This is a genomic window from Pedobacter polysacchareus (assembly GCF_019802255.1).
Lineage (GTDB): Bacteria > Bacteroidota > Bacteroidia > Sphingobacteriales > Sphingobacteriaceae > Pedobacter > Pedobacter polysacchareus.
On the sequence record NZ_JAHYSS010000004.1, the window covers coordinates 725,926 to 783,596 of the forward strand.

Below are 57,671 nucleotides of genomic sequence, written 5' to 3' on the forward strand. Positions count from 1 at the left end.
AACTAGCTGGAGAAGCTTCCCATGCACCATCAGGAACTTCATCGCCACCAAAATGTATGGTTTCCAGTGGTGCATTTGCGGCTTTATACATGGCCATGATCTCATCCGTTACCTTTTCCATAAAATTATAGGCGGAAGGAAGCGCAGGATCCATCACATTGTCGTTCCAATTTTGTACGGAACGGTAGGTAGAACGGTCGTTGAGGTCTTGTAACAGGTATTCCGCTGCAGCTTCTGGCTTGCCCGCTTTCATTAATCTGTGGTAACGCATTTCCATTGAACGGACTGCTGCTCTGGCGTGTCCTGGGGCTTCGATTTCTGGAATCACCCGGATGTGTCTGGCATTGGCATGCTTTAAAATGGCGATGAAATCAGCAGTACTGTAATGACCACTGCCATGTGGGTTGTTTAAAAATGGGCCAGAACCAAATGAAGGGATCAGGTAGTTGGCATTACTATCTATAGGATGCCCTCTTCTTGAACCGATTTCGGTCAGTTCAGGCAAGCCTTGAATCTCCAGTCTCCAGCCTTCATCGTCATTTAAATGGAAGTGTAAAACGTTCAGTTTATACATGCCCATCAGGTCTAAAAGTTTGATAATTTCTTCTTTAGTCTGAAAGTTTCTCGCCACATCGATCATCAATCCCCGGAATGGGAAACGCGGCTGATCTTGAACCAGCGCATTTTGAATGTTGATGTTGGCTACTTTTACACCTCCTTTTTGAGGAGGAAAGGTGCTGAGTAAAGATTGAATGCCATAGAATATGCCTGTTGGATCAGCAGCACTGATCACCAGGCTATTTTGGTTGATATTTAAGATATAACCTTCTTTTGCGATTGATTTATCCAGTTTTAACAGAATGGTTTTATCCGCAAGTCCTTTAATTGCAGCTTTACCATGGATTGTTTTTCCACTGGCTACTTTTCCAGAAGTCAATAGCAGCCCCATTTTTTCCTTTAGGAAATTCCTTTCATTGCTAAACGATGGATCTGCTGTTATTTTTACACGTTGATCCAGGATAAAACTGCCGTTCTTTTTTTCATAGGTTACCGGAGTGGGGAATACTTTTTGAAGGTCCTTTTCTGGTAGGTTCGTAATGCTTTTGTTTTCTTCGTAGATGAGTTCAGGAGTGATCGCAGGCACACGATCCTGTTTATTTCTGGCAAATTGTGCCGGACTGGTAGAAGGAATCGCCTTCACATTTTTTATAGGAATAGGTTTTTTTGGATCATGATCATAAATCAGGTAAAAGCCTTCCGGAGCATCAGTGAAATTTACTGCCCAGTCGCTGGAGGCAAATTCAATATTTACGGAAGCTCCATTACTAATAGGAACGAATTTATCAGTTAGACGAATGTAGTACAAGTCTCCATTGACATGCACAATGTCTACTGCCCCACTCACTGTTTTCGTTAGAATTCTTCTCGCAAAATTGAAATATAACTTCCAGTTTTTGTTCATTAAAGGAATTGCACTGTTGTTTTGAACATTCAATACAGATAGGAATTGACCTGCACCAGCATGGCTATTTTCTATTATTTGCCAATTAATTGCAATGTTTTTTGCATCTGATGCGTCTTTTTGCGCTTGAGCAGGAGCAAGGAATGCCCATAAAAGCATGGGGAACAGTAGCAGTAGTCGTCTCATTTTTATACCGATTTATAGCCTAATATAGTATTTCCATCATTAATCTGCAAACCAAAGAATTCCTTTGTGAATAAATTAATTGAGGAGCAGAAAATTAATTATTTAATTCTTATGTTTGAAACGCGTGTTTTATTGCAAAAAATATGCAAACCAAATGTACAGGTATGATTTTCGGAAACAAACGGAAGAACAAGGGTCGATATTTAAAGCTCAGCTTTAAGCTGATTCTGGTGATGGCATTACTATTTTCAGGTAGGGTATTATATGCTCAGGACTCCCTATTTCGGGTGATTCCAGAACCGGTTTATGCAAAAAGCACGGGCCCGAAAACATTTATCCATCCGGAAACCGCTATTTATTATCCTGAATCTTTAACCGCCAATGCAGCCTTGCTCAATGAAGCGATCCGTTCCTATACTGGTTACGAACTCCCTTTAAGGCCACAGTCCGAAAATACGATAGCGGCTACCATCAGCTTTGGGAAGAGCCGGACTACCGTTCAGCAGCTGATACTCGAACTGGATTCGGTAAAAGTAAAAGAGAAAAGTGGTTACGAATTGACCATTCAGGACAATAATATTGCCATTGTTGGACATGATCCTGCGGGTGTATTTTATGGCATTCAATCTCTAATCCAGTTATTATCTCGTTCTGAGAACAACATATTGTCACTGCCTCAGGGAATAATTAAGGATTACCCCCGTTTTAATTATAGAGGAATGCACCTGGATGTAGGCAGGCATTTATACAGTGTTGATTTTCTGAAAAGGTTTATTGACCTTCTTTCTCTTTATAAATTCAATATTTTTCATTGGCACCTGACAGAAGATCAAGGCTGGCGTATAGAAATAAAGAAATATCCTAAGCTGCAATCTATTGCCGCATGGCGATCAGGAACGATTATCGGCCATAAAAAAGAAAGTCCACATACTTTTGATGGGAAGAAATATGGCGGATATTACACACAGGAACAAATCAAAGAAGTGGTGGCTTATGCAGGATCTAAATATGTGAACGTATTACCAGAGATCGAAATGCCAGGGCATGCATTGGCAGCGCTGACAGCTTATCCAGAATTGGGATGCACCGGTGGACCTTATCAGACTGCTCAGTTTTGGGGTGTATTTGATGATGTCTTTTGCGCCGGTAATGAACAGGTTTACACCTTCATGGAGGACGTTTTGGATGAAGTGATCAGCTTGTTTCCCTATGCCTATATCCACATTGGCGGCGATGAATGCCCTAAATTAAAATGGGAGCATTGTCCGAAATGTCAGAAGCGCATCAAAGATGAAGGTCTTAAAGATGAACATGAACTGCAGGGTTATTTTATGAAGCGCATAGAACGTTATCTGGCAGGTAAAAATAAAAAAGCCATTGGCTGGGACGAGGTACTGGAAGGTGGGATTTCTAAAAGTACCACAATCATGAACTGGAGAGGAGAACAGAGTGGTATTGCTGCGGCAAAAGCGGGTTATGAAGTCATTATGACGCCTGAAAATCTATTGTACCTGGATTATTACCAGAGTTTAAATAAGAATGAACCAATAGCGGCAGGGAATTACACCCCATTATCAAAGGTTTACGCTTATGAACCTGTTCCTGATGCACTAAGTCTGGAAGAAGCAGGTTATATTAAAGGAATTCAGGCAGCGGTGTGGACAGAATATATGAGTGACGAAAAACACCTGGAGTATATGGTTTTTCCACGTGCATTGGCCGTATCGGAAATCGCCTGGTCGGAAAGGGGCCGGAAAAACTATCCTTGGTTTTTAAAGAAATTACGTCAGCAGGAAGCTTTGCTCAAAAACAAAAATGTGAACTATTTCCCTTATTTTGATGAGCTTACTGCGGAATCAAAGAATGGAGTAGGACAGGTTGGAACGCTTGCGCTAAAAACTACTTTACCTAAGGCATTAATCAGGTACACTACTGATGGTTCAAAACCGGTGGCCAGCAGTAAGCTGTACCAGCAACCAATTTTATTAAACCGTTCGATGGTATTGAATGCGCAGCTATTTGTGGGGAAAAATCCGACAGGAAGGATGTTTAACCAGGAGTTCCGGTATCACCTTGGTTCGCAAAAGAAAATTACCCTGTTAAATCCGCCAGCAGGAAAATATGCTTTTCCAGCAAATCTGCTGTTGAATGGCATGGAAGGACACCATAGGTTCAATGATGGTCAATGGTTAGGCTTTAGCGGAAAAGACCTGGATGCGGTGGTAGACCTAGGTAAATTAATATCGGTATCCAGTATTGGAATCAATATGCTAAATTACCATTGGCAGCGGATGTGGGCACCAACACGACTTCGCTTTCTGGTGTCAGTAGACGGAACAAATTTTAAAGAAATATATACTGGAGAAAATTTTGAAAAAGATGGGATCAATAAAGTTCAGGCCCGTTTTCCTGCTCAGCAAGTACGATATGTACGGGTGGTCGGAGAAAATGTAGGGACTATTCCGAAAGGATCTTATGGAGAAGGAGAAAAGGCCTGGCTGATGGCAGATGAAATTATAATCCAATAAACCCCATAATCCATGACCTTATTTATCGTTGTAGGCGCTATACTATTACTCGTTTTACTGACCACCTGGGGCAAAGTAAATGCTTTCATTGCATTTTTATTAGTCTCCATTCTTGCTGGGATTTTACTGGGAATTCCCTTGTCAGGAATCACGAAGTCCTTACAGAAAGGAGTAGGAGACATTCTTGGCTCGCTCATCATGGTGATCGTGTTTGGTGCAATGCTGGGTAAGCTGGTGGCTGCAAGTGGCGCCGCGCAGAAAATTGCTTCGGTGATGATGAAGATTTTTGGGCGTAAATATATCCAATGGGGTTTGATGACCACTGGCTTTATTATCGGAATTCCCCTGTTCTATAATGTAGGTTTTGTACTGATGGTGCCCTTAATCTTTTCGGTGGTGTACAAGTATAAACTACCTGCCGTATATCTGGGCCTGCCTATGCTGGCCGCATTATCGGTTACACATGGCTTTTTGCCGCCTCACCCATCCCCGGCCGCATTGGTACTGCAGTTTCATGCCAATATGGGCATGACCATGCTTTATGGGATTTTATTGGCTATTCCTGCTATTGTGATTGCCGGGCCATTGTACGCCAGGACATTAAAGGACATTGTGGCTGTTCCCTTGAAAACTTTTCAATCTGATGATTTACCGGAAGATCAGCTGCCGACAGCCCGGAACAGTTTCATTTCTGCTTTATTGCCGGTCATTGTAATGGCCCTGACTACAGTAGGGGTCTTGCTGTTTAAAGATTATAGCGCGGTGACGAGCTTTGCTGGATTCTTAGCAGAACCATCCATTGTAATGCTGCTTACCCTTTGTGTAACCACTTTTACACTGGGAATTAAAATGGGTAAAAGCATGAAACAGGTGATGTCGATTTATGGAGAAGCAGTTAAAGATATTGCCATGATTTTACTGATTATTGCAGGCTCTGGAGCATTAAAGCAGATCCTTTCAGATAGTGGGGTGAGCGTAGAAATTGGAAATGTATTGGCAGGATGGTCGATAGAACCTTTGTTTTTAGGTTGGCTGATCGCAGCCGTTATTCGGGTATGTCTGGGCTCTGCAACAGTAGCAGGCTTAACAGCAGCAGGGATTATTGCACCACTAATGGTCAATTCTAATGTAAATCCAGAACTGATGGTGCTTTCTATTGGTGCAGGAAGTTTGATGTTTTCCCATGTAAATGATCCGGGATTCTGGATGTTTAAGGAGTACTTTAACCTGAGTATTAAAGAAACAGTTCGCTCCTGGTCGGTGATGGAAACACTGGTGGCAGTAATTGGCTTGTTTGGGGTGCTGGTTTTAAACCAAATCATTTAAAGATTAGCCTTAGACAGGATAATGCTCCGGTACGGCCTGTGAATCCTTTTTTTCCTGTAATTGAAAGTACAGGATGAGCACTTTACTCAGCCATGCGAAGAAGAGCAGCAAGTAAGCCGTTAGCAATACAGCAATCAGATAAAATGGCCAGATGAAATCATTAGGAATAACAAAGAAAAATATTTCCAGCAGAAAGATCTGCAATAAGTACCTGACATAATGAACGGCGTTAATAGCCCGGTTTTTTTCTCTGTTGCACAAGGAGAAGTAGGCGACATTGCAGAGGGTGTAACCGAGTGCTGCGGCATACCAATATTTCAGGTGCAGCCCTTCCAGGGCAACAAATAATTGTGAAACACAGAATAAAGCCAGAAGTTGAGGGAAGTATTGCCATGGGCTCTTCATTCTCGAAGGTCTCACTTGTTCTTGCATTCCCCATTCCTGCAGGAGCAGAAAGAGTGTGAGTACCAAAAATAAAAATCTAAAAAAAGCTGGACCCTGAAGAAAATGGATGAATTCAGCAGTAGAATTGACCAATCTTAAATCGGTAGGGATTTCCGAAGCCAGTCTGAAAAAGCTCATTGCAATTACAGTACCATACATCACCTGTATCAATACAGGCATTTTCTCTTTCCTCGTCCTCATGTAAGTATTGCTTGTGTTTATTTACCGTTCAGCAGGATACAAAATTACATTAATTGCAAAATACTTCCAAATCAATTAGTTGTGTGGTTATCATGAGTTGATTTTCTATGGTTTGGACATTACAGATAATAGTTGTGATAGAAAATCAGGTAAGCCATTAAGAGTGGAATAGGGATCAATATCCAGATCCATTGAAACATGATGCACCAGAAAAAGATAAAAAATAAGCCGAATATCCATGGCAGATAGCGGTTCATGTGAGGGCCTAAGCGATAAAGTAAAGCCCGGAATAATAAGATAAAACTGAGCATCATCAGGTAAAGCCCTGCAGCAGTTACCAACTCAAATTTCAGAAAACACCAAATGGCTTCGGGGATCAGTAGTATCGCATAAAAAGAAAGTATTTGAAGAAAAATCTGAGTTCTGGAGTAAGGGAAATTCTTAGCGAAAGTTAAATTGACCATTTCAAAACGCTGGCCTTGGTAACATAGAAATGCATGCGTCAAAGCAACGCCAAGTACGGCAATAGCAGCAATCCTAGAGTCGTTTTTGAGGTCTGAAAAAACAAGGAATACTCCGGTAAGGATGCCCCAACTGAGGATTTTTGTAAGCAGGAAGGCCATCTTTTTTCTATGCAGCAGTTCATATAAGAACAAAAAAGAAAATGGTTTTCGCCAGCCTCCCACCAGTTTAGTCCAGCATATCTTTTCTTCATTTCGGTTAAAGCGGCTGATCATTTGGAGGTATAAGCATGCGCTGATGAGGTTCAATAGCAGCAAGTAGCATACAATCCCAGCAGGAATCAGGTAATGTCCATAAATAACGCCTACCACTATGCTGAAAGCTCCATATACCAGCAGGGGGATGGAGATATACAGCTGCATCAGAAACCAGCTTTTAAACTGCCTGATTTTCGACATTGCTGTGCTGCTGTAAAATAGAAAACGATGCTGATCGGTTAATAATTGTGCAGCTACATATTGCCAGCTTTTGATGGTATAGATCAGCCAGACCAGGAACACCAGCATCATCATCAGGGGTGAGCTTGCAAAGCTAATCATGAAAATAAGATTGAAAACCAATGCTTTTTCCGGAGTAATTGTGCCAGCAGTGAGAATAAAAAAGCAATAGCTGAAAACCGCTACGAATAAAAAAAGCAGCAACCCTGAATTTAAGCGGAAAAACCCCCTTGAAAATGTTTTAATTAGTACCTGAGTTAAAGGATTGGCCATAATTAAGATTTTAACAGACCTCCTATGACTTGCAACACGGATGCTTTGGACAATTCAGGATGTTCGAGTTCCTGATGGGAGGCCAGGAGAAAGCTGGTACCTTCCTGCTGATTTTTCTCTAAAATCCATCGGTAAAGTACCGCCAAAGATTCCGCATCAATCGTAATCAGCGGTTCGTCCAGTAAAATCAGCTCTGGTTTGCCAATAAAGGCCAGAACCAGTGAAAGTTTCTTCAACATCCCACTAGAATAAGTGCCGATTTGCTGATCCATATAATGCTGCATCTGCATACTTTCCAGATAGTATTCCGTTTGCCCGAGAACATGTCCTTTGGCAGTGCTAAACAACTGAATCATCTCTTTTCCGGTTAAAAATGCGGGAAATATAGGTTCAGCCTCTGCAAAATTAACCAGTCTTCGGTAAGCAATACTTTGCTTTTTTAAAGCAATTTGGGGATGAAGGATAATTTCTCCTTCAAAGGAGAGTAAGCCTGCAATGGCTTTTAAAAGCGTACTTTTTCCAGATCCATTGCTGCCTTTCAACCAGTAAATTCCTGGAACTAAGGTCAGACTTGGAACGCTGAGTATCTGCCTTCCCTGGTAAAACTTCTTAAACTTTTCAAAGTGTAACATATGACAACCGATTTTCTGAAGAATGTGCTGAGTATGACTTGGTTTTCAGTTGCTTGTTACAAGAGCAGGAGGGGGAGTAATCAGCAGAGACCATCAATAGGAACAAGGAAATTGAGCAGGGAGCAAAGACAAAATTGCCTGAAATTTATATAGGTAGCTCCTGAGCAGTCAATCTGCCTTTTCTCTTTTTCAAAATGTATTTCAATACGATGGCAGCCACAATCAGGAAGATGATCACATTAAAATAACCCCAGAAAATCAAGAACACCAGGATGCCCAGCGCATAGGGAAACCATAAATACCGGTTTTTAATCAGCTCTTGAAAATGATATACCGACACCAATATCAGCGAGCCGAGCATGAGAAACAAGGTTGCCCGGGTATTGAAATAACGGGTTAAAATATCAAACCATGCAGGCTGAATGGTCCTTTGAGGCGTACTTATTCCATAAAACCGGTCTGTTCCTTTCTTACGGTAAAAACTAATCTCTGTTCCGGATTTTAAGTCGCTCGCTTTAGGGTGCGGCGCATACCACCAAATCGGATACTCCTGCTTTAAGGCAGTCGGTATTCCCTTCAGTTTTAAGTAAAGGGTATGGTTATTTTGATAATACCCCATACCAATCTTTGCGGTATCAATTGTTCCGCTTTGTTTTTCATAAAAAAGATTTGGGGCTGCGGCTTTGAAGAAGCCAAAAAATAAGCATAAACAGAAAATGATCACTAATATCAGTCCTGGCCAGCTTGTTTTATAGAATAAAATGGCTTGTTTATACATTTAATATCATGATTGTTAATGTACAAATAACACTATAGATCACCACTAGTAACAGTTTTAAACTCAGAAAGTTCTATTCTATGTAAATATAGAAAGATTTGGATGGTATCGTTAAATTCATACATTTGAAATAATCAAACCGAACCACAATGTCCAAGCATTCATCCGACTTAAATAACCTGATTAGTCATATTGCTTTGTATGATAGCGAAAGTGCATACAAGCAATTTTTTAAATACTTGTTTCCTGTTTTATACCGTTTCAGCTATTGCTTGTTGAAATCTAAAGAACTATCTGAAGAAGTAGCTAGTGACGTGATGATTACGCTCTGGAAAAATAGAAAAAATTTACCAGAGTTGGAGAATGTAAAGGTATATGCCTTGGTGATTGCGCGGAACTTGTCTTTGAATGTGTTAAATAAGCACTCCAGGCATGAACTGGTGTCTATTGATGATATCGAGATCGAAGTGGCACTGGACTCCTTAAATCCGGAACAGTTACTGATCAATGGGGAACTAAAGAAAAGGCTGGAACAAGCCACACAATCTTTACCAGATAAGTGTAAGATGGTGTTCAAACTGATCAAAGAGGATGGTCTTAGCTATAAAGAAACTGCCAGTCTTTTGAATATTTCAGTGAAGACTGTAGATGCGCATTTGGTGACCGCCTTAAAAAAACTGGCATTAGTGCTGCACATGGAAGTCAACCTGTTATAATCTTGCTGTAATTTATTTTTATTTTTTTTACGAATCGACTAGGGAGTTTTCTGAAAAATATTGTCCTATACCTACAACCAATATAAACTTCAGAACGAACCATCCTTATGGATAATAACAGAATCATAGAACTGTTGGCCCGTAAAAAGGCCAATGAGGCTACGCCGCGTGAATTGGAAGAGTTGAAAGAACTCCTGACTTCCTTTCCCGATGCGCTTTATTTTGATGAAGTAGTTTCTGAAATCTGGGACCAGGAGCAGGGAATTGAAGACATGAGTGAGGAGGAACTCAATACCTTTTATCAGGCTCATCAACTCAAATACAAAGAAGAACTGGTATTTAATTCAGGGAAAGCCGATGCGATTACTGGCGCTGGAGCAGATATATCCACTGAAACTGAAATCAGCTCATTAGCATTTACTCCGGATACCCCAACAAAACTCAATTCCTGGTTTCAAAAATACAGTACAGTTCTTGGCGTAGCTTGTGGGATTTTTATCATCTCGATGGCGGCCTTTTTTTACCTGAAAAACAGCGCAAAGGAATTTGATACGCAAGTATTCTGCGGAAAGGGAACCCGTAAGAAGATTCAGCTTCCTGATGGAACTCTGGTATGGCTCAATGCTGAAAGCAGTCTGTCTTATGATAGCCATCTGGCGGATAACAAACAAAGAATTGTACACCTGGTTGGAGAAGCTTTTTTTGATGTTGCTCATCAAAAGCACAGACCATTTATTGTACACACTCAGCAGCTATCGGTCAAAGTATTGGGTACCGCATTCAATGTAAAAGCTTATGAAAAAGACCAGGGTACGGAAGCAACCTTATTAAGAGGATCTATAGAATTGTCTATGAACGATAAGCCTGCAGAAAAAATCATTCTGAAACCTTCTGAAAAGTTTGCTACTGCTGCACCAAAGAAAAATCAGGCGAACAAAAGCGGAAAACAGGATCAAGAGCTGCCTCTAGACCTGATGGTGGAATCTATTGTGCCGCTGCACATTGCCGGAGCTGAATATATAGAAGAAACTTCCTGGAAAGACAATGTACTGGTGTTTCAGAATGAATCGCTGGAAGATTTAAAACCGCGTTTAGAGCGCTGGTTTAACATACATATCGAACTTGGACAAACCATTCCCAGCAATTACCGCTTTACCGGAGTGCTGAAAAATGAAAATATTAAAGAGGCCTTAACCGCCATGCAATTAATCAAACCATTTCACTTTAAACTAAAAGCAGATGACGTAATTATTTACTAACAAAAAAAGGGAGTAAATGCGCCAACATTTTCCCCCTTTTCCAACCTTCAAGCGGTAGTTAAAACTACCATTATCAGATTTTTAACTTTGAAATTCACAAATCTATGAAAAAAAAAGAACTGTGCAATAAAGTTCTATGTGCCCGATTTTCCCGAAAAAAAATTCTATTGATGTTAAACTGGAGCTTTGTTTTGTCGTTTCTCTTGTGTCTGCAAGTTTCGGCATCAACTTATTCACAATATACCAAGGTTGATCTCGACCTGAAAAAAGTGAAGTTAAAGGATGCTTTGAGTATCCTCCAAAAGAAAGGGAATTTCCGACTGTTATACAGTGAGGCTGACCTGCCTTTTAATAAAAAAATCACCCTCGTAGAAAATGAGATTCTGGTGCTCGATGCGCTCAAAATCTTTTTAGAGGGTACAGGATTGAAGTTTCATACTTTGGAAAATCAATTGGTAGTGATCCGTACACAAGATTCGCAAATGGCAGAAGTAGTGGTGAAAGGAACGGTGACCGATGCTACAGGTGGAGGTGTTCCGGGAGTGAGTGTGAAGCTTAAGGGGGGTACCATCGGAACGATGACTGACGCCAATGGAAAGTACAGCATTAAAGTGCCTGATAATGGTACGCTTGTATTTACTTATATGGGCTATGTCACTCAGGAAATTGCAGTAAATAACCAGGCTGTCATCAATGTGAAAATGTCGGAAAAAGCAGAAGACCTTTCAGAAATTGTGGTAGTAGGGTATGGTACGCAAAAGAAAGCGGTCGTGTCCGGTGCAATTAGTTCTGTGAAAGGTGGAGAACTGGCGAAATCGCCTACCACAAACCTTTCAAATTCACTGGCTGGAAGGTTACCTGGAGTAACCGCAGTTCAGGCAGGTGGTGAGCCTGGACGTGATGGTTCTACCATTCGTATCCGTGGAATCAACTCCTTAGGAAATAATGAGGCCCTGATCGTAATTGATGGGGTGCCAAACAGATCTGGAGGTTTAGAGCGCATCAACCCTAATGATATCGAAAGTGTTTCCGTTTTGAAAGATGCTTCTGCGGCCATTTATGGTTCCAGAGCGGCAAACGGGGTCATCCTGGTGACTACTAAACAAGGGAAATCTGGTAAGCCTCAGTTCTCCTACGACTATTCTTATGGCTTGCAGCAACCTACACGGACACCAAAAATGGCCAATTCGGAACAGTATGCCGAGATCTTAAACGAGTTGAAAGTGTTTTCTGATATTCCAGTAAATCAGTGGAATGCGGCATGGCAAGGCATAAAAAATACAGGGCAATATGTAAGAACAGACGATGGAGCTTTATTTACCGGTGTTTATCGTCCTGAAGAAATACAGGCTTTTCGCGATGGATCTGATCCGCTGCGCTACCCAAATACAGACTGGTTTAAGACTACCCTGAAAAAATGGTCTCCGCAGCAAAGACACAATATTCAGCTGACCGGGGGGGCTGAAAACATCAAATACCTGATCTCTATGGGCTACCTCGATCAGGATGCTTATTATAAAAAATCAGCTACCGGTTACAAACAATATGATATGAGGGTAAACCTTGAAGCGAATTTGAATAAATACATCACCACTTCATTGGGGATCACTGCCAGAGAAGAGCTGAGAAATTCCTCAACCGTAGGTGCTGGAGATATCTTCAGAATGCTGATGCGTGGAAGACCAAATGAGATGGAAGTCTGGCCAAATGGACTTCCAGGGCCAGCAATTGAGTTCGGTTATAACCCATATGTGACTACAACTGATCAAACCGGATATTTAAAGGATACTAGGGATTATTTCCAATCTACGGGTAAAGTAGAGATCAGAATTCCTGGTGTAGAAGGTTTGAAATATACTGGAATGGCTTCTATTGATAAGTTTGCCGGTCGTGCTAAAAGATGGCAAAAGCCATGGACGCTGTATTCATGGGATAAACGCTCCTTCGAAGCAGATGGTGTAACTCCTGTGTTGGTGGGTACGGTAAGTTCAGAACGTAAAGATCCTAGTTTATCGGAAACCGCAGGTGGACAACTTGCAGTTAACCTGACTTCTATGTTGAACTACGACAAAAAGATTGGGGAACATTCCTTCGCTTTAATGGCAGGTGTAACCAGCGAAAAAGTGAATAATGATGGGTTTAATGCCTCTAGAAGGTATTTTATTTCTACCGCATTAGAGGAATTATTGGCTGGTGGAGATCAGGAGCAAACTGTGGGTAACCCAACAGAGGCACCTAATAACTTGTTCAAAAGAGCTCGTTTGAGTTACTTCGGTCGTGTAGGTTACAACTACAAAGAGAAATACCTTGCGGAATTCCTTTGGAGAGTAGATGGTTCTTATATCTTCCCTCCGGATAAACGTTTTGGATTTTTCCCAGGAGTATCGGTAGGATGGCGCATGTCGGAAGAGCGTTTCTTCAAAGAAAATGTAAGCTTCGTGAATAACTTGAAAATTAGAGGTTCATGGGGTCAAATGGGGGCAGAAGCTTATAACAATGATGCATTGGCCGAATACCAGTACTTGAGTACAATGGGTTTTTCTAACTATGTCATCAATGATAAATTTACGCCCACCATATACGAAGCAAGTGTACCCAATCCAGACTTTACCTGGGAAGTGGCCAACAACCTGAACGTGGGTTTAGATGCTTCCTTCCTGGACAACAGACTGGCTTTCGAATTTGATTATTTCTATAATAAAAGAACAAAAATCCTCATCAGCAAAGCCAATTCAGTGCCTGAAAGCTCTGGAATCCTTGACAAATTACCTCCTGTAAATCTTGGGAAAGTAGATAACAGAGGTTTTGAATTTAAGCTGAGCTATAATGACCAGGTAGGTGAATTGGGATACGGTGTAAGCGTCAACGGTGGTTATGCGAAAAATAAAATCGTATTCTGGGATGAAACTCCCGGCGCTCCGGAATGGCAGCGTTCTACCGGCAGGCCAACAAAAACAGAACTGGCGTACAGCTATGATGGGGTGTTCAGGGACCAGAACGAAATCAACAACAATAAAATTGACTATAGTGCCATTACGCCAACACTATTACCAGGAGATATGAAATTTGTAGATACCAATGGCGATGGAAAAATCAATGGAGACGACCAGGTAAGAATGGACAAAACCAGTACGCCAACCTTTACCGGCGGACTAAATTTCAACCTGCAGTATAAAAACTTCGACCTTTCTGTGTTGGTACAAGGTGCCACGGGCGGGGTTCAGATTATTGGCTTAACCGAGTCTGGAGATATAGGGAACTTCTTGGAATGGTCTTATCAAAACCGTTGGACAATAGACAACCCGAGTTCAGAAAACCCGCGTTTATCTAATCGTGGTAAGACTTATTATACCGATATGAACAATGCAGCCAGAAATACCTATTGGTTCAGAAGCAACAACTATGTGCGTTTGAAAAATGTGGAGCTGGGCTACTCTTTGTCGGATAAAAACAGCCAGTCTCTCGGCTTAAAAGCACTCCGTTTTTATGTAAGTGGACTAAACTTGTTTACAGTGGATAAGATTAAAATTTGGGATCCGGAATCTACAAATTCCAGCTCTCAATACTATCCGCAGGCAAGGGTAATCAACGCCGGTGTTAAAGTTACTTTTTAATGGAACCTTCCCAGAAGACAAAAATATAGAACGATGAAATCAATAATCAGAAATATATATATACTTACAATTGCAGTGATGGCAGTCCTGGCTTCAGGCTGCAAGAAAGATATGCTGACAGTCGAACCACCAGATAAGATTCGTGCTGAACTGGTATGGCAGGATGGCGCCCTGGCTCAGGCTTTCGTGACTGATATTTATAATGGCCTGAGTGTAGGTGGGTTTTCTGAGCAAATGCTCAGCTCGGTGTCTGATGAATCTTTATTTACGCATCCAAATCGTGGTATTGACCTGGTTAATGCCAGTACCATCAATCCCTCTACATTGGGTTGGGTAGATGATACCTGGGCTTATGCCAAAATGTACAACCGCATACGTGCCTGTAACATGACGATTGAAAGATTGTCTGGCTCAGATAACGGTTTAACCGATCAGAATCTGAAAGATCAGCTGTTAGGAGAAGCACATTTTTTGCGTGCTTATTTTTATCATCAGCTGCTGAGGTACTATGGCGGAGTTCCACTGATCACTAAAGTGTATGGCCTTAATGATGATTTTAGAATCAAAAGATCAACTTATAAGGAATGTACCGATTTTATTGTAAAGGATTGTGAAGAAGCACAGCGATTGTTTGTCGGTAAAACGATGGACAAAGGAAGAGGAAGCATGATTGCTGCGCTGGCTTTAAAATCAAGAGTATTACTGTATGCAGCCAGTGATTTACATGCCAAATCAAAAATATCAACCTTAGAGATTGCGAACGCACAAGGTTTTGCAGAGGCCTTGCCATTATTGGCTTATGACGACAACAACCAGACGCAGCGATGGCAAGCGGCAAAGGATGCGGCAAAAGCAGTGATGGATTTAGGCACCGGTTATAAATTAGACCTTTCAGCTCCGGTATCGGCTGCAGCAGGTCGCCTGAATTATAAAAGTCTGGCCATGGGCGGAGGCAGTAAAGCGCCAGGAATGGATGCTGCTGCGGCTTCAGAACTTATCCTGGGCAGGTATTTTATCGACCGATCTGACATGCGTTTTGGCAGGGCAAATGGTCCGAATGGCTATCGGAACTGGGCTGGAAATACGCCAATAGGACTGTTGGTGGATGATTATGAGATGACTGACGGGACGAAGTTCAGCTGGTCAAATCCAGCGCAAAAACTGAATCCTTACGAAAATCGGGATCCGCGTTTTTATGCCACTATACTGTATGATGGCGCAGGCTGGAAACCAAGAGATAAGGTAGTTGGAGGTGTGGACCCTGCCAATCAAATTCAAACCGGTGAATATGATTTAATTATTGATGGAAAACTGACCACTTACAAAGGCTTAGATACACGTTCAGGCCCTATTGAAAGCTGGAATGGCAGCTGGACTGGTTACTATACTCAGAAATTCACCGATCCGGATCCTAATATTGTTGAAGCTTCGAATCCTCAGTTTGTGCCCTGGCCATTCTTTAGATACACAGAAGCGGTGATGAACTATATTGAAGCAAGTATAGAACTGGATCAATTGGGGGAAGCCACCAGCTGGTTGAATAAAATCCGTTTCAGAGCCGGAATGCCTGCAGTTACGGCAACCGATAAAGAAGGACTAAAAGAAGTTTATCGTCATGAGCGCAGAATTGAGATGGTATATGAAGAACAACGTTACCATGATGCACGCCGCTGGATGATCGGAAAGACAACCCTGGGTAGAAAAACCACCTATATCAAGATTTCCGGTAAATTTAAACCGGGTAAAACCATGGTGAATATGTACCGTTACGATCCCACAATTTACGATTATACCTATACGCCAACTACGGAGACGGCTCAGGAAAACCGTGTATGGTTGGATAAGATCTATTTCAGACCTTTCAGTAGGGATGAAGTAAATAAGAACACCCTCCTGGTACAAAATCCAGGCTATTAATGTAAACAAACCTTGTTTAATATCTGAAGGCTGCGCCGGTTGTTTCACACGCCGGTGCGGTCTTTTTTTATGCCTTTATTTTTCATTGCCTCCCTTTGCAGAAATATCAACCTAGTTTTTCTAGCTTTGCTTCAAATAACAAAGAGATTTAATGGAAGTCAAAAATTTAGAACCTCAGGAACTTTGGAGTAATTTTGCTGCTTTGAATGCAGTGCCCCGCGCTTCAAAAAAAGAAGAACGTGTGATTGAATTCATGGTGCAATATGGCCATAGCTTAGGGCTGGAAACCATTCAAGACAAGACAGGTAATGTGGTGATTAAGAAGCCGGCAACTCCAGGTATGGAGAACAGGCAAACGGTAATCATGCAGTCGCACCTGGACATGGTTCATCAGAAAAATGGCGACCGCAACTTTGATTTCGCTACACAGGGAATTGAAATGTTTGTGGATGGCGATTGGGTACGTGCAAACGGTACAACTTTAGGTGCAGATAACGGGATTGGTGTAGCTACCATTATGGCAATTTTGGCCTCTTCAACCATCGTACATCCTGCTATTGAAGCAATGTTCACCATCGACGAGGAAACCGGAATGACCGGTGCTAAAGAATTAGACCCTTCAAATTTTACAGGAACAATTTTGTTGAACCTCGATACCGAAGAGGATGATGAATTGACCATCGGCTGTGCAGGTGGAATAGATACCAATAGCATTTATAACTATAAGCAACATCCAATCGATAAGGATCACCTGGCCTACCAGATTACGGTTAAAGGATTGTTGGGTGGCCACTCTGGAATGGACATCCATAAAGGGAGAGGAAATGCAAATAAACTAATGAACCGCATATTGAATGCAGCGCTGAAATCTTCGGACCTGCAATTGTGTACCGTAGATGGTGGTAGTTTAAGAAACGCGATCCCAAGGGAATCTAAAGCAGTAGTGGCGATTCCTGCAGTACAGAAAGATGCTTTTCTTGCCGCTTTCACTGATTTTTCAGCAGTGTTAAAAGAAGAATATAAAAGCATTGAAACAGCGATGAACATCAGCATCGAAGAAACTGAGCTTCCAGAACATGGAATGGCTAAAGTGGATTTCGTAAAAATTGTAAATGCAATTTATTCCTTGCCAAATGGGGTGTTCAGAATGAGTCCGGACATCAAAGACCTGGTAGAAGCTTCTTCCAATCTGGCAAGAGTGATCATCAAAGGCGGTGAGTTTATCACACAGTCGCTACAGCGCAGTAGTGTGGAAAGTACCAAAGACGATGTGGCTTTCGCAGTAGGCGCAGCATTAGAAAACATGGGCTGCGATGTTTCCCGCAGCGGAGATTATCCAGGATGGAAACCAAATGCAGACTCAGATATCTTAAGGTTAATGACCAAATTATATCAGACTACATTTAACGCAGAGCCAAATGTAAATGCTTGTCACGCGGGATTAGAATGTGGTATTTTAGGTGCCCATCTGCCAGGTATGGATATGATTTCTTTCGGCCCAACTATCCATGGAGCACATTCACCGGATGAATGTGTGAAAATCTCTTCTGTACAGAAGTACTGGGGATATTTATTACAAGTTCTTCAGCAAATTCCAGAAAAGAAATAAAATTTTATAGATCATATATTCTTAACCTGAACTTTACAATCCAACCTTAGTTTTGCGCTATAAATATTTGGTTAGTATTTATAAGTTTAGGTTTAGTTGATACAAAAGCCCCGATGGATGTCAGGGCTTTTGTTTTTTATTTACTTTTTGGTAAACTGTTAATCCACTCTCTGATCAATTTTACCCCTTCTTTATGGGTTAAGGTTCTTGCAAGTTCTGGCATGGCTGTTCCCGGTTCAGTACTGTTCATCCGGTAATACAAAATCGATTGATCCGCATTTCCTGGAATAATGTCGTAATCCAATCCACCTGCGCCACCTCCTGCCGATACCGGTGCTTTTTTAAAGCCCAGATGATCCGGGTTCTTTTCCGCATAATCCAGAAAAAGCCCTGTGTTGTAAGCATCACCGCCTTTAGTATGACAATGGGCACAGTTGATGTCCAGATAAGCTCTTGCTCTTTGATTTAGAGTGAAATGCTTGGTATCTGTCCACACCGGCAATTGATGCACCTTACTCAATTCTGGAAGATCGCTTAACTGTCCATGAGCTGCCCATTCTGCCAGCTGATTTTCCTTTTGCCCAGGAGCCGTAAAGTTCAGATTTCTGGCTTTTGGACCTATTGGTGTTAAAATCCCATCTTTAATATGACAGCGTTTACAGTCATTGGTATTTGGCATCTGATAATTGGTGAAATACTGTTTCCCCTGGTCGTCTAATAAAGTGATCGGAACTTTCGCACCGGTAATGTGTTTCTTCGCATCTGTCTGCTCCTTATTCCACAAATAATTCATCACCTTCCATTTTTTGTCCTTAGGGTCTTTGACCAGTAACCGGGTTTCAATCATGATTTTTTGCCGCGCTACATTCGTATAAGCGAAGTTTTTAACGATAATGGTGCCGTCTGGGAAATCCAGGGCACCATTTTCCGTATACTTCATCTGCTGACCTTTTGGTAACACAATAAAACGGTCTTTAACTGCGTAATCGGTAAACAATGGGGTAGTCAATTCATAATGAATGATCCCCGAATCTGGCTTTAATTCACTAAGCTCGCCTTTGAAAAATCCGTAATCGGACAGCTGTTCCTTAAATTGAAATTCTTCAGCTGCAGTGGTGTCATTGCTGGTTTTGTTTTTGCATCCTTGCTCCGTCAGCATCGATAAAAGGATGCTAATTAGGATCAGGGAGCCAAAAATATAGGTCTTTCGCATTGTTTATTTACATTGGAATGGGCTGAAATTTGTATTCGGTTTCCATTTTGCAGGATTGGCAATATTCAGGAAATCTGCATTCACAAAAACATTGTCTCCAGGCTGTTTGATACAGATAGAATCTGGATTCAGAGCCGTTCCCTTAGTCAAAACGTTACTGGTAATCCCATCATACATGATCAAAGGAATTCTTTTGTTTTTACGCGTTGGATCTAGCTTGTTCAATTGCGCTTCCGTGGCTACCAACAACTGACCAATACGATGTTCATAAGCAGGTTTTGGAAATTCTGGGCCCATTTCTATCGTATTGTCATGGATATTGATATTTTTAGGAATAGGAGAGTAGTTCGTATTGATTTTTTCTCCTGCTTTCTCATCAACTGCAAAACCAGAAGCAATTGTAATGGAAGAAGTGTTGTTGTTGATGATTTTGTTATTATAGATCTCAATATCCGAAGCGGCTAGAATAATAATCCCGCTTCCAGGAGAAGCATTTCCAACCCCCCAGGTGGTTCCAAAACTTCCTGCTTTTGCGAAATTTCTGAAGTTGTTATCGTGAATGTTGTTGTTATAAACTTTTACATGACCACCTCTTTTAGAAAGATCAGGCAAGTCGAAGATTAAAAATCCTGCAGTATTGTTGTAAAACTCATTGTCATAAACTTCCGCATTAGAGGTGTTTTCAATCTCACAGCCAGCTACATTTTTAGCGGCTTTACATTTTCTAACGATGGCACTATCCGTCTGACCTACATAAATTCCTGCATCAGAAGAACCTTCTGTATAACAATTTTCAATCAATACATTTTTACACATCACCGGATAAATGGCATAACCACCACTGGTAGAATCAGCTTTGCTCCATACCGCATGAAGGTTAGTCACCGTTACATCGCGGCTTTTATTGATTTTTAAAAGATCTCCTTTGGAGTCTTTAATCGTCATTGCATCAATAGTGAAGCCTTTCACATCCGTTACCCGGATGCCTTCGCCACCCTGACTCTGACTAGAGAAATCAAGGATTGTTTTGTCATGGCCTTCCCCTTGAAGCAGAATATGGTTAACCTGTGCAATGCTCAGGTTGTCAAATTTGTAATTTCCAGCTTTAAGCAAAATACTTGTGCTGTCTTTAAGCGATAAAAAAGCTTCTTCGATTTTCGCTTCCTCTCCAGGATTGAAGGTCAGCATCGTTTTGTAATGATTCTGCGGGCCTGCCTTTTGAGTACAGGAAGTCCACACTCCTGAAGCCAGAAGTAAGAGGAGCACCGCGCGGATAGATTGTTTCATATTTGGTTTTTTGTGTTTAGGTCATTAAAAAATATTGTAGGCATAAGTCACATAATACACCGCTCCGATATTTGGATTGGCAATTCCTGTGGAGTAATATTTATTGGTAATATTGGTTGCACCTAATCTGATGCCGGAACGCGCTTTGATCAATTTATAGCTTACCTGTGCATCAATGACCGCTGAACTAGGTACAACACCAGTTGCCAGACCTCCAGAAACCACATATAAATAACCTGGTTTGTAGCGAAGACTGGTATTAAATGACCATACTTGTCGCTTGCCAAAACCACTATTGCCAAACTCTAAATTTACATGGTAACTTGGCGTATTGAAATTGTTGACCTGGCTGTTATTTTTATTTTTCAAATGATCTGAGAAATAATTCACTTTGGTCAGGAAGTTATGCCCCAGATCTACACTTACACTGGCGGCATAACCATAGGTATTCACTGTCTGGCCACCATTAAAAGCAATATTGTAGATCGAATAAGTGCTTTGGTCATTAAAAGCAAGTACATCATTCGTGCCTGGAGTGTTGGCTACATTGGCATAGCCGATGAAGTTTTTCCAGGTAGAGAAATAGCCCAATACATCAAAAATTACTCTTTTACCGATCAGCGCAGCATACCCTAATTCAAAAGCATTCACCGATTGCGGCTTAATGTCGTTGTATTGAAAGCGCTCTAACACACTTGCATCACCTGTTTCGCGGTATTTATTGACACTCTCTAAAGTATAAGGAGGATATTTGTCGAACTCATACGTGCCGTTTAACAGCAAAGAAGAACCTCCGGAAGAATAACTGTTCATACCATTCAATGTGCTTTGTAAAGCCTGGATATTGGATGGGAAACTGTAGGCATTCTGGTAAGAGAAGCGGATGAAGTTTTCCTTGGCGACTTCAAACACCGCTGACGCTCTGGAAGTGACCTTCGGATCAGAGAACAAGGTGTTTTTGTCGAAACGGAAGGAGGTACTTAAACTCAGTTTATCATCCAGGACCTTCTTTGCGAATTGTACGTAAGCACTGTATTCTTTTACATGAATAGGTTTATTTTTATCCGGGAAAAGTGTGTTTTTACTATTTAGGCTGTATAAACGGAAGTTTACTCCTGCTATCACACTCATAAACTTGATTTCCTCCGCAAAATTATATTGTGCTTCCGCATTGTAAAGTTTACTGCGGTCTAAAAATAGGGTGCCTCCTTCAGAAATTGGTGTGCCGCTGATGCTGTCTCTCAAATGATTAAAACGCTGACTGCCCAATTCAGGACGTCCACGATCTGCATAGCCGCGAGCCGCAAGATTGGCATCCATCAAGGATGCGCCACCGGCAAGTGCATTCAGCAAACCTTCCGTATATTCAGGGTACCAACCTCCCATAGCACCATCATAACTTACTTTCCAGGCTTCATTGATCAATTGCGCGGTAGGACCGGCAATGACGGTCTTGCCCGAGTTTTCCGAAGTCATATATGCACGAACAAACCAATTGTCGCTTTTCACCTCTGCCCGATACTGACCTACTTTAAATCCTTTCAATTGATACCGGGTATCATTCGTGTACACGATATTTCCTGTGCCATAAGTACCGGATAAAATACCTTCTATTTTTGGATTAAACTTGTATCTCAATTCTGCATTGGCCTTAAAAAGCTTAGCCTTATTGTCTAAAAAGCCATATTCTGGATAGCCGGTTCTGGCCACATAATTTTGTTTGCTCAATAAGGGCTCAATTAATGGTGCGAGATCAGGATTGCCTGCTAATGCAGCTTCAAGAAATGGATTGATATTGGTGTTGGTGGCACTGCCATACATGTTTACCCCATTGTAATTCGGATCAGTCAATGCATCACCGGGCCCATTTTTATTGTCCATATTATTGGCTACCCAGTCTTTTGCCTGTGTATATTGTGCATTCACTTTAAAAGCAAACTTTTCATTTACTTTCTTCGCATAGCGAATCGTCCAATCGTAATAGGGTGAGGCAGGAACAGGGTCATTGTTGTTTTTACTGTTCACATGGTTGACACCTTGAGTAACCAGCACACTTAAACCCTGGTATTTAAATGGGTTTTTTCCGGTCATTACCATGGTACCATTTAACCCTCTGGAGCCATAAAGGGCAGAAGAAGCTCCGGAAAGCACCTCTATATTGTCTACATCTAATTGTGTTAAGCTAATGGCTGAACCTAAGGGAAAATTCAAACCAGGGGCCTGATTGTCCATTCCATCCACAATCTGCGTGAAATTCGTATTACCGCTGGTATTAAACCCTCTGGTCGAAATACTGGTAAAACCGATACTGGAAACGGTAACATCAACCCCTTTCAGGCCCTGTATCATGTCCATATAATTTAGCTGCGGGGAATTGACGATGTCTTTTGTGCTAATTTGCTCAATTGTGACGGGGGAGGCCAGCTTTTTTTGTACAGTTCTGCTGGCAGAAACCACCACCTCCTGTCCCAGCATAGAAGCCGGTTCTAATCCAATCTCCAGGTTTTCAGAGAAACTTTGAACAGTGACTTCTTTAGGCTCAAAACCGATGGAAGAAATGAGTAAAGTAAGGGGAAGCTTTTTTGAAGTTTTCAATTGAAACCTTCCACGGTCGTCAGTGTATGTACCTTCAGAGCCGTTTTTGATGCGCACGGAAACGGCATATGCAGCTTCCTTTGTTACATTGTTTTTAATGCTGCCCTTGATCAGGTCTTGTGCCCGGACGGAATCGGGCATACAGAAGTAAAGCATCAGGCTGAGTAACATGATCTTGTTCATATTTGGTTTGGTTTAGGTTGTATTAAAAAATCAACATAATGGCTGCAAGCAGCATTTTACTCAAATAGAATCTCCAATCTTGATCAGCGCTAATCTTGATGTACCTGTGCTTATAGGTCTTCTATTTTTTTATTCCTTTAAATATCAGCGAGACCAGAAACTTAATATCCTGAAGACTCTGCGTATAGTCAATTTCCGTCTCTCCTTTTAAAATGGCCTGCTGCTCCACACTGTGTTTCAAAGCATCAGTCAGATTGATCAATACAGAAGCTGTGTTTTCCAAATCCGTCATGTACACCTCTCCATCTTCCACTGCTTTCCCTAATAATTGGGTGACAAATACTTTTTCCCTTTTCATCAGGGCATTGTACAACTCAAAAAAACGAGGCAATATCTTGTTCAGCGTATCTACAGATACACGGTTCATATTCAAGACATTTTTATAATAGTTAAACCTCGATTCCAGATAAAAAGCAATCCGGTTTTCTATCCCTTCCTTAAGCAAGGTGGTTTCCTGCAAAGAGTTGATAAAATCCTCTCCTTCTTTGAGGGCTACCTCAATAAATATGTCCTCTTTATTCTTGTAATAATAATATAACGACGCTTTATTAAGCCCAACTGCTTGTGCGATATCATCAAGTGTAGTCTTGTCTAATCCGAATTTTGCAAAGCATTGCATGGCTGATCTTCCGATCTTTTGTTTTACCAGTTCTTTTTTACTCATGTTCCTTACCTTAAAACTATAAACATATTTTCAATAATCCAAATGTTTTAACAAAACGTTTGAAAATTGAAAAAAGCTTGTGCATTGCTGTAAACTTAAAGCATTCAGGGGAATAAGAAAAAGGATTTATCAGAAAATAGAAAAGCGGGAGAGAATCCCCCGCTGCAAATAAAAAATGATCCGAATGGATCTTATGATTTTAATAGGACGATTTCTACCCTTCGGTTTTGCAATCTTCCTTCTTTAGTTTTGTTGTCGCCAATAGGTTTAGTATCACCAAGGCCAGCAGTTTTAATCCGGTTTGCTGGAATCCCCTGGCTCACCAGGAAATTTTTCACCGATACGGCACGCTTTTCTGATAACCATTGGTTATAGGTAGCCGTTCCTGTCTTATCAGAATGTCCTGCAACCAGAATGTTATTTGCCTGCTCATCTTTGATGACATTGGCCACTGCCAAAATTCTCTTTTTTGCTGCTTCACTTAAATAAGAAGAGTTGGTAGGAAACAAAACTTCAGAGCTAAACGTGAATTTTAAGCCTTCATCTGTGCGTTCAATCTGATCTTCAGGAAGATCTTTTTTCATTTTATCCAGCGCTTTGTCTGTACTTTCTGCTACTGGAGCGGGAGTAGTTACAATCGTCTTTTTTGTCTTACAAGAAAGGGTAACGGTAAGCAATAATGCTAAAATTAGGTTTGTTTTATGTGTCATTAAGAAACGAAATTAACCGTAAATATAGCCATTAATCAGGCGATTATTCCTTTACCTTTGTATCAAGTTTAAGATAACCAGGAATTAACAATTTAATCCATTATATGAATTGGGAAAAATTATTGTCGGCAAAACGCTGGGGAAATGAAGATAGATTTGCAGGAAATCAAAAGGAAGCCAGGTCTGAATTTCAAAGAGATTACGACCGGATCATCTTCTCTTCTCCTTTTCGCAGATTGCAAAACAAGACCCAGGTATTCCCACTTCCGGGAAGCGTATTTGTCCACAACAGACTAACGCATAGTTTAGAAGTCGCCAGTGTAGGCCGCTCTTTAGGCACTATATTCTATAATAAATTCAAAGCTCAGGATCCTGATGTAGATGAAACCTGTCCGCTGCTCTGCGAAATTGGCAATATTATCGCCTCCGCCTGCCTTGCCCATGATTTAGGAAACCCTGCTTTCGGTCACTCTGGAGAAGCGGCAATCTCCCATTATTTCACCAATGGTGATGGAAAAGCATATCAGGAGCAAGTCAGCGAAGCCGAATGGGAAGACCTGATTCATTTTGAAGGAAATGCCAATGCACTAAGAATCCTGACCCACCAATTTGCTGGAAAAGGTACCGGAGGATTTGCGCTGACTTACGCGACACTAGCAGCAATTGCCAAATATCCTTGCGCCTCCCTTGCCGGGCACAACAAAAAAAATATCTACACCAAAAAATATGGTTTCTTTCAATCAGAACAAACCGGCTTTGAAAAGATTGCAGTAGAAATGGAATTGATGAAAGTGCAGGACGAGCCAATGATCTTCAAACGTCATCCATTAGTATACCTGGTAGAGGCAGCCGACGATATTTGTTACAATATCATCGATCTGGAAGATGCCCATCGCCTCAAAATTCTTTCTTACGAAGAAGTGGAGACCTTGTTGATCCCATTATGTAACGACCCTAATTTACCTGGGCGTTTAGCAACCATCGAAGATGACGATGCTAAAATTACCCTGATGCGGGCAAAATCGATCAGCACACTGATTGGCTTATGCTCAAATGTGTTTTACGAACAGCAGGAAGCAATATTGAATGGAGATTTCAACCAGAGCCTGATGGATGCAATAGAACAGCCCTTTCTTTCTGTAATGAAAGAAATTGAAAGGATTTCCTATAAAAAGATTTACAATTATGCCTCCGTAGTTCAGATAGAGGTGGCAGGCTATAAAGTAATGGGTGGTTTATTGGAAGAGTTTATTCCTGCCTATTTGCAAAATGAGTCAAAATACCACAAAAAACTGGTGGAACTGATTCCAAAACAGTTCCTAACTCAGGAAACTGATACTTACACTAAAATTCAGTCCGTATTGGACTTTATTTCCGGGATGACAGATATTTATGCGGTAGAGTTGTTTAGAAAGATCAAGGGAATCTCATTTCCTTCAATGAGCTAATTATTATTTCGGATTGATTCCCATCACCAGGATAGGCATGGGAATCAATTTTTTTACTGCGGTAAACTAAGAACTGCAGGATAAAGTGGCACTGCCAGGCTGTTCATTTGCCCATTGTGGCCTCAACGCAAAAAACTCATCATGAGCTTTTGAATAGGGATCACTTAATGCAGTTTGTAATCTTTTGAAAAGCCCATCATCTCCTTTTTCAAGTTCATAGATCGCCTGATATAATAAGTAATTTCGTAGGATAAACCTTGGATTGCTAGCCCGCATTTTTGATTGGGCATCTTTTCTGGAAATGGTGTTTTTTGCCAGACGTCCCTGATAAGCAAGGATGCTTTTAACCAATAGTTCCTGTTCTATCTCCGATAGATCATGGTATAAAGCACTATCAAAATGAGCGCTGATCTGAGCAACCGATATTAAGTCCTCAGGAATTTCGCCTAACAACTGATAGAAAATAGTCATATCTGGTTTCAGGTTGGCCAGTAGATTTTCGAAATCATCAATCAAGCCTATATCTCCATCAGAAAGTTCATCGAATCCCATCTTGCTGGCTTTCATTGAATAGAATTTCTCATAGAAAATCGGACCAAAGCTTTCCACCGCACTGATCAGCTCTTTTGGATCTTCGAATAAAGGAGAAATCGCATTCGCCAGACAACTCAAGTTCCAGTAAGCAATGGAATGCTGTTTGCCATAAGCATAGCGGAGCCCCGGATGATCCGTAGTGTTCGGACTAAAATTCAAGTCGTAAGCATCCAGGAAAGAGTAAGGTCCGTAGTCTATGGTCAAGCCAAGAATAGACATGTTGTCTGTATTCATTACCCCATGTACGAATCCCACTCTAAGCCATTCTACCACCATAATGGCAGTACTTTCCATTACCTTTTTGAACCAATTTAAGGTTTTATCAGGACCTGTAAGTTCTGGGTAGAACTTCGCAATAGTCCAGTCAACTAGTTTTTGTAAGTTTTCATATTCTTTTCTGGCGGATAACATTTCAAAGTTCCCGAAGCGTAAAAAGCTAGGTGCAGCACGCATCACAATTGCGCCTGGCTCTGGAGCCGGACGGCCATCGTAAAACATATCTCTCATCACCAGGTCACCTGTCGACACTAAACTCAAAGCTCTGGTCGTTGGAACACCTAGGTGATGCATCGCTTCGCTCATCAGGTATTCCCTAACGGATGACCTCAATACTGCTCGGCCATCTGCACGGCGCGAATAGGGGGTAAGACCGGCACCTTTTAACTGCAGTTCCCAGGATTTACCGTTTGCTAATGGCCATTCCCCAAGGGTGATCGCTCTGCCATCTCCCAATTGTCCTGCCCAATTTCCAAACTGATGCCCTGCATAACAAGCCGCATAAGGTTTCATGCTGGCATTAATCGCGTTACCGCCAAGAATGTTCAGATCGTTTTCATTTGGTTCCTCGATACCTAGCTCGGCAGCAAGATCTCCAGTCCATGCCAATAGTTTTGGCTGTTTAACCGGACTGGGTAAAACCCTGCTATATAATACTCCTGGAGTCTGACGAGGCTGCAGATCTCCGCTTTGATCGCCCTCAAAAGCTTCAGTAAAATCATTGACAAATTTTTGGGTGCTCAGGTGCTGCATAGGTAATTCTGAATTTTACGTGGATTACAAATATCAGGTTAATTAAGGAATTACCGATCAGTACTTACATCTGAACTAAGTAATTTTTTGCCCTATTAAGGTATTAAATATATCTATATGTATAGATGTTAATATATATAGATATATAAATACCTGTCTTTTCTCTCAGTAATACCCTTTAAGCACTCAGTAAAGCAGATAATTTGTTGAGCATTTTAATCCAGCTTTGGAAGGCACCATTCTCCTTGGCGGAAGCCTCAGGAACACTTTGATGAAGAGAAAGCTTAGTTTGCTTGCCAATTGGACTAAAGGATACCGTCGTTAAAATCTCCATTGGCCAGTCGCCAGGTTTTCCTGCATCGCCTGCCGCTAACGTATCACCGGCCTCATTGCTTAAAGTCATAGAAAAAACTAGTTTTTCCGGAGCGCTTATTTCCAGGTATTTTCCCTTTACCCAGCAATCTCCATGTATGGGATCATGAATGCAGGAATGAAAACTTCCATTCTCTTTTAAGTCGAGACTTTTGTAGCTGATGCTGCAGCCATCAGGTGCGTACCATTGTGTCAACTGTTTTGGATCAGTCCAGGCTTGAAATACCATTTCAACCGGAGCATTAAAAAGATGTGTAATGAACAACTCCTTTTCTTTGTTTTTATTGATTTCCATCGTCTTGGTGTTTAGTATTTAGCGATTGGTTTTTTGTTTATTCTTTCTTTTATTTTTGGTTTTCATTTTTAAGCGATTCCAGATACTGGTCTAGTTGCTCAAATTTTTGCAGCCATTGTTTTTTAGATTGCTGTACCCAATCAGACACTTCGTCCAGTTGTTCCAAACGGGCTTCGCAATATCTTTCCCTGCCTTTTTGAGTCACTTCAACCAGACCACACTCCGTCAGGATCTGAATGTGTTTCGAAATGGCCTGTCTGCTGCTATCGAAACTCTCTGCAATGGCGTTAAGGTGCATAGGGCCCCCGGCAATTTTTTCTATAATCTGCCTGCGTGTAGGGTCAGCTATGGCTTGAAATACATCTCTTCTAATGATCATAATGCAATTATATGGTTGCGAATATAACCGCAATCATTTGGTTGCGCAAGTGTTTTGAGAAATATTTTTTTTTAAGATATTGTACCTGAGGTTTTTTTGGTTTTCTGAGCTGATGAGAGAGAAACTGCTGAGCTGTTGTCAGCCGCTCTTTTCTCTTTGTTAGGAAACACAGGGTTAAACTCTTTGTGTTTTATACCTTTGCCAAAAAAGAAATCCTGATGAAGATATTGAACCAGTTTGTACATATATATAAGTATCTATTCCTTTTATCTAAATATGTATTGCTATTGTCGCTATTCTCGACGATCAGCATTTTAGCTCATGCACAGGAAATCATAGATTGTGAAAAGACATTAGATCAGGAGCCGTATTTTGTAAAACATAAATCTGGGGAGAAAGATCAGGCCTTACAGCGGGATATTGAAATCCTAAAACGATGCGGTAATTTTAACCCGGTAGACAGTGCTTTTCTTAAAGGTAATATGCTGGGTATGTTAATGCTGCAGGAGGTGAGAGCTGGAAAGCCCGCTACTTATCGTACGATTGTAGATTTCTTTCAGAATTTCAGGAAGACCGCCGAGTACAAGGATTTTTCCTATGGATTAGCGTTGTATCGGAAAATTGGGGAGAAGAAAGTGAATCTGCAGGACTGGCCAGCAGATCAGGAGCTGTTTGTTAGGATGGGCTTTACCATCAATGACCTGGAGGATTTCAAAATTTTCATCTCCCGCCCCGAGCATGCGGAACTGAGTTATTTGCAGGTTTTCTCTAAATATATGAACGAGATTGAAGGAATGAGGGTTGATAAGTAGAGGATCGAATAACCCATCAAAAAATTACTCCTAACCTGAGAAAAGGTATTAAAAATAAAAGCCGTACTTTTGTGAAAAATTAAAGCAATTGGGAACTCTACTGGACTTAGGAATAAAGGGATATAATAATTACGGAACGCACTTGAAAGAGAAGTATAAGGGGCAGCGTGTATTCAAAGTAATCGTTGATGGTGGTTTCACCTGTCCGAATCGTGATGGCAGTAAAGGCTATGGCGGTTGTACCTATTGTAACGTAGACTCATTTACACCGGAGCTTTCCAGGAAATTGCCAACTATCCGTGAGCAGCTGGAGCAAGGGATAGAAAGAGGGAAAGGTTTTTACAAAGCAGATAAGTTTATTGTCTATTTTCAGCCGAATACGAATACCTATGCACCAGTGCATTATTTGAAAATGATGTATGATGAGGCGCTTTCTATCAATACCGAAGATGTAGTTGGTTTTTCTGTAGGAACACGTCCGGACTGTATCGATGCTGAAAAAGTAGCACTTTTGGAAAGTTATGCCGATCGTTTCGATGTGGATTTAGAAATGGGAATGGAGTCTATTTATGACGAAACCCTGAATCAGATCAACCGTGGCTGTAGTCATGCGGAATTTGTAGCTGCAGTTAAATTGCTGGATAACTCCAAGCTTGACCTATGCGTGCATACTATTTTTGGTTTTCCTTGGGAAACAGAAGAAATGATGCTGGGGTACATTCATGAAATTAACAAATTCCCTAAAATTAAATTCGTTAAATTCCACCATCTTCACGTAGTAGAAGGATCCATCATGGGTGCGAAATATAAAAAAGAACCTTTCAAGCTTTTCAGCTTAGAAGAGTATACAGACTTCCTTTGCAAGGCAATTCCATTGCTGCGTCCTGATGTAGTGATTCAGCGCTTATTCGGAATTTCTGATTGGGATTTATTGATCGCGCCAAACTGGGGATTAAACAAATCGGCTATTCAGACTTATATCGATAAAGAAATTGAACGCAGAGGAGTAGTGCAAGGATCTGCTTATGTTCCGGTAGCAGAATAATCGCCAAACAGTTCGATTACCTTTTTCTTTCTAAACTCAAAGATTTGCTGTAATTGTGCAGCGACGAATAAACTATTGGCCATTTGTCCGAAAATGCCCATGGGCATGCCGTAAGTTAAAATGTCGTTCATTTCCACGCCGCCATCGATCGTACGGAAGTGATGCTGGTGGTGCCAGAACTGATATGGGCCAAAACGCTGCTCATCTATAAAGTATTCCTGATCTTTTACCTGGGTGATTTCTGTCATCCAGTTTAGCTTGATCCCCAATAATGGAGATACCTTATAAGTAATGATCATTCCCGGGTACATTTTTTCCCTTAATTGCGGCCCAGAAGTAACCTCAAAGGCCATTTCTACTGGAGTGATCTTCGCTAAATTCATTGGAGAAGAGAAAAAATCCCAAGCTTCCGCAAGGCTAATCGGTAACTGCTGCTTAAACTTTAAATGGTATGCTTTCATCGTATAGCTAAGGTACGGTTTTTCTCTATTTTCGGTTTTCATCCCTTAAAAATCTTTAAATCAACTCATTTTTATGTGTTTTTCCATTTTTAATGCTGTTTATTTTGAATATCTCAATTTCAGTTGGGTGTTTTGTGGTGTATTTGTGATTTTTCTATTTATTGCACTTGATTGTTGAGTGATTTTCTTGGTTTTTGTCTATATATTGAGAATGTATATAACGTTTTCGTGGTTTTATTGTCTTTTTATTTCTATAAATTCTATTTATTTCTTAGTTTTATGAAAAAATAAGCTGAAAAATCAAATTTAAATCTTAAAAACCGAGTATTATGGCCAAAATTTTATTAAAACAGGTGGGACCTTTTGCAGTTTTAGCAATAATTGCAATTTTAGCCCTTTTTGTACCCCTGCATCCGAACTTTGATGAGGGAAAATACAATTCTTCAGATATTGCTTTCATTTTAGTGGCTACTGCCCTGGTATTTTTGATGACTCCAGGCCTTGCTTTCTTTTATGGAGGTATGGTTCATCGTAAAAACGTGCTTTCTACGATGATTAAAAGTGTGGTTGCCGCAGGAGTGATCAGTGTTTTATGGGTAACCGTTAGCTTTAGTCTGGCTTTTGGTGAAAGTATCCACGGATTAATCGGAAATCCATTAACCTATTTGTTCTTTCAGGGCGTAAACTCCGGACCATCATGGAGCCTGGCACCAACCATACCATTAACCTTATTTGCACTTTTTCAATTGATGTTTGCAATCATCACCCCAGGCCTGGTTGTTGGCGCCGTTGCGGAGCGTATTCGTTTCACTTCATACATTCTATTTATTGTACTGTTTGCACTTTTCGTGTATTCACCATTAGCACATTGGACATGGCATCCGGAAGGCATCCTGTTTAAAATGGGCGTGCTTGATTTTGCTGGTGGTACCGTAGTACATATTTCTGCTGGTATGGCTGCTTTAGCAGGAGCATTAGTGTTAAAAAGAAGAAGAAGTCACCAGGACCACCAGGAAGTTCCACCAGCAAATATTCCTTATGTGCTGATCGGTACTGGTTTATTATGGTTCGGCTGGTTTGGTTTTAATGCGGGTTCTGCATTAGGTGCAAATAGTTTGGCCGTCTCTGCATTTGCAACTACCAATATCGCCGCTGGTGCAGCAGGACTATCATGGATGTTTTTCGATGTAGCCAGAGGTAAAAAGCCTTCTGTACTTGGTTTTTGTATCGGTGCAGTGGTAGGTCTAGTAGCCATCACACCTGGTGCTGGATTTGTGAGTATTCCTTCCAGTATTTTTATCGGTGCAGCTGCTGCGGTAGTTTCTAACCTTGCGGTAGTTTGGAAATCAAAAACCAGTTTAGATGATACATTAGATGTATTCCCTTGTCATGGAGTAGGTGGTATTGTTGGAATGCTGCTGACGGGCATATTTGCTACAAAAACGGTAAATGCAGGTGGTGTAGATGGCTTATTGTATGGAAACCCGGCATTTTTCTTTACCCAGCTGAAAGGCGTGCTTATTGTAGCCATTTTCAGCTTCGTCGTTTCTTTTCTAATCTTCAAACTGATCAATGTTGTTCAGCCAATCCGTGTGACTTCTGAGGAAGAAGAAGCAGGTCTGGATGCTAGTCAGCATGATGAGAAATATTTCCAGGGTACTTTAATTGTAGCCGCTACAGGAGTAGAAATCGACAATGTTGATTAATCAAACCCCATACAAATCACCATTAAAAACACGGTTGCCTATGTAATATTGCCCCCAGTACAAATGCTTTAACTCATTATTGATTCTATACCTCAAACCAACCAAACCATGAAACTGAAATCAATTTTTACCACTGCATCACTGTCCTTCGCTTCCTTTTCTTATGCTCAGGAAGCACCTTTGCAGATTTCCGGATCTGTCGATACATACTATAAGTATGATTTTTCGAAACAACCTAACATCGGAACAAGCTTTGCCAGCGACCAGAATTCTATCTCCTTGGGGATGATAGATCTGGCGCTAAAGAAAACTACAGGAAAAGCTTCATTTGTTGGTGAATTGTCTTTTGGACCACGAGGACAATACCAATCTTTAATCAATGGAGACGGAACTGACGACAATTCCTTTCACATTCAGAATTTATATGCCGCTTATGCTTTTACAGATAAGTTTACGGTAACTGCCGGATATATGGGGACATTTATTGGCTATGAGGTGATCTCTCCGACAGGTAACTATAATTATTCGACTTCGTACTTGTTCACCAGCGGGCCTTTTCAGAATGCAGGAATCAAAGGAAGTTACGCTTTTTCAAGTAAAGTGAGTTTGATGTTGGGCTTGTTCAACGATTGGAATGTGTACAAAGACCTAAATGGCGTGTCGCATGTGGGTGGGCAATTAACAGTAAGCCCGGTAGAAGGTTGGACGGCTTACCTGAACGTTCTGTCTGGGAAATCAGCAGGAGCAGTAGGGACAGGGACAATCCTGGATTTAACCACGGCTTATCAGGTGACGGAAAAAGTGAAATTGGGTTTGAATGCCGCTGATTATACCGTAACCCATGATGGGGGAGGTTATACCGGAGCTGCACTGTATGCACAGAATGCATTTACTTCTGCATTTTCTTTAGGACTGAGGGGAGAATATTTTAATTGGAAAGGAACAGGGGAGGAGAGCGATGAGCACATTGCAGCGCTTACTTTATCAGCTAACCTGAAATCCGGCGGACTTACCTTTATTCCTGAGATTCGTTTTGATGATGGATCTACGCCAATGTTTGTGAAAAAGAACCTCAACCCCTCAAAAAATGCCTCTCAATTTTCCCTGGCAGTGGTTTATGCTTTTTAGTCTTCGTTAAATCAATATAGGAGGTTGTTTAAATCAGATTTTACGCGCTGTTTTAAACAGCCTTCTCCCTTTTTAACTAAATTACCTTCTTTAAAAATGTGATTATGAAATTAGCTGTAATAGGAGTGTTGTCTTTTGTTGGAATGACCGGAGTTTTTGCGCAGGAACTCAAAGAGAAACAAAAATCGGATCAAAAGGAGATCTACACCCCAAAGAATACAAAAAAAGAGCAATTGGCAGCTCCGGCAAAAACCGAAGAGGAACTGCCATTAGATGACAGGGGAAAATACATCTATTATGAAGTGGTGATCCGAAAAGGGAAAACAAAAGAAGAGCTCATTCAATTAGCGAAAGCATATTTTAAAAGTGATTCAGGTCCTAAAGTCAATCTTCTGGAAAAAGACTCCCTTTATACCGGCAAAGGAAAATTAATCATCAATAAAACAGCTTTTGTATTGACTCGCCCTTCCGGAGAAGTTCGCTATCAGCTATACTTGGATTTTAAAGAAGGTAAATATCGTTTTTGGCTAACTGATTTCAACTTTATTCCTTATCAACGGGATCGTTATGGCAATTTTGTTCCTGCAACTTCGATAGGGTTGCCATTAGAACGAAAACCGGGAAAATTAAATGCATCAGAATGGACTGCGTACCTTAGGGCAACGACAAAAGAAGCACAGGAGTTCGCTGCTCAGTTGAAGCAGGGTATGCTGGCGGATACAGCAATAATTCAACCTGCCGCAAAAGAGATTCCGGTACAAAGTACAAAAAATCAAAAATGGTAATTAGTGTACCATTTTATCTGCACAGGTAGAACTGGCGAAAGCTTCAGGCTTAGCCTTGAAAATAAAGCCCATACTGAGAATGTAACCCATTGCCTCATTCAAAGCTTTGTTAGACTTAAACATGGGGTTGGTGTTAATGTCGGCATGGACCTCCAGATCCACGTCGTACAAGTCCAGTAAATCACAAACGGAATAGGCCGTTTCAATGGATTTCTGTACCTCTACCAGCATCCTTTCTTTGATGCTCATCTTCTGTGGCGTTTTTTCCTGATGGATGTACATGAAACCGCCATGGTTTTCCCTCAACAGGACAATGACAGTCGCAAAATCAGTGAGTGGCCCTTTTACCTGTGAGTCTGTACCGATACAGACCTTTAGGTGGAACCCTTTTTCGGTCTCCCTGATGATGGCTTGTTCTACTTCTTCTAAAATCGACGTGTGAATCACTTCGCCGCTAAATTTCTTCCAGGTCATACGTTATTGGTGTTAAATAAACAACCCGTATTCAGGTTTCTTAAAAATAAGTGGATTAAATTAAATAACCATTAATTCTATGTGGTTTAATTGTCAACAAACACTTAGTTTTCAACAGGTTGAGTGGTTTTGTGTGCGTAAATAAGGCTGGAAAGATGTCTTACAGCTCGCTGCGGGCGCTTTACAAGAGAATTCAGAATACTTAAAATCAGCTGCTCCAAAACAAAAAATGAAAACCCTTTCTTTTCATTTTTGTTATAATATATCCTACCTAAGGATCGTTTCTTATAGAAGAACAGGTTATTAATCTAAATATAAGCATTATGAAAGCAGAATTGATTAATGAGTTTTATTTACTACAGCAAAGCATGGCTCCTTTTGATTATCGTGAGAAAATTGAGGAGCAGGTTTATGAACCTTTAAAAAAAGCAAATCATAAAATGACCTCCTGGATCTACAGGCGAGGGAAAATGCTCATGATACTGGATCGTAAAATGAACAGTTCCATGAAGCACATCAGAAGAAAATACCTGAAGTTTTAATCTGAATTTTATATTTCCCAGCATTAACAGCGGTGGTTAAGGCTTAATTCCCTTATCTTTGTACCATTATGGTAGAAAAGATACTGGAGAAATTAAAAATTACTTCTTTGAACGAGATGCAGCAGGCATCACTTGCGGCGACCGGAAAAGGAAGTGACGTGGTTTTATTGGCACCAACAGGTTCTGGTAAAACATTAGGCTTTTTGTTTCCTCTATTGAACAACCTCAATGCAGATGTAAAAGGAGTGCAGGCTTTAGTACTGGTACCTTCTCGTGAACTTGCTTTACAGATTGAGCAAGTATTCAAGCAGATGGGAACTGGGTTTAAAGTGAACTGCTGTTACGGGGGGCACCCTGTTAAAACAGAACGAAATAATTTAGAACAACCACCGGCAGTACTGATTGGTACACCGGGAAGAATAGCATATCATTTGCGTCATGAAAATTTCGATGAATCTCCGATCCATACCCTTGTGTTGGACGAGTTCGATAAGGCGCTGGAATTTGGTTTCCAACAGGATATGGCCTATATCATCGAGAAATTACTTTCTTTAAAACAAAGAATCCTGACCTCAGCTACGGCAATGGATCAGATTCCTGAATTTACAGGGGTAAAAAAACCGGTGGAAATAGATTTCCTGAAAGATGTAAAGGTAGCACCTGATTTGAAGCTGAAAAAAGTGCTAACTACTGCTGCGGATAAACTGGATACTTTATTTCAATTGATCTGTAAGATCGGAAATAAAACCACCTTGATTTTCTGTAACCACAGAGAAACAGTAGATAGAATCAGTGATTTGCTGATCGATAAAGATTTGGCACACGATATTTTTCATGGTGGCATGGAGCAGGATGAGCGTGAGCGCGCCCTGCTGAAATTCAGAAATGGAAGTATCAAAATTCTAATCACAACAGATCTGGCTTCACGTGGACTGGATATTCCTGAGGTAGAATACATCATTCATTACCAGTTGCCTTATACAGAAGATGCGTTTTTACACCGTAACGGACGTACTGCCCGTATGAATGCAAAAGGGACCGCTTACCTGGTAATCGCTGATGATGAAAAATACCCATTCCTGAAAGCAGATATAGAGACTGAAAACCTAAAAGGTAACTTTGCGCTACCTAAAGACAGTCAGTGGCAAACATTATACATCGCTGCAGGTAAAAAAGACAAGGTCAATAAAATTGATATCGTTGGTTTATTATTGAAAAAAGGTGGTCTGGAAAAGGACGATGTTGGCCTGATCGAAGTGAAGGATACCGCTTCTTATGTGGCTGTTAAAAGAAACATGGTGGGCAGAGTACTTGCCGCTTTAACTAACGAAAAAATTAAAAATAAAAAAGTGAAAATTGAAGTTGCGATGTAAATCGTAATATTTAATTACTGATCTGAATTTAATACATAAAGTTCAATATAATGAGCAATAACGATATTTTTAAGAAATTACGCGTAGCACTAGAGCTAACAAATGATGATATCATCAAAATAATGGAATTAGTGAACTTCAAAATCACAAAAAGTGAGCTTGGTTCCTTTTTTAGGAGCGATGATCATCCGAATTTTAAGCCATGCGGCGACCAGATTCTGAGGAACTTTTTAAATGGTCTGGTGATTTATAAAAGAGGTCCAAGAGTAACTGAACCGACTGAAAAACCAGCAAACTAAAAATTAATTTTTTTTTATTTAGCCGTGTGGAAAATTACCATTTTCTACGCGGCTTTTTTATGCAAAAAATTCGGTTAAAACGGTTAATTGTGGGTTTTTATAATAATTTGTAAACTTTTGTATACAATTGTTTAATGTGTATTTTAGATGATTTATGTTTAAAATATAATCATAGACTTATTTAAAATTGAGAAAAATGACAAATTATTGTATATTGGGACTGACAATTAGGATATTAACGCCTTGAAAGAAGTAGGTATAATTGCCTAGGGTGGAACGTGGATTGTAAGGGCTTCAATGAATATTGTCGACAACGAAGAATACCTTTATTTATTATATCCACCCGTATGATTACAAATTTACCTCTCCCTCAGGCGCCTGCCAAAGGATCTCCCTTATCCAAATTTCCAGAAAGAATATTTTCTTTATTTGCGTTAGCTTTAGCCGATCAAATGAAATTCTTGTGCTGTTTGCTATGTCTGGTTGTTTTTGGTCAGCAAGCAAACGCTCAGTTTACGATTACCGAAAACTTTAAAGGCAATTCTACTGGTAATATCACCATCGGTGGTAATGCTAAATTGACTTCCGGAAAGGAAGATCCGGTAGGTAGTGGTTGGCTGCGACTCACACCCGATTCCACAAATAAGATTGGATATGGTTATGTAAATCAATCCTTCCCTTCCACATTAGGTGTTTTGGTCGATTTTGAATATACCGACTGGCGAAGAACAGTGGTTAATCTCGGCGCCGCAGATGGTTTTTCTGTATTTCTTTATGATGCTACGAAAGCCAATTCTATTGGTGGAAGAGGAGGTTCCCTTGGGTATGCGCCTATAGCAACCGGTGGTGCTAATGACCATGTTGGTGTAGTTGGAGGATATGTTGGGATCGGTTTAGATGAATTTGGGAACTTTTCCAATCCAGGCGAGGGAAGGACGGGGGGGGTGACTACCAATACGGGTACCTTATGGCCGGATAGGATTTCTATGAGAGGCGCTGAGGCAGAAAATTATAAATACCTGACGAGTGCAGTAGTGACAGGTGGGGTAGACTATCCTACCGCAGTAACTGCAAGGCCAGATCCTACACTCTTTTATAGAAGAGTACAAATCGAAATTCTACCTATTGTAGGGGGCGCAAATAATGGTAAATACCAAATTACAGTGAAATTGAAAACCAGTTTAACTGGTAACTTTGCAACAGTTCTTGGACCCTATACCTTAGCAACCTTACCCCCGGCAAATCTGAAATTAGGTTTTGCTGGTTCAACAGGTGGCTCTGTGAATAATCATGAGGTAAGAAATGTAATTATTACTACTCCTGGTGGGGTTAGGGTGGATAAAGCAGTAGATAAGGCAAGCGCAATTTCAGGTCAGGATGTAACCTATACTGTGAACGTAACCAACTCTACTCCAGTAGCAATTGCTAATTTGAAACTGGCAGATACCATCAGAAATTCCAACAATGCCATTCTAACCGCAGCGGATTTTACCATTAACAGCATCACATTTAGTAATAACGGAAATGCAGGAAATACCTCCCCGGGTTATACCAATGGGACAGTAGTTGCCGGTGGAACCAATCCATTCAATGCTACTTTGAATTTGGCGGCTAATACCACCAGTAGTTTTACTATAAAGGGAACGATCAGTCCCCAGTATAACAATAGCATCCTAAAAAATTCTGTTGGGCTGGATCCTTCGCAGACGGGGATTACAGACACCGATTTAACAAATAACTATTATACAGTTTCAACAAATGTATTGAAACAAAATGCGGATGTTGCCATTTCAGGTGTGGTAGACAATAGCTGTTATGTTCCCGGAGGGAATACCTTTAATTATACGGTCACAAATCAGGGCTCAACTCCCACAGTTGGTCTGGTTACTGTACGTTATACTGCCCCTGCTGGATTCACTGTGGTAGGTACTCCTTCAGGTACAGGATGGACGGTTAGCTTATCTGCTGGAGTTTATAATTTCACCAGAACACTGGCTGATCCATTGGCTTCAGGCTTTGCTTATCCTCCGATTACCATAAAAGCTGTTGGCCCCACAACCGGAGGACCATGGACAAATACGGCAAACGTAATTTATGCACTGGATTCAGACCTTGCGAACAATACAGCAAATGTGCTTACTTATGCCATTCCAGCCGCACCAACTGCTGCTGCTGCTTCGGTGAACTATTGTGTAGGAGCCACCGCAAGCCCATTAATCGCAACCGGAACAAATTTAAAATGGTATACCGTTCCTGTTGGAGGAACAGGAAGTACTACTGCACCTACACCATCAACTACTACTGCAGGAACCACAAGTTATTATGTGACCTCCAGCAATGGTACTTGTGAAGGCCCAATGACCACTATCAATGTGGTAGTACAGCCTGTAATAGCTGGAAATACCATTACTGCCAATCAGACCATTTGTTCTGGTATAGTTCCTGCCGCGTTGCAGGGAGGATTACCAACAGGTGGATCAGGAACCTACACATATGGCTGGGAGCAAAGTATAAATGGCGGCGCATGGACCGCAGCAGCTGGTACAAATAACCAGGCAAATTATACCCCTGCAGCATTAACCGCAACTACCGCTTACCGCAGAAATGTGACTGGCGGCGCTTGCTTAAATACCAGCAACGAGGTTACTGTGACAGTTCAGCCGGCCATTAGTTCAAATACGATTGTTCCTCCAGCGAGTTTGTCTCTTTGTGGCACAGGTGATCCTGGATTGATCACTGGTTCAGCAGCACTTGGAGGTACTGGAACCCCAGCTTATCAATGGCAATCCAGTACGGACAATGGGACTTATGTTAATATTGCTTCAGCAACCGCAGTGAATTACGATCCCGGACCAATTACCGTTTCCACCTGGTATCGCCGCCTGGCTACATCAGGAGCTTGTACAATAGCAAATATCAGTAACGTCATTAAGTTTACTGTAAATCCGGTATTGACTGCAGGTACAATCGGTGCAGCACAGGCATTCTGCCAGAGTGGTACACCGGCTACGTTCAACGAATTAACACCTGCTACCGGCGGAGATCAGATATATGCCTATCAATGGCAAAGCAGTACTATTAGTGCTACTACTGGTTTTGCTGACATTGCAGGTGCTACACAAATCAGTTATACGGCAAGCAGCCCAATTACACAAACTACTTATTACCGAAGAACGGTGATTTCAGCCGCTTCAGGCTGTGGTCCGGTGAGCAGTCCGGCGGTTGCCGTTACAGTAACTCCAGCGATTTCTGGAAATACATTGACTACACCTGTTGTAACCGCTTATTGCGGGCCATCTGATCCAGGTGTCATTACGGGTTCAACACCTTCTGGTGGCAATGGGACTTATATTTACAAATGGGAGAGAAGTATTGATGGTGGTAATACTTTCACTGTCATAGGCGGCAATACCATTAATTTAACTCCTGGTCTTGTGTCTCAAATGACGCTATTCCGTAGGACGGTGACCTCTGGTTCATGTACCTCTATCAGTGTTCCGGTAATTATCTATATTGATCTTGCTCCTACACCTTCAAATGCAGGTGTTAACCAACAACAATGTGCGACAGACCTATTCCAGCTAAACGGAAACGTGCCGGTTTTAGGTACAGGCGTATGGTCAGTAGTGTCTGGACAAGCCGTGATTGCGAATGTCAATCAGGCAAATACAACGGCAACTGTTGCAAAAGGAAATACAGCTACACTAGCCTGGACCATCAGTGCCGGCGCTTGCCCGTCCTCAGTAAGTAACGTAACCCTGACAAATTTCAACAATCCAACCACTGCCAACGCAGGTCCGGATATCACTCAATATAATAGTGGCGTATTCACAATGAATGCTAATGTGCCAACGTCAGGAACCGGTGTGTGGACTGTTAAAGCAGGAAGCACTGCAACAATTGCCACACCAGCAGCAGCAAATACATTGGTCACTATTGCGCCAGGAACCACCGCAACCTTAATTTGGACGGTTTCTAATGGCACTTGTACCGCTTCTTCTGATGAAGTCGTGATCACCTATACCAGAAGCGCAGATATTAAAGTAACGAAATCGGTAGTGACTCCAGGACCATTTGTTGCCGGACAACCGATCGTTTATCGCATTGTAGCTACTAATAATGGCCCAAGTGATGCTACCGGATTAAAGCTGTTAGACAATGTTCCGGCTGACATTTCTGTACTGGCCATCAGTGCCAGTGCAATGGGAACTGCCGCAGTTACCCAGAATACCTCAGCAGGTAATGCCCTGAATGTAACGGGCGACATTGCTTTCGGTGCTGGTAATAGCATCACTATTGATGTGAACGGTACCGTTGCTGCAAATTACTCCGGTAACCTGGTAAATACGGCTACGGTGACTTCTCCAATTATTCCAGATCCAAATGGAGCAACTTCTACTGTAACCAGTCCGGTGGATAGAAAACCAGTACTGGTGGTCGAGAAAGACGGCCCAGCCAATGTGATCGCAGGAGCTGCCATTGCCTATAAAATCATTATCAAAAATACAAGTACCAGCGATGCAATTGGTACCGCCATTAAAGACCTGATTCCTGCGCAGATTAATAATGTAAACTGGACAGTGAGTAAAACCGGTGCGGCAACCTTTACCGGAAATGCCAGTAATACCGGAAGTAACATCAGCTTTACGGCAACGATTCCTGCAGGTACAGCCAATACGGTGGTCATTGATGTGACCGGAACCGTGTTGCCTTCTGCAACAGGAAGCTTCAGTAATACCGCCACTGCAACACCTGTAGAAAATGTGCCGCCAGTAAATTCCAATACGGTAATCACTACAGTTTCCAGCAAATCTGGATTGGTGATGCTGAAAAACGGACCATCCAATGCACAAGCAGGAAGTGCAATTACTTATACCTTGAAAGTTACAAATAACGGATTGAGTGATGCCTTAAATGCAAATATCACCGATGCGATACCTGCCAGTATAAAAAACATCACCTGGAACGCAACAGTTCAGGGTACGGCGACCATTATTGGTCCAAATGATGGTGGTGGAAATAACACCATCAGCCTGAATGGAAATATACCAACTGGAGCGGCCAATGCAATTTTGGTAACGATCAAAGGTATTGTTGATCCATCTTTTAGCGGTAGTATCAGCAATACGGCGGTCGCTACTCCTTCGGAAGTCGGAGGTACCCCATCAAGTTCTACAGTGCTTACTCAGGTGAGTCGTACACCGGTATTAACGATTACCAAAACCGGGGCAGCCACTTTAGTTGCCGGGCAGCAGGTCAGCTATGTGGTTACCGTAACAAATACCAGCACTGCGGATGCGAAAGCTTTGGTAATCGCAGACGCAGTGCCTGCCGAACTAAGCAATGTAACCTGGAGCACCAGTACACAAGGAACAGCCTCAGTAATCGGGACAGGAAACGGAACAGCTAATGCAATTAGCGTAACCGGAAACCTTCCTGCAGGAGCGGCCAATAAAATTGTGATCAATATCAGTGGAACCTTGAGTGCTGCTTTTTCAGGTACCTTGGCAAATACTGCAACAGCCACACCCGCAGAACCGGGAACGCTAGTAAAATCAGCCACTAATACAGGTATTGCGACTAGACAGCCTGCCTTAAGTATCCTGAAAACGGGCCCGGCTACAATTACTGCCGGTAACCAGATTACCTATACGATAACTGTGGGCAATACTGGAGTTTCGGATGCGGTAGATTTAGTCCTGACAGATGTGGTGCCAGCCAGCATTAAAAATGTAACCTGGACTTCCACTATTAATGGAACAGCAGTGATCAATAATGGGGCAACCGGAACTGGAAACAACCTTTCCCTAACCGGAGATATTCCGGCTGGTGCAGCCAATAAAATTACCCTGACTGTTAGAGGAACCGTTGACCCATCCTTTAGCGGCAGTATTTTAAATACCGCAACCGCTACGCCTACAGAAAGTGCTGCAACGGCAGTCAGCTCTTCAGTAACCACTGCCGCAACGCGTACACCGGAATTGAGCATTACCAAAACCGGTCCCGCAGCTTTGGTAGCCGGACAAACCATGACATATACCATTGCCGTAAATAATTTTAGTGCTTCGGATGCGAAAGCATTGGTAATTACAGATCAGGTACCCGCAACTCTTGGAGGAGTAACCTGGTCGGCAATAGCTGGAGGTGCTGCCGTAATCAATGGTACTGCTGCTGGAAGCGGAAACGTGATCAGCCTGAATGCAGATCTTCCGGCAGGAGCCAATAATACCATTACCTTAACGGTGAAAGGTACTGTAGCCGCTTCATTCAACGGAACATTGAGCAATACTGCAACCGCTACCCCAGCCGAACCTGGAACGATAGCCAAATCGGCAACCAGTACTGCAACGATCAGTAGGGTGCCCGTATTGGCCATCCAAAAAACAGGCCCTGCAACGATCTCTGCAGGCCAGCAAATCAATTATACTTTAACAATTAGCAATACTGGAACCGCAGATGCTTTAAATGCCACAATTGCAGATGCGATTCCAGCAGGAATTAAGAATGTCAGCTGGACGGCAGCAGCAGATGCAGGAGGTACAGCTGCAATTATAGGAACGGCTTCTGGAAATACAAACGCCTTGACGTTTAATGCCAATATCCCGGCAGGAGCGGCGAATGTGATCAGGGTAAATGTGCAGGGGAATGTAAACTCGGCCGCAACAGGAAATTTAGTCAATACAGCTACCGTAACCCCATCAGAAGCAGGTGCTAATCCATCAAGTTCTACGGTGACCACTACTTTACAATCGGTTCCGGGAATTACCATTTCTAAATCTGGTCCTTCTCAGATCGCCGCCGGGCAAACAGTTACTTATACCCTGATTGCTGGTAATAGCGGCCCTTCGAATGCGACTAATCTGAACATTAACGATGTCGTTCCAGTTCCATTAACCAACGTATCCTGGAGCGCAGTATCAGAAGGTAGCGCAGCAATTACTACAGGCGCAACTGGTACAGGCAGCAGTGTAACCGTTATTGGAAACATCGCTGCGGGTGCAGGGAATAGAATTCTGGTGACGATCACTGGTCTGGTGCCATCAAATACCACAGCCACTACTTTCAGCAATGTGGCTAAAGCTAGTCCGTCGGAACCAGGTGTGCCTCCGGTAAATTCAAATACGATTACCACTATTATTAATAAAAAAGTGACCATCGCCGCCGTAAAATCTGCAACAGCAGTGCTTTCGGCAGGGGAGAACATCAGTTATACTTTAGAAGTAAAAAATACCGGTCCTAGTGATGCGCAGAATTTATTGATCGCAGATCAGCTGCCTGCCGGCATCACGAATGTCAACTGGACGACTACTGCCGTAGGAACTGCATCAGTAATTTCTGGCGGAACAGGCTCAGGTAGTTCCCTGAGTCTACGTGCTAATATCCCAGCAGGGAATGCCAATGTGATTCTGGTAACGGTAACCGGTAAAGTAGATCCTAATTTTACAGGAACACAATTAGTCAATACCTTCACCGTTGCTCCTTTAGAACCGGGAAATCCTACCGTAACTTCAAATACCACCACTACCCTCATCAATAAAACCGCAGACCTGCAGATTTCAAAAACAGGTCCCGCAGCAGCGATTGCAGGTAGAACGATCAATTATACAATTACAGTGAACAATGCAGGGCCATCTAATTCCGCGAATGCGAATATTGTGGATCAGGTCCCTGCGGGAATTACAGGGGTAACCTGGACCGCCATTGCTCAAAATGGTGCAGTGATCAATTCTAACCCAGCCTCTGGGAATACAAATAACATCAACGTGCTAGCCGCTATTCCTGCGAATTCCGGAACAGTAACGATCAATGTAAGCGGAACAATTGATCCTGGTTTTACAGGAGCGCTGTTGACAAATACCGCCACAGCCACTCCGGAAGCAGGTGTAACAGATCCAACGCCGGCAACAAGTACAGTGGTAACCGCAATTACCCGCTCTGCCAATGTGAGAATTACTAAGTCTGGCCCGGCAAATATTACTGCCGGTCAGCCAATTACTTACACGTTAAGAATTGTGAATGATGGACCTAGCTTGGCTCCAGGTGTAATGATCAGAGATCTGCTTTCTTCCATTCAAAATACTCCGGTAACCAATGTAACCTGGACGGCTATAGCCACAACAGGAGCAGCATTAAACGGGGGAGCAGTAAACAATACAGTGACCGGAACCGGGGATGTAGCTTTTGCCGCAAATATACCTTCCAAAACAGGGGTAGTAGAAGTGACCATTAAGGGAACAGTGAGTCCGGCTGCTACGGGAGCCTTTATAAACACAGCCACTGCGCTATTCCCTGTGGGAAGTCCGGTTACAGATCCTGATCCGGGTTCTAATACGAGCGCTGTGACTACCGCTGTAACCGTGGAAACAAATTTAGCCGTATCGAAAAGCGGACCAAGCAAGATCAATATTGGCGACCCGATTACTTATACCATAGAAATTAAAAATAACGGATTGAGCGATATCACTGATGCGGCTATTACCGATGTGGTGCCTAATTCAGTAGCAGTGAGTAGCTGGACTGCAGTAGCATCAAATGGGGCGTCTTTAGAAGGGGTACAGAACGGAACGGCTTCTGGTACGGGTAATGCCGTCATCACTTATGGTGATATCCCAGCTACGGTTGGTGGCAATCCTTCTCTTATCCTATTGACCATTCAGGGCATTGTGAAAACTACTGCCGAAGCGACCTTTACCAATACGGTAACTGTAGAAGCAAATGGTATCAAAGAAAGTGCGGTGGTGACTGCCTTAAACGCCTCTACTGATGTTTACATCGAGAAAAATGGACCGCAAAGTATTCTTGCGGGTGCTCCAATTAATTACCAGATCAAAGTGGGTAATGATGGGCCTATTAATGTAGCAGGGCTTGGTATTTCAGATGTGATCCCAGCAGTCATTCAAAATGTAAGCTGGACCGCTACTGCTTTCGGAACGGCAGCAATAACTGGAGCAACCACTGGAACGACTAATGGCATCCAAACTGCTGCCTCAATTGATGCAGATCCTGCCAATTACATTTTAATTAATGTTCGGGGTACAGTTGATCCAGCTACAAATCTGACCACCATTAATAATATAGCAACCTTGACGCTTCCAGCAGGACTGTCTGATTTTAACCTGACCAATAATACCAGCACTGCCTCCACTACGGTGGCTTCAAAATCTGGTTTATCCGTTCGTAAAATGGGACCTGCAGATGCAGTTGCCGGATCCGAAATCAGCTACACGATTATCGTAGCGAATGCCGGTCCAAGTAATGCGGTGGGTACAGTAATTACTGATGCTGTTCCTGCAAATGTTAAAAATGTAACCTGGACTTCTAGTCAGATTGGCGCAGCCAATATTACTGCAGGAGCGACAGGAACTGCAGGAGCAAATAACCTGGTTACGCTAACTGCGAATATTCCGGCAGGGGCAGGAAATGAAGTGGCCATTGTGGTCAAAGGAACAATCGACCCTAGCTTTAAAGGCACGCTGTTAAACAATGCAGTAGCAACACCTGCAGAGGCTGGTAATCCTCCGGTAACCTCTCAAAATGTAACGACTAACGTCACGAATAAATCAGCGTTGAGCATCGTCAAAACCGGACCATCAAGTGTGGCTGCAGGAACAACAATTCAATACCAATTATTAGTAAGCAATGCCGGGCCAAGTAATGCAGTAGGTGTGATCGTTAGTGATCAGATTCCTGCAGGTCTGACCAATGTACGCTGGACTACAGCCACCACTACCGGTGCGGTAGTGACCGCAGGTGCAACAGGAAATGTAAATCCGGTTACTTTGACTGCTAATTTCTTAGCAGGCTCAGGAAATCTGGTAGTTACCATCCTGGCGGATGTTCCGGCAAACAGCCAGTTGTCTACGGTAAGCAATACGGCCTCAGCGACGCCCGCAATTCCTGATATAAATAACCCACCGGTTACTTCTAATGAAGTGACTACCGGAATTGTAAAAGATGTGACCCTGAGCTTAACAAAATCAGGTCCTCCAACCTTAAATGCAGGAGAGAACATCACTTATACACTAGCCATTAAAAATACAGGTCCTTCAAATTCTACCGCAACCAGATTAACGGATGCAGTTCCGGCAGACATAAAAAATGTGAGCTGGACAAGTACCGTTGCTGGTGGTACCCTAATTACCAATGGCGGTACAGGAACTGGAAATAATATAGATCTAACCGCTGATGTTCCATTGAATGGAACGATCCTGGTGAATGTGAAAGGTACAGTAGATCCTTTATTCGCAGGAACACTTACGAATACCGCATTACTGAGTCCGCAGGAACCAGGCGAACAGCCGGTAAATGCAGTGGCTATAACAGAAGTTAGTAAACTAACTAATTTACAGATCGGTAAAAGTGCAGTCAATACTGCAGTTGCGGGGCAGGTGATGACTTACCAGATTAAGGTGATCAATAACGGGCCAAGTGCTGCACAAAATGCCTTGATTACCGATGCGATTCCAGTACAGCTGCAAAATGTAAGCTGGACAGCAACTGGATTAGGCGCTTCAGTAATTACTGAAGGTGCTCAGGGTACTGGTAACACCTTACGTGTGAAAGCAAATATCCCTGCAGGTCAACAAAATGAAATCGTCATTGAAGTAACTGGAACAATTCTGGCTTCTTATGCAGGTACCTTAAGTAACACTGCAACAATAACTCCGGCAGATCCTGGTAATCCACCATTAGTGACGCCGCCGGTAGTAACGGTGGTGACTAAGCAGCCTGAAATCAATATCAGTAAAACAGGTTCGGCAACAGTTACAGCTGGCGGACAAATCAGTTATACCATTGAAGCGAATAATACTGGACTAAGTGATGCCAGTAATCTGGTCATCTCGGATGCCGTAAATTCAAACATTAAAAATGTAAGCTGGACCAGCAGTATTGTTGGTGGCAGTAGCATCATCAGCGGTAATCAAGGAACTGGAAATGCAGTGCTGATTAAAGGAAATATCCCAGCTGGTGCGGCTAATAAAATTACGATTACCATCACAGGTACAGTGGACCCGGCATTTGCAGGAACATTGAGCAATTCGGCAACTGCTACACCTGAAGAACCAGGAGTTCCACCAGTGGTAACGCCGCCAGTGGAAACGGTAGTGAACCAGGTGCCAGTAATTGTAGTCAATAAAACAGGCCCTGCATCGGCCACTGCCGGTGGTACCATCAATTATGTAGTAGAAGTAAGTAATACTGGTTTGAGTAATGCGAAAAACCTAAACATAACCGATCAGATTGATCCGGCAATTACCGGGCTCAGCTGGACGGCTAGTACATCAGGAACGAGTACCATCAATGGCGCAAGTTCTGGTACTGGAAATGTATCGGTAAATGCAAATATCCCTACTGGTGCAGCGAATAAGATCAGCATCAGTATTACTGGAACGATCAATCCGGCAGCGCAAGGTAAATTGGTCAATATGGCTGTTGCAACGCCTGCAGAACCAGGAATTGTTCCGGTAAATAGCAACCCTGTAGAAACCAATATCGATCAGAAACCAATTGTAGTGATCACTAAAACCGGACAGCCTACAGCTACGGCAGGGGGAGAGGTAACTTATATCATTACTGCGGTAAACAACGGATTGAGTAATGCTTCAGGAGTAACCATTGTGGATGATGTGCCTGCTGCATTGCAGAATGTAAGCTGGACCTCAGTTTCAGGAGGAACAGCATCGATTCTTAGCGGTGGTACAGGAACAGGTAACTTCCTGGCATTAACCGCCAATATTCCGGCAGGTAATGTCAGCAATAAAATCACAATTACCTTAAAAGGAACGGTGAACCCTGCTTTCTCTGGAAAGCTGGAAAATGTGGCTACTATTGCAGTACCATTAATTAATTTCCCTAATGTAATTACACCGCCAGTAGAAACTGCAGTAGATGCCAAACCAGGAATTACCCTGGTTAAAACCGGCCCTGCTGCGGTCAGCTCCGGATCAGAAATCACTTATACGATTGTTGCAGGAAATACCGGATTGAGTAATGCATCCGGACTGACCATTACAGATGCAGTGCCTGCATTGTTGAGCAATGTAAGCTGGACAAGTGCGGCTTCCGGAACTGCAGTGATCAATACTGGTGTGAGTGGAACAGGAAACGTATTGAGTTTAAATGGCGATATTCCTGCAGGTGCGAGTAACCTGATCACGATTACCGTAAAAGGAACAGTAGATCCTTCGTATAACGGTAACCTAACCAATACCGCAGTAGCTACGCCTTCTGAGCCAAATACGGTGCCGGTAAATGCCTCATCAACGGCCATTATCAGTAAAACGCCAGTATTGGCCATTGCGAAAAACGGACCGAATACGATTGCTGCAGGTCAGGAAATCATTTATACGCTCAGCATCAGCAATACTGGAAAAGCCAATGCAGACAATGCGACGATTACAGATGCCATCCCTGCAAATATTACAGGGGTTAGCTGGACAGCTACGGCGCAAGGAGCGGCAAGTATTGTAAGCGGTGCAGCGGGAAATACGAATAACTTATCTATGAATGTGCATGTTCCTGCAGGTGCAGCCAATACCATATTGGTGACCATTAAAGGAACCGTTAGCCCTTCTGCAACAGTAGATTTGGTCAATAAAGCAACGATTACACCTTCAGAAAGTGGAACTCTTCCTGTAAGCTCAACAGTTACGACTACGCTAAAATCTACGTCATCGGTGAGTCTGATTAAAACAGGTCCATCACAGATTTCAGCAGGTCAGACAGTTACTTATAGCTTGCTGGCAGGAAATAACGGCCCTTCGGATGCACGTAACCTGAACATTACTGATGCAGTGCCAGCAGGCTTAACCGGGGTAACCTGGTCGGTGGCCACGAAAGGAACAGCTGCAGTATTAACAGGCGCAAATGGTACAGGTAATAATGTACAGCTAACAGCTGATATTCCTGCCGGTGCTGCCAACCAGATTTTAGTGACCATTACCGGAAAAGTACCAGCTTCGGCTGCTGCGGGTTCGCTCACAAACGTGGCCATCGCTACACCATCGGAACCAGGTAATCCTCCGGTAACGTCAAATACGATTACCACAACAGTAGATCATAAGGTCAATATCAGAGTGGTGAAATCTGCAGTAGCTTCGGTCGCTGCCGGTGAAAACATCAACTATACCCTACAGGTGTATAATGATGGCCCAGGTGATGCCCTTAATCTGGCCATCAATGATGTGGTTCCTGCCGGAATTACCAGTGTAAGCTGGACAACTGTTGCCACCGGTACCGCGAGCGTCGCTGCAAATGGTACAGGAAATGGAAATACGGTGAACCCAAGTGTAAACATCCCAGCAGGTGCCGGTAATTCAATAACAGTGTTGATTACTGGATTGGTAGACCCAGGTTATAACGGTACAGCATTGAAAAATAGCTTTACCGCTACCCCTGCAGAACCAGGAAATCCACCGGTACCTTCTGAAGAAGTAACGACAAGTGTGGTTAAAACTGCAGACTTGCAAATCACGAAAACAGGACCTGCCGCTGTAGTGGCTGGTTCAGACATCAGCTACACGATTAACGTGAAAAATGCAGGTCCAAGTCATGTGACTGCTGCAACGATTACCGACAACCTGCCGGCTGGTTTTACCATGCTGAACTGGACTGCAACCGGCCAGAATGGCGCGGTCATCAGTGGTCCAGCCAACGGAACCGGCAATGTGAGTGTAACCGCAGCAATCCCTGCAGGAACGGCAAATGTACAGATTGTGGTGACTGGAAAAGTGAATGCAAACTTCGCAGGTACCAGTCTGATCAATACTGCAACAGCAACGCCGGAAGCAGGGGTGACAGACCCAACACCAGCAAGCAGTACAGTAACGACTTCCATCAGTAAAATAGCAAATGTGAGAATCAGTAAATCAGGTCCTGCGGATATTGGAGTTGGAGAAATGATGACTTACAGGTTGCGCATCGTAAATGATGGTCCAAGTGATGCGATTGGTGTGCTGATCAAGGATGTGATTCCGCCAAATCTGGAAGCTGGGGCAACCTGGACAAGTACACTTCAAGGTGGAGCAACTTTAAGTCAGGTTTCAGGAACAGGAGACCTTAGCCTCATAGGAAACATCCCGTCTGGAACAGGGCTAATTGAAATCAGTATCCTTGGAAAAGTAAAAGCAAATAATTTAGATAAAACAGTGTTTACGAATACGGCTACCGCTAATTTCCCTCCGGGCAGCATGATCATTGATCCGGATCTGAGTTCGAATACGAGTACGGTACCTACGATCATCAATAACGATCCAGTGCTTAAAGTATCGAAAAGCGGTCCGGCAACAGTAAATATTGGCGATCCGATTCAATATACGATTGTGGTTCGAAATGGTGGTGCAGGAGATATTGTGAATGCAATGATTTCCGATCCGGTACCTGCTGATGTAGCAGTAACGAGCTGGAATGCTGCGGTTACAGGTGGAGCAACTCTGATTGGAGCGAGCTCAGGTGCCACCAATTCGATTGTGACTTCCGCAAATATTCCTGCCGATGGCAATCCGAATACTACGGTGCTGATCACCGTAACCGGAACAGTGAAAACTACCGCCAATGCGGTGTTTACAAATACGGTAACAGTAACCGCCAACGGAGAACGTACAAGTTCTGTGGTAACCGCCGTAAATCAGTCAACAGATATTAAGATTGAGAAATCTGGTCCACAAGCAGTCATCTCTGGATCTGCCATTACTTATACCATTAAAGTAACGAACCAGGGACCAAGAGATGTAGCTGGATTGAGTATTAAAGATAATGTTCCATTGCAAATTGGACAGCTCAGCTGGACCGCACAGGCAGTGGGTAATGCCAGCCTGAATGGACCAACAACAGGTACCACGAATGCAGTATCAGTAAATGCGGATGTGCCGGTTGGTGCAGCCAATTATGTGTTGATAACAGTGAATGGTACGGTGAACGCCAATGTGCCTTCTGGAAATATGAGCAACATCGCTGCGGTAACTTTACCTGTAAATATGGTCGATTTTAACTTGGCCAACAATACCAGTGAAGTGAAAACAGCAATCAGTTCTGTTTCTGGATTAACGATCAGCAAAGCTGGTCCTCAGGATGGAATTTCCGGTTCTGCGATTACTTATACAATCAAAGTACGCAACAATGGATTGAGTAATGCAAGTCAGGCACAGATCATGGATGTGGTGCCGGCAGGTATTAAAGGGGTCAGCTGGACTGCTGTGGCAACAGGTAATGCAGTAATCAACTCCGGAGCCAGCGGAACAGGAAATTCAGTCGCCGTAAATGCAGATGTTCCTGCAGGTGTCAATGCAGAGGTCACGATCACCATTAATGGTACGATCGATGCGAGTTTCAGCGGGCCAATCCTCAACACAGCTACTGTAACGCCTTCCGAACCTGGTAATCCTCCAGTGACTTCCCCTCCGGTAAACACGAATGTGCTGAATAAATCGGCACTGAAAATCGTGAAAACAGGACCGAATAGCATTGAAGCTGGTAAAACGGTGAATTATACACTGACCATCAATAACGCTGGTCCGGGTAATGCCCTAAATGCGGAGATTGCCGATGTGGTCCCTGCTCAATTGACCAATGTAAGCTGGACAACAACTGTTTCCGGTGCTGCGGTCATCAATTCAGGTGCAGCAGGACAAGGCAATAATGTATTAGTAACAGCAGATATTCCAGCTGGAAATGGAACCATAACCGTAAATATCAGCGGATTGGTTCCTGGAGGTACTCTAGTAGGAAACATCAGTAATACGGCCACAATTAAGCCTTCAGAACCAGGTAATCCTATAGTTCCTTCTAATACGGTGACGACAGGTATTGTCAATAATGCAAGTTTAAGTATGGCGAAAAGCGGTCCTGGTACCTTAAACTCAGGTGAAGCGATCAGCTATACGTTGACCATTAAAAACGATGGCCCTTCTGATGCAATAGGTGTGAAAGTGTCGGATCTGGTAGATCCTGCAGTAACAAATGTGACCTGGACTACCAGTCTGGTCAATGGATCAACCATCAGCTCAGGAGCCAATGGCAATGTGAATGCAGTGGCACTCACAGCTAACGTCCCTGCAAATAGCAGTATCCTGGTCAATATCAACGGTAAAGTAAATCCTACTTATGCAGGAACATTGATCAATAAAGCAATATTAACACCTGCAGATCCTGCTAAACCAGTAATCAATGCGCAGGTGAGTACAACAATAACGAGCCTTTCTGCCTTGAGAATTACTAAAACAGGAGCGGCAGCAGTAACTGCAGGTGGCCTGATGAATTACCAGATTACGGTAGTCAACAACGGTCCGGGTACTGCACAAAATGCAGTGATCAGCGATATAGTGCCTGCACAATTAACCGGGGTAACCTGGACGGCTGTGGCTAATGGAGCAGCAACCATCAGCAAAGGGCTAACAGGAACAGGAAATGCGTTAAGTGTAACAGCAACAATTCCTGCAGGTGCCAGCGATGGTGTAGTGATCAACCTGAGCGGAAAAGTAGATGCCGCTTATCTGGGTACATTGAGCAATACAGCTACAGTAACGCCAACAGAACCGGGCAATCCGCCAGTAGTAACGCCGCCGGTAACCACGGCGACCGTTGCACAACCATCGGTGACCATTAAGAAAACCGGTCCGGCTGCGATCACGGCAGGTGCAAATATTACCTATGTGATTGAAGTTGGAAATACAGGATTGAGTAATGCAAAAGGAACGTTGATCACTGATAAGGTATCCTCAGATATTACCAATGTGAAATGGACAGCAACTACTGCTGGAGCGGCCGCAGTAACCGCCGGTGCAACCGGAACAGGGAATACGGTGGTAGTAACAGGAGATATTGCAACAGGTACCAATAATAAAATAACCATTACCATAACTGGTACGGTGAATGCAGGTTTCGCAGGAACACTGAGTAATATCGCAACTGCAAAACCAATAGAACCGGGCATTCCGCCAGTAGTAACGCCACCAGCAGAAACTATAGTAACTAAAACGCCAATGCTGAGTATAAGTAAAACCGGTCCGGCACAACTGAAATCTGGTGAAACCATTACTTATGTGGTCACAGTAGTAAATCCTTCCCTAAGTAATGCGGATAATTTAACGATTACGGATTTAATACCTTCAGCTATTCAAAATGTAAAATGGACATCGGAAGCAGTTGGTACTGGGAAGATTCTTTCTGGTGGTACAGGTACTGGTAGTAATGTAACGCTGAATGCAGACCTTCCGGCAGGAACAGCCAATAAAATTGTGCTGACAATTACAGGTACGGTATCGAAATCATTTACGGGACAACTGGAGAATACGGCAAGGGTACTGTCTACTTCAGGAACTCCGGAAGTAAGTAGTAACACCGTGTCAACAACTGTAGACAATGCCGATTTCATTATTCCGAATATCATTACGCCAAATGGTGATGGCAGCAATGATACGTTCAAAATCAAAGGACTGGAGAATTATCCGGGAACTCAGGTCACTATCTTTAACAGATGGGGAAATGAGGTGTACCGCTCCGACAACTATAATAACGATTGGGATGGTAGTCAGTTGAATGAGGGTACTTACTATTACCTGATTTTGAGAAGAGAGAAATCGGGTACAACAACACCGTTCAAAGGTTGGTTATTTATTAAAAGGTAGAACATTTTAGAAGACGCTTCAATGAGAGATTTAAAGAAATATGGTTTAGTATCACTGCTCGTACTTGGTATGAGCAGTGCATACGCACAGCAGACGATCCAGTTTAGTCAGTATGTTTTTAATGGTTTAGCAGTCAACCCCGCTTATGCAGGTTACAAAGAAGAATGGACGGCTAATTTTAGCTTCCGTTCGCAATGGGTAGGGATTGATGGTGCACCGCGTACAGGGACAGCCTCTTTTGACGGTTTAACCGATCAGGAAGGTAAGAAGATGGGACTCGGCTTTATCGCTTCCACCGATCGACTGGGACCGCAGAATACCTCTGCCTTTTATGTAAATTATGCCTACCGTTTGCAATTGGATGCAGAAGACACCAAAAGATTGAGCTTTGGTATCGGAGCAGGGGCTACCCAGTATAACCTGGATGGTTCTAAATTCATCTCTACAGATTTAGGTGATGGGGTGATTCCGATAGGAAATGAAAGTAAATTGAGACCAGATGTAAGGGTAGGTGTTTACTTTTATACACCCAAATTTTATATCGGTGCATCAGTACTTGATCTGCTGTCAGGAATGAGAAGTAATGACATCGCCACCGAAGGAGATTATAAAGGGCTTCGCCAGGTGCGCCACCTGTATGTGACCGGTGGAGTCATGATCCCTTTGACAGAATCACTGGACCTGAAGCCTAGCTTTATGCTGAAAGAAGATTTTAAAGGACCCACAAATTTAGACTTAAACGCTTACCTGCTGATCAGTAAAGTAGTTTGGCTAGGCGCTTCCTATCGCACCGGAGTGACCTTATGGGATAAGAAAAACCTGCAGCAGGGATTGAGTCAGAGTGATGCGATTGCCGGAATTGTAGAGCTGCAGATGAGCAGCCGTTTTCGCCTGGGGTATTCTTATGACTACACCACCAGCAAGCTTTCCAGCTACCAAAGCGGATCACACGAATTTTCATTGAGTATGAGTTTCCCTGGCAAAAAAGCAAGGGTATTAAGTCCACGTTATTTTTAAGCGGTACAGAATTATATGAATATCACAGCATTTAAAAATCCAGATCGCTCCATAACCAGGTTATGGATCATCGGAATACTAGCGCTATTTTTAGGAAATTATGCGACCGCCCAGGAACAATTGAGCAGGAAACAGCAGGCCGATGTATATTTTAACCGATACGAATATTATCCTGCATCCAGATTATATCTGCCATTGGCAGAACGGAAGAATCCTGATCTGAAACTATTGGAGAAACTGGCAGCCTGCTATCGGATGATGAATGATTATGAAGCCGCCGAAAATTGGTACGCGAAAATAGTCGCCAACCCGAAAGCCAGCCCTTTAAGTCATTACTACTATGCGGAAGCTTTGCAGAGAAATGAAAAGTTCGACCTCGCTAAGGCTGAATATGAAAAGTATGGGCAAATTACTGGTCAGCCAAAAGAAGTGACTTTAAAGATCGCTTCCTGTGATAGTGCTGCCAAATGGATCAAAATGCCAAAAGACATCAAGATTAAAAACATGGAGTCTCTGAATACCAAAGCCGCAGACTGGGGCTTGAGCACGGATGGCAATAACGGTTTTGTATTCACCTCTGAACGTCCCTTAGCCAGAGAAACCAAAGGCAGCGACTTGTATAAATGGAACGGAAATCCTTGGTTAAAACTATTCAGCGCAACCGCTGATGGCCAGGTAAAAGGAGAACTGCCAATTGTGACGGAAGCCAATATGCCTGCAAAAGCAGAATACCATGTCGGGCCAGTAGTATTTAATCGCACTGGCGATGCAGCTTTTGTCACCATTGCCACCAGAGCACCTGCCTCAGATATCCCCTTAGATAAAACAAAAGGCGGAGATCGTTTATATACCCGTAGATTGGAATTGTTAACAGCCCGTAAAAACGGTGATAAATGGGAGCTGAAATCCTTTCCTTACAATGATGTAAAAACATATTCCCTGGGACATGCTGCCATTTCTAATGACGGAAAGCTGATCTATTTCACTTCAGATATGCCAGGTGGATTCGGTAAGTCAGACATCTGGTTCAGCGAACAGCAGTCAGACGGCACCTGGGCCAAACCCGTAAATTGCGGTCCCGAAATTAATACAGCAGAAGAAGAAGCTTTCCCAACCATAGGTCCCGATGGGGCATTGTTCTTCGCCTCTAAAGGTAAAATCGGAATGGGAGGATATGATATCTATAAAAGCACCGGAGAGAAAACGAGATGGAGTAAATCGGAAAACTTAAAGTATCCTTTGAACTCTACCAGCGATGATTTTTACCTGTATACCAAGGATGGAAAGTTCGGTTATCTTTCTTCTAACAGAAAGGGAGGAGCCGGAGACGATGATATTTACAGCTTCTCTGATCAAACCTCTCCAATGATGATCCTGGCTTTATCAGGAACAGTATTTGACCAGCAAAGTAAAGCGCGTTTAAATGAGGTTCAGGTCACCTTAACCGATGGCAATGGAATGCAGGTAGCCAGTAAAGCAACCGCCCAGGATGGAAATTTCTTCTTCAATTTAACCAAAGATCAGGATTATAAAGTGACCTTTAATAAACCAGGATATACAGAAGATCTGAAAAGTATAAGCACCAAAGGATTGACTAAATCTGATACGCTAACCATACAGGCTTTCCTGGATAAGGATAAATTTGAACCCGGTAAAACCTATGTGCTGAAAA

The 57,671-nt window shown here is 42.5% G+C and carries 34 protein-coding genes (2 of these 34 only partly in view); 19 read left to right on the plus strand and 15 right to left on the minus strand.

The annotated features are described in order from the left end of the window. Nucleotides 1–1,648, minus strand: the 5' portion of a protein-coding gene (locus K7X70_RS14410) for a beta-N-acetylhexosaminidase (protein ID WP_222537686.1). The gene continues 989 nt to the left of window position 1, outside the view; 1,648 of the gene's 2,637 nt are visible here — the first part of the coding sequence; its start codon is at nt 1,646–1,648; its stop codon lies off the left edge, out of view. Nucleotides 1,649–1,881: 233 nt separating this feature from the next. Here K7X70_RS14410 and K7X70_RS14415 point away from each other — a divergent pair, with 233 nt between their 5' ends. Both K7X70_RS14415 and K7X70_RS14420 read left to right on the plus strand, forming a co-directional pair. Next, nucleotides 1,882–4,176 carry a glycoside hydrolase family 20 protein gene (locus tag K7X70_RS14415; RefSeq protein WP_255607245.1) on the plus strand — a complete coding sequence of 765 codons (2,295 nt, stop codon included), beginning with the start codon at nt 1,882–1,884 and terminating at the stop codon, nt 4,174–4,176. 12 nt (nt 4,177–4,188) lie between these two features. Continuing rightward, nucleotides 4,189–5,502: a gluconate:H+ symporter gene (locus K7X70_RS14420; protein ID WP_222537688.1), complete on the plus strand. Its 1,314-nt coding sequence runs from the start codon at nt 4,189–4,191 to the stop codon at nt 5,500–5,502. 9 nt (nt 5,503–5,511) lie between these two features. Here K7X70_RS14420 and K7X70_RS14425 read toward each other — a convergent pair whose 3' ends face one another. The 4 genes from K7X70_RS14425 to K7X70_RS14440 all read right to left on the minus strand — a co-directional run bounded on the left by K7X70_RS14425 (nt 5,512) and on the right by K7X70_RS14440 (nt 8,789). Continuing rightward, nucleotides 5,512–6,147 (minus strand): hypothetical protein, encoded by a 636-nt coding sequence (locus K7X70_RS14425; protein WP_222537689.1) that lies wholly within the window; start codon nt 6,145–6,147, stop codon nt 5,512–5,514. Between the two features lie 119 nt (nt 6,148–6,266). Then, complete coding sequence (locus tag K7X70_RS14430; RefSeq protein WP_222537690.1) at nt 6,267–7,208, minus strand: hypothetical protein; 942 nt, start codon at nt 7,206–7,208, stop codon at nt 6,267–6,269. Nucleotides 7,209–7,381: 173 nt separating this feature from the next. Beyond that, entirely contained in the window at nt 7,382–8,011 is a 630-nt protein-coding gene (locus K7X70_RS14435) for an ABC transporter ATP-binding protein (protein ID WP_222537691.1), read from the minus strand. 145 nt (nt 8,012–8,156) lie between these two features. Next, complete coding sequence (locus K7X70_RS14440; protein ID WP_222537692.1) at nt 8,157–8,789, minus strand: hypothetical protein; 633 nt, start codon at nt 8,787–8,789, stop codon at nt 8,157–8,159. A 149-nt stretch (nt 8,790–8,938) separates the two neighbouring features. Here K7X70_RS14440 and K7X70_RS14445 point away from each other — a divergent pair, with 149 nt between their 5' ends. From K7X70_RS14445 to K7X70_RS14465, 5 genes are all read left to right on the plus strand, one after another. Continuing rightward, nucleotides 8,939–9,505, plus strand: a complete 567-nt coding sequence (locus tag K7X70_RS14445) for an RNA polymerase sigma-70 factor (protein ID WP_222537693.1) — start codon at nt 8,939–8,941, stop codon at nt 9,503–9,505. A 107-nt stretch (nt 9,506–9,612) separates the two neighbouring features. Then, the gene (locus K7X70_RS14450; RefSeq protein ID WP_222537694.1) at nt 9,613–10,764 is read left to right on the plus strand and encodes a FecR family protein; all 1,152 of its coding nucleotides are present in this window, start codon (nt 9,613–9,615) and stop codon (nt 10,762–10,764) included. Nucleotides 10,765–10,934: 170 nt separating this feature from the next. Next, entirely contained in the window at nt 10,935–14,378 is a 3,444-nt protein-coding gene (locus K7X70_RS14455) for a SusC/RagA family TonB-linked outer membrane protein (RefSeq protein WP_255607249.1), read from the plus strand. A 33-nt stretch (nt 14,379–14,411) separates the two neighbouring features. Beyond that, complete coding sequence (locus K7X70_RS14460) at nt 14,412–16,295, plus strand: RagB/SusD family nutrient uptake outer membrane protein (protein ID WP_222537696.1); 1,884 nt, start codon at nt 14,412–14,414, stop codon at nt 16,293–16,295. 151 nt (nt 16,296–16,446) lie between these two features. After that, nucleotides 16,447–17,904, plus strand: a complete 1,458-nt coding sequence (locus tag K7X70_RS14465) for an aminoacyl-histidine dipeptidase (protein WP_222537697.1) — start codon at nt 16,447–16,449, stop codon at nt 17,902–17,904. A gap of 136 nt (nt 17,905–18,040) precedes the next feature. On the opposite strand, the gene K7X70_RS14470 is transcribed toward K7X70_RS14465, so the two are convergent. From K7X70_RS14470 to K7X70_RS14490, 5 genes are all read right to left on the minus strand, one after another. Next, nucleotides 18,041–19,117: an SO2930 family diheme c-type cytochrome gene (locus tag K7X70_RS14470; RefSeq protein ID WP_222537698.1), complete on the minus strand. Its 1,077-nt coding sequence runs from the start codon at nt 19,115–19,117 to the stop codon at nt 18,041–18,043. A gap of 3 nt (nt 19,118–19,120) precedes the next feature. Next, the gene (locus K7X70_RS14475; RefSeq protein WP_222537699.1) at nt 19,121–20,404 is read right to left on the minus strand and encodes a parallel beta-helix domain-containing protein; all 1,284 of its coding nucleotides are present in this window, start codon (nt 20,402–20,404) and stop codon (nt 19,121–19,123) included. 24 nt (nt 20,405–20,428) lie between these two features. Then, nucleotides 20,429–23,182, minus strand: a complete 2,754-nt coding sequence (locus tag K7X70_RS14480; protein WP_222537700.1) for a TonB-dependent receptor — start codon at nt 23,180–23,182, stop codon at nt 20,429–20,431. 121 nt (nt 23,183–23,303) lie between these two features. Then, nucleotides 23,304–23,906 (minus strand): TetR/AcrR family transcriptional regulator, encoded by a 603-nt coding sequence (locus K7X70_RS14485; RefSeq protein WP_062550205.1) that lies wholly within the window; start codon nt 23,904–23,906, stop codon nt 23,304–23,306. A 191-nt stretch (nt 23,907–24,097) separates the two neighbouring features. Further along, entirely contained in the window at nt 24,098–24,616 is a 519-nt protein-coding gene (locus tag K7X70_RS14490) for an OmpA family protein (RefSeq protein WP_222537701.1), read from the minus strand. A 104-nt stretch (nt 24,617–24,720) separates the two neighbouring features. On the opposite strand from K7X70_RS14490, the gene K7X70_RS14495 reads away from it, so the two are divergent. Beyond that, complete coding sequence (locus K7X70_RS14495; protein WP_222537702.1) at nt 24,721–26,064, plus strand: deoxyguanosinetriphosphate triphosphohydrolase; 1,344 nt, start codon at nt 24,721–24,723, stop codon at nt 26,062–26,064. Nucleotides 26,065–26,130: 66 nt separating this feature from the next. On the opposite strand, the gene K7X70_RS14500 is transcribed toward K7X70_RS14495, so the two are convergent. From K7X70_RS14500 to K7X70_RS14510, 3 genes are all read right to left on the minus strand, one after another. Continuing rightward, nucleotides 26,131–27,687, minus strand: coding sequence for a protein adenylyltransferase SelO (locus K7X70_RS14500; protein ID WP_222537703.1), 1,557 nt, complete (start codon nt 27,685–27,687; stop codon nt 26,131–26,133). 178 nt (nt 27,688–27,865) lie between these two features. Beyond that, the gene (locus tag K7X70_RS14505) at nt 27,866–28,354 is read right to left on the minus strand and encodes an SRPBCC family protein (RefSeq protein ID WP_222537704.1); all 489 of its coding nucleotides are present in this window, start codon (nt 28,352–28,354) and stop codon (nt 27,866–27,868) included. 49 nt (nt 28,355–28,403) lie between these two features. Further along, nucleotides 28,404–28,733 carry an ArsR/SmtB family transcription factor gene (locus K7X70_RS14510; RefSeq protein WP_222537705.1) on the minus strand — a complete coding sequence of 110 codons (330 nt, stop codon included), beginning with the start codon at nt 28,731–28,733 and terminating at the stop codon, nt 28,404–28,406. A 218-nt stretch (nt 28,734–28,951) separates the two neighbouring features. On the opposite strand from K7X70_RS14510, the gene K7X70_RS14515 reads away from it, so the two are divergent. Next, the gene (locus K7X70_RS14515) at nt 28,952–29,545 is read left to right on the plus strand and encodes a hypothetical protein (RefSeq protein ID WP_222537706.1); all 594 of its coding nucleotides are present in this window, start codon (nt 28,952–28,954) and stop codon (nt 29,543–29,545) included. A gap of 88 nt (nt 29,546–29,633) precedes the next feature. Beyond that, nucleotides 29,634–30,590, plus strand: a complete 957-nt coding sequence (mnmL, locus tag K7X70_RS14520) for a tRNA modification radical SAM protein MnmL/YtqA (RefSeq protein WP_222537707.1) — start codon at nt 29,634–29,636, stop codon at nt 30,588–30,590. Here the strand turns inward: mnmL and K7X70_RS14525 are convergent. Then, a complete protein-coding gene (locus K7X70_RS14525; RefSeq protein WP_255607256.1) occupies nt 30,569–31,093 on the minus strand; it encodes an SRPBCC family protein in 525 nt (174 codons plus the stop codon). The two genes, mnmL and K7X70_RS14525, sit on opposite strands and share 22 nt — an antisense overlap. A gap of 287 nt (nt 31,094–31,380) precedes the next feature. Here K7X70_RS14525 and K7X70_RS14530 point away from each other — a divergent pair, with 287 nt between their 5' ends. From K7X70_RS14530 to K7X70_RS14540, 3 genes are all read left to right on the plus strand, one after another. Then, the gene (locus K7X70_RS14530; RefSeq protein WP_062550198.1) at nt 31,381–32,757 is read left to right on the plus strand and encodes an ammonium transporter; all 1,377 of its coding nucleotides are present in this window, start codon (nt 31,381–31,383) and stop codon (nt 32,755–32,757) included. A 108-nt stretch (nt 32,758–32,865) separates the two neighbouring features. Then, nucleotides 32,866–33,885: an outer membrane beta-barrel protein gene (locus tag K7X70_RS14535; RefSeq protein ID WP_222537708.1), complete on the plus strand. Its 1,020-nt coding sequence runs from the start codon at nt 32,866–32,868 to the stop codon at nt 33,883–33,885. Nucleotides 33,886–33,989: 104 nt separating this feature from the next. Beyond that, nucleotides 33,990–34,670, plus strand: coding sequence for a DUF4468 domain-containing protein (locus K7X70_RS14540; protein ID WP_255607258.1), 681 nt, complete (start codon nt 33,990–33,992; stop codon nt 34,668–34,670). On the opposite strand, the gene K7X70_RS14545 is transcribed toward K7X70_RS14540, so the two are convergent. Beyond that, the gene (locus tag K7X70_RS14545) at nt 34,671–35,144 is read right to left on the minus strand and encodes a ribonuclease H-like YkuK family protein (protein WP_062550196.1); all 474 of its coding nucleotides are present in this window, start codon (nt 35,142–35,144) and stop codon (nt 34,671–34,673) included. It lies immediately after the preceding gene. Between the two features lie 323 nt (nt 35,145–35,467). Between K7X70_RS14545 and K7X70_RS14550 the strand changes: the two genes are divergently transcribed. The 6 genes from K7X70_RS14550 to K7X70_RS14575 form a co-directional block, all read left to right on the plus strand. Beyond that, complete coding sequence (locus K7X70_RS14550) at nt 35,468–35,686, plus strand: hypothetical protein (protein ID WP_222537709.1); 219 nt, start codon at nt 35,468–35,470, stop codon at nt 35,684–35,686. A gap of 65 nt (nt 35,687–35,751) precedes the next feature. Beyond that, entirely contained in the window at nt 35,752–37,059 is a 1,308-nt protein-coding gene (locus K7X70_RS14555; protein WP_432443889.1) for a DEAD/DEAH box helicase, read from the plus strand. Between the two features lie 50 nt (nt 37,060–37,109). Then, complete coding sequence (locus tag K7X70_RS14560) at nt 37,110–37,358, plus strand: DUF1456 family protein (RefSeq protein ID WP_062550193.1); 249 nt, start codon at nt 37,110–37,112, stop codon at nt 37,356–37,358. A gap of 347 nt (nt 37,359–37,705) precedes the next feature. Beyond that, on the plus strand, nt 37,706–54,982 hold the full coding sequence (locus tag K7X70_RS14565) for a DUF8696 domain-containing protein (RefSeq protein WP_222537711.1): 17,277 nt from the start codon (nt 37,706–37,708) through the stop codon (nt 54,980–54,982). A gap of 21 nt (nt 54,983–55,003) precedes the next feature. Further along, nucleotides 55,004–55,999, plus strand: a complete 996-nt coding sequence (locus tag K7X70_RS14570; protein WP_222537712.1) for a PorP/SprF family type IX secretion system membrane protein — start codon at nt 55,004–55,006, stop codon at nt 55,997–55,999. Nucleotides 56,000–56,014: 15 nt separating this feature from the next. Then, a protein-coding gene (locus tag K7X70_RS14575; protein WP_222537713.1) for an OmpA family protein crosses the window boundary here: on the plus strand, nt 56,015–57,671 show its 5' portion. 338 nt of this gene lie beyond the right edge of the window; the window shows 1,657 of its 1,995 coding nt (coding positions 1–1,657); the start codon lies at nt 56,015–56,017; its stop codon lies beyond the right edge, outside the window.

Excerpts from the sequence above, each read along its gene's own strand:
- K7X70_RS14415 (WP_255607245.1), top strand. The coding sequence starts at position 1,882 with ATGGCATTACTATTTTCAGGTAGGGTATTATATGCTCAGGACTCCCTA.
- K7X70_RS14420 (WP_222537688.1), top strand. The coding sequence starts at position 4,189 with ATGACCTTATTTATCGTTGTAGGCGCTATACTATTACTCGTTTTACTG.
- K7X70_RS14425 (WP_222537689.1), bottom strand. The coding sequence starts at position 6,147 with ATGAGGACGAGGAAAGAGAAAATGCCTGTATTGATACAGGTGATGTAT.
- K7X70_RS14430 (WP_222537690.1), bottom strand. The coding sequence starts at position 7,208 with ATGATTAGCTTTGCAAGCTCACCCCTGATGATGATGCTGGTGTTCCTG.
- K7X70_RS14435 (WP_222537691.1), bottom strand. The coding sequence starts at position 8,011 with ATGTTACACTTTGAAAAGTTTAAGAAGTTTTACCAGGGAAGGCAGATA.
- K7X70_RS14440 (WP_222537692.1), bottom strand. The coding sequence starts at position 8,789 with ATGTATAAACAAGCCATTTTATTCTATAAAACAAGCTGGCCAGGACTG.
- K7X70_RS14445 (WP_222537693.1), top strand. The coding sequence starts at position 8,939 with ATGTCCAAGCATTCATCCGACTTAAATAACCTGATTAGTCATATTGCT.
- K7X70_RS14450 (WP_222537694.1), top strand. The coding sequence starts at position 9,613 with ATGGATAATAACAGAATCATAGAACTGTTGGCCCGTAAAAAGGCCAAT.
- K7X70_RS14455 (WP_255607249.1), top strand. The coding sequence starts at position 10,935 with ATGTTAAACTGGAGCTTTGTTTTGTCGTTTCTCTTGTGTCTGCAAGTT.
- K7X70_RS14460 (WP_222537696.1), top strand. The coding sequence starts at position 14,412 with ATGAAATCAATAATCAGAAATATATATATACTTACAATTGCAGTGATG.
- K7X70_RS14465 (WP_222537697.1), top strand. The coding sequence starts at position 16,447 with ATGGAAGTCAAAAATTTAGAACCTCAGGAACTTTGGAGTAATTTTGCT.
- K7X70_RS14470 (WP_222537698.1), bottom strand. The coding sequence starts at position 19,117 with ATGCGAAAGACCTATATTTTTGGCTCCCTGATCCTAATTAGCATCCTT.
- K7X70_RS14475 (WP_222537699.1), bottom strand. The coding sequence starts at position 20,404 with ATGAAACAATCTATCCGCGCGGTGCTCCTCTTACTTCTGGCTTCAGGA.
- K7X70_RS14480 (WP_222537700.1), bottom strand. The coding sequence starts at position 23,182 with ATGAACAAGATCATGTTACTCAGCCTGATGCTTTACTTCTGTATGCCC.
- K7X70_RS14485 (WP_062550205.1), bottom strand. The coding sequence starts at position 23,906 with ATGAGTAAAAAAGAACTGGTAAAACAAAAGATCGGAAGATCAGCCATG.
- K7X70_RS14490 (WP_222537701.1), bottom strand. The coding sequence starts at position 24,616 with ATGACACATAAAACAAACCTAATTTTAGCATTATTGCTTACCGTTACC.
- K7X70_RS14495 (WP_222537702.1), top strand. The coding sequence starts at position 24,721 with ATGAATTGGGAAAAATTATTGTCGGCAAAACGCTGGGGAAATGAAGAT.
- K7X70_RS14500 (WP_222537703.1), bottom strand. The coding sequence starts at position 27,687 with ATGCAGCACCTGAGCACCCAAAAATTTGTCAATGATTTTACTGAAGCT.
- K7X70_RS14505 (WP_222537704.1), bottom strand. The coding sequence starts at position 28,354 with ATGGAAATCAATAAAAACAAAGAAAAGGAGTTGTTCATTACACATCTT.
- K7X70_RS14510 (WP_222537705.1), bottom strand. The coding sequence starts at position 28,733 with ATGATCATTAGAAGAGATGTATTTCAAGCCATAGCTGACCCTACACGC.
- K7X70_RS14515 (WP_222537706.1), top strand. The coding sequence starts at position 28,952 with ATGAAGATATTGAACCAGTTTGTACATATATATAAGTATCTATTCCTT.
- K7X70_RS14525 (WP_255607256.1), bottom strand. The coding sequence starts at position 31,093 with ATGAAAACCGAAAATAGAGAAAAACCGTACCTTAGCTATACGATGAAA.
- K7X70_RS14530 (WP_062550198.1), top strand. The coding sequence starts at position 31,381 with ATGGCCAAAATTTTATTAAAACAGGTGGGACCTTTTGCAGTTTTAGCA.
- K7X70_RS14535 (WP_222537708.1), top strand. The coding sequence starts at position 32,866 with ATGAAACTGAAATCAATTTTTACCACTGCATCACTGTCCTTCGCTTCC.
- K7X70_RS14540 (WP_255607258.1), top strand. The coding sequence starts at position 33,990 with ATGAAATTAGCTGTAATAGGAGTGTTGTCTTTTGTTGGAATGACCGGA.
- K7X70_RS14545 (WP_062550196.1), bottom strand. The coding sequence starts at position 35,144 with ATGACCTGGAAGAAATTTAGCGGCGAAGTGATTCACACGTCGATTTTA.
- K7X70_RS14550 (WP_222537709.1), top strand. The coding sequence starts at position 35,468 with ATGAAAGCAGAATTGATTAATGAGTTTTATTTACTACAGCAAAGCATG.
- K7X70_RS14560 (WP_062550193.1), top strand. The coding sequence starts at position 37,110 with ATGAGCAATAACGATATTTTTAAGAAATTACGCGTAGCACTAGAGCTA.
- K7X70_RS14565 (WP_222537711.1), top strand. The coding sequence starts at position 37,706 with ATGATTACAAATTTACCTCTCCCTCAGGCGCCTGCCAAAGGATCTCCC.
- K7X70_RS14570 (WP_222537712.1), top strand. The coding sequence starts at position 55,004 with ATGAGAGATTTAAAGAAATATGGTTTAGTATCACTGCTCGTACTTGGT.